General features: G+C 60.3%; 53 protein-coding genes (1 of these 53 running past the window's edge). 35 read left to right on the forward strand and 18 right to left on the reverse strand.

Annotated elements, in window-relative coordinates; all coding sequences use genetic code 11:
* Positions 1 to 19 precede the first annotated feature (19 nt).
* Positions 20 to 928 carry a D-amino acid aminotransferase gene (locus tag ACXAHG_RS07050; protein ID WP_475040137.1) on the forward strand — a complete coding sequence of 303 codons (909 nt, stop codon included), beginning with the start codon at positions 20 to 22 and terminating at the stop codon, positions 926 to 928.
* Entirely contained in the window at positions 928 to 1,641 is a 714-nt protein-coding gene (locus ACXAHG_RS07055; protein ID WP_475056558.1) for a sulfotransferase-like domain-containing protein, read from the forward strand. The genes ACXAHG_RS07050 and ACXAHG_RS07055 overlap by 1 nt, the downstream gene beginning before the upstream one ends.
* Before the next feature lie 69 nt (positions 1,642 to 1,710).
* Here ACXAHG_RS07055 and ACXAHG_RS07060 read toward each other — a convergent pair whose 3' ends face one another.
* The 3 genes from ACXAHG_RS07060 to ACXAHG_RS07070 form a co-directional block, all read right to left on the reverse strand.
* Positions 1,711 to 1,995: an SCP2 sterol-binding domain-containing protein gene (locus ACXAHG_RS07060; protein WP_475040139.1), complete on the reverse strand. Its 285-nt coding sequence runs from the start codon at positions 1,993 to 1,995 to the stop codon at positions 1,711 to 1,713.
* A 78-nt stretch (positions 1,996 to 2,073) separates the two neighbouring features.
* Entirely contained in the window at positions 2,074 to 2,538 is a 465-nt protein-coding gene (locus ACXAHG_RS07065) for a DUF1810 domain-containing protein (RefSeq protein ID WP_475056560.1), read from the reverse strand.
* Positions 2,535 to 3,761 (reverse strand): argininosuccinate synthase, encoded by a 1,227-nt coding sequence (locus ACXAHG_RS07070; protein WP_475056561.1) that lies wholly within the window; start codon positions 3,759 to 3,761, stop codon positions 2,535 to 2,537. The genes ACXAHG_RS07065 and ACXAHG_RS07070 overlap by 4 nt, the downstream gene beginning before the upstream one ends.
* 137 nt (positions 3,762 to 3,898) lie before the next feature.
* On the opposite strand from ACXAHG_RS07070, the gene ACXAHG_RS07075 reads away from it, so the two are divergent.
* Positions 3,899 to 4,672 carry a hypothetical protein gene (locus ACXAHG_RS07075; protein ID WP_475056562.1) on the forward strand — a complete coding sequence of 258 codons (774 nt, stop codon included), beginning with the start codon at positions 3,899 to 3,901 and terminating at the stop codon, positions 4,670 to 4,672.
* A 73-nt stretch (positions 4,673 to 4,745) separates the two neighbouring features.
* Positions 4,746 to 5,972 carry a threonine ammonia-lyase IlvA gene (gene ilvA, locus ACXAHG_RS07080; RefSeq protein WP_475056564.1) on the forward strand — a complete coding sequence of 409 codons (1,227 nt, stop codon included), beginning with the start codon at positions 4,746 to 4,748 and terminating at the stop codon, positions 5,970 to 5,972.
* Positions 5,973 to 5,985: 13 nt separating this feature from the next.
* Here ilvA and ACXAHG_RS07085 read toward each other — a convergent pair whose 3' ends face one another.
* Positions 5,986 to 6,309: an Hpt domain-containing protein gene (locus tag ACXAHG_RS07085; protein WP_475040144.1), complete on the reverse strand. Its 324-nt coding sequence runs from the start codon at positions 6,307 to 6,309 to the stop codon at positions 5,986 to 5,988.
* 188 nt (positions 6,310 to 6,497) lie between these two features.
* Here ACXAHG_RS07085 and ACXAHG_RS07090 point away from each other — a divergent pair, with 188 nt between their 5' ends.
* Positions 6,498 to 7,751, forward strand: a complete 1,254-nt coding sequence (locus ACXAHG_RS07090) for a PP2C family protein-serine/threonine phosphatase (protein WP_475045182.1) — start codon at positions 6,498 to 6,500, stop codon at positions 7,749 to 7,751.
* 78 nt (positions 7,752 to 7,829) lie between these two features.
* On the opposite strand, the gene ACXAHG_RS07095 is transcribed toward ACXAHG_RS07090, so the two are convergent.
* Entirely contained in the window at positions 7,830 to 8,273 is a 444-nt protein-coding gene (locus ACXAHG_RS07095) for an NUDIX hydrolase (protein WP_475056565.1), read from the reverse strand.
* Between the two features lie 77 nt (positions 8,274 to 8,350).
* Here ACXAHG_RS07095 and hslO point away from each other — a divergent pair, with 77 nt between their 5' ends.
* The 8 genes from hslO to ACXAHG_RS07135 all read left to right on the forward strand — a co-directional run bounded on the left by hslO (position 8,351) and on the right by ACXAHG_RS07135 (position 17,698).
* Positions 8,351 to 9,337: an Hsp33 family molecular chaperone HslO gene (gene hslO, locus ACXAHG_RS07100; RefSeq protein ID WP_475040146.1), complete on the forward strand. Its 987-nt coding sequence runs from the start codon at positions 8,351 to 8,353 to the stop codon at positions 9,335 to 9,337.
* Positions 9,312 to 9,938: a CoA pyrophosphatase gene (locus ACXAHG_RS07105; RefSeq protein WP_475040147.1), complete on the forward strand. Its 627-nt coding sequence runs from the start codon at positions 9,312 to 9,314 to the stop codon at positions 9,936 to 9,938. The genes hslO and ACXAHG_RS07105 overlap by 26 nt, the downstream gene beginning before the upstream one ends.
* A complete protein-coding gene (locus tag ACXAHG_RS07110) occupies positions 9,938 to 11,089 on the forward strand; it encodes a CCA tRNA nucleotidyltransferase (protein ID WP_475040148.1) in 1,152 nt (383 codons plus the stop codon). Before ACXAHG_RS07105 ends, ACXAHG_RS07110 begins: the two co-directional genes overlap by 1 nt.
* A gap of 219 nt (positions 11,090 to 11,308) precedes the next feature.
* Positions 11,309 to 13,147, forward strand: coding sequence for an ABC transporter ATP-binding protein (locus ACXAHG_RS07115; protein WP_475040149.1), 1,839 nt, complete (start codon positions 11,309 to 11,311; stop codon positions 13,145 to 13,147).
* Positions 13,144 to 14,991: an ABC transporter ATP-binding protein gene (locus ACXAHG_RS07120; RefSeq protein ID WP_475056566.1), complete on the forward strand. Its 1,848-nt coding sequence runs from the start codon at positions 13,144 to 13,146 to the stop codon at positions 14,989 to 14,991. Before ACXAHG_RS07115 ends, ACXAHG_RS07120 begins: the two co-directional genes overlap by 4 nt.
* 54 nt (positions 14,992 to 15,045) lie before the next feature.
* Entirely contained in the window at positions 15,046 to 16,293 is a 1,248-nt protein-coding gene (locus ACXAHG_RS07125; RefSeq protein ID WP_475056568.1) for a class I SAM-dependent RNA methyltransferase, read from the forward strand.
* Between the two features lies 1 nt (position 16,294).
* Positions 16,295 to 17,104, forward strand: a complete 810-nt coding sequence (locus tag ACXAHG_RS07130; RefSeq protein WP_475056569.1) for an ion transporter — start codon at positions 16,295 to 16,297, stop codon at positions 17,102 to 17,104.
* Between the two features lie 66 nt (positions 17,105 to 17,170).
* On the forward strand, positions 17,171 to 17,698 hold the full coding sequence (locus tag ACXAHG_RS07135; RefSeq protein ID WP_475040153.1) for a L,D-transpeptidase family protein: 528 nt from the start codon (positions 17,171 to 17,173) through the stop codon (positions 17,696 to 17,698).
* Positions 17,699 to 17,777: 79 nt separating this feature from the next.
* Here ACXAHG_RS07135 and dalA read toward each other — a convergent pair whose 3' ends face one another.
* Positions 17,778 to 18,260, reverse strand: a complete 483-nt coding sequence (gene dalA / locus ACXAHG_RS07140; RefSeq protein WP_475040154.1) for a divisome-associated lipoprotein DalA — start codon at positions 18,258 to 18,260, stop codon at positions 17,778 to 17,780.
* 170 nt (positions 18,261 to 18,430) lie between these two features.
* On the opposite strand from dalA, the gene ACXAHG_RS07145 reads away from it, so the two are divergent.
* Together ACXAHG_RS07145 and ACXAHG_RS07150 are read left to right on the forward strand one after the other, a co-directional pair.
* Entirely contained in the window at positions 18,431 to 19,048 is a 618-nt protein-coding gene (locus ACXAHG_RS07145; RefSeq protein WP_475040155.1) for a L,D-transpeptidase, read from the forward strand.
* 138 nt (positions 19,049 to 19,186) lie between these two features.
* On the forward strand, positions 19,187 to 19,369 hold the full coding sequence (locus tag ACXAHG_RS07150; protein WP_024092111.1) for a hypothetical protein: 183 nt from the start codon (positions 19,187 to 19,189) through the stop codon (positions 19,367 to 19,369).
* An 80-nt stretch (positions 19,370 to 19,449) separates the two neighbouring features.
* On the opposite strand, the gene ACXAHG_RS07155 is transcribed toward ACXAHG_RS07150, so the two are convergent.
* From ACXAHG_RS07155 to ACXAHG_RS07165, 3 genes are all read right to left on the reverse strand, one after another.
* Positions 19,450 to 22,452, reverse strand: a complete 3,003-nt coding sequence (locus tag ACXAHG_RS07155) for an aminotransferase class III-fold pyridoxal phosphate-dependent enzyme (protein ID WP_475056570.1) — start codon at positions 22,450 to 22,452, stop codon at positions 19,450 to 19,452.
* A 71-nt stretch (positions 22,453 to 22,523) separates the two neighbouring features.
* Positions 22,524 to 23,585 (reverse strand): ferrochelatase, encoded by a 1,062-nt coding sequence (hemH, locus tag ACXAHG_RS07160; RefSeq protein WP_475040157.1) that lies wholly within the window; start codon positions 23,583 to 23,585, stop codon positions 22,524 to 22,526.
* Positions 23,586 to 23,696: 111 nt separating this feature from the next.
* Positions 23,697 to 24,527 (reverse strand): methyltransferase domain-containing protein, encoded by an 831-nt coding sequence (locus ACXAHG_RS07165; protein ID WP_475040158.1) that lies wholly within the window; start codon positions 24,525 to 24,527, stop codon positions 23,697 to 23,699.
* 13 nt (positions 24,528 to 24,540) lie between these two features.
* Between ACXAHG_RS07165 and ACXAHG_RS07170 the strand changes: the two genes are divergently transcribed.
* The 4 genes from ACXAHG_RS07170 to ACXAHG_RS07185 all read left to right on the forward strand — a co-directional run bounded on the left by ACXAHG_RS07170 (position 24,541) and on the right by ACXAHG_RS07185 (position 26,895).
* Positions 24,541 to 25,269, forward strand: a complete 729-nt coding sequence (locus tag ACXAHG_RS07170) for a double zinc ribbon domain-containing protein (protein ID WP_475040159.1) — start codon at positions 24,541 to 24,543, stop codon at positions 25,267 to 25,269.
* Positions 25,270 to 25,351: 82 nt separating this feature from the next.
* Entirely contained in the window at positions 25,352 to 25,609 is a 258-nt protein-coding gene (gene grxC / locus ACXAHG_RS07175) for a glutaredoxin 3 (protein ID WP_475040160.1), read from the forward strand.
* Positions 25,610 to 25,624: 15 nt separating this feature from the next.
* Positions 25,625 to 26,455 (forward strand): carbon-nitrogen hydrolase family protein, encoded by an 831-nt coding sequence (locus ACXAHG_RS07180; RefSeq protein ID WP_475040161.1) that lies wholly within the window; start codon positions 25,625 to 25,627, stop codon positions 26,453 to 26,455.
* Positions 26,455 to 26,895: a MarR family winged helix-turn-helix transcriptional regulator gene (locus tag ACXAHG_RS07185; protein WP_475040162.1), complete on the forward strand. Its 441-nt coding sequence runs from the start codon at positions 26,455 to 26,457 to the stop codon at positions 26,893 to 26,895. The genes ACXAHG_RS07180 and ACXAHG_RS07185 overlap by 1 nt, the downstream gene beginning before the upstream one ends.
* A gap of 284 nt (positions 26,896 to 27,179) precedes the next feature.
* On the opposite strand, the gene ubiG is transcribed toward ACXAHG_RS07185, so the two are convergent.
* A complete protein-coding gene (ubiG, locus tag ACXAHG_RS07190; protein WP_475040163.1) occupies positions 27,180 to 27,926 on the reverse strand; it encodes a bifunctional 2-polyprenyl-6-hydroxyphenol methylase/3-demethylubiquinol 3-O-methyltransferase UbiG in 747 nt (248 codons plus the stop codon).
* 50 nt (positions 27,927 to 27,976) lie between these two features.
* On the opposite strand from ubiG, the gene pip reads away from it, so the two are divergent.
* Positions 27,977 to 28,957 (forward strand): prolyl aminopeptidase, encoded by a 981-nt coding sequence (pip, locus tag ACXAHG_RS07195; RefSeq protein WP_475040164.1) that lies wholly within the window; start codon positions 27,977 to 27,979, stop codon positions 28,955 to 28,957.
* Positions 28,954 to 29,799: an ABC transporter substrate-binding protein gene (locus tag ACXAHG_RS07200; protein WP_475040165.1), complete on the forward strand. Its 846-nt coding sequence runs from the start codon at positions 28,954 to 28,956 to the stop codon at positions 29,797 to 29,799. Before pip ends, ACXAHG_RS07200 begins: the two co-directional genes overlap by 4 nt.
* Before the next feature lie 51 nt (positions 29,800 to 29,850).
* Here the strand turns inward: ACXAHG_RS07200 and ACXAHG_RS07205 are convergent, their stop codons facing one another.
* The gene (locus tag ACXAHG_RS07205) at positions 29,851 to 30,789 is read right to left on the reverse strand and encodes a c-type cytochrome (protein WP_475056572.1); all 939 of its coding nucleotides are present in this window, start codon (positions 30,787 to 30,789) and stop codon (positions 29,851 to 29,853) included.
* A 131-nt stretch (positions 30,790 to 30,920) separates the two neighbouring features.
* On the opposite strand from ACXAHG_RS07205, the gene ACXAHG_RS07210 reads away from it, so the two are divergent.
* From ACXAHG_RS07210 to infB, 6 genes are all read left to right on the forward strand, one after another.
* Positions 30,921 to 31,397 (forward strand): RNA polymerase sigma factor, encoded by a 477-nt coding sequence (locus ACXAHG_RS07210; protein WP_152615739.1) that lies wholly within the window; start codon positions 30,921 to 30,923, stop codon positions 31,395 to 31,397.
* Positions 31,394 to 32,143: an anti-sigma factor family protein gene (locus ACXAHG_RS07215; protein ID WP_475040168.1), complete on the forward strand. Its 750-nt coding sequence runs from the start codon at positions 31,394 to 31,396 to the stop codon at positions 32,141 to 32,143. Before ACXAHG_RS07210 ends, ACXAHG_RS07215 begins: the two co-directional genes overlap by 4 nt.
* Positions 32,144 to 32,363: 220 nt before the next feature.
* Positions 32,364 to 32,954, forward strand: coding sequence for a ribosome maturation factor RimP (gene rimP / locus ACXAHG_RS07220; protein WP_475056574.1), 591 nt, complete (start codon positions 32,364 to 32,366; stop codon positions 32,952 to 32,954).
* Positions 32,954 to 34,570, forward strand: coding sequence for a transcription termination factor NusA (gene nusA / locus ACXAHG_RS07225; protein WP_475056575.1), 1,617 nt, complete (start codon positions 32,954 to 32,956; stop codon positions 34,568 to 34,570). The genes rimP and nusA overlap by 1 nt, the downstream gene beginning before the upstream one ends.
* A gap of 26 nt (positions 34,571 to 34,596) precedes the next feature.
* A complete protein-coding gene (locus ACXAHG_RS07230; protein WP_475040171.1) occupies positions 34,597 to 35,217 on the forward strand; it encodes an RNA-binding protein in 621 nt (206 codons plus the stop codon).
* An 8-nt stretch (positions 35,218 to 35,225) separates the two neighbouring features.
* Positions 35,226 to 37,700: a translation initiation factor IF-2 gene (gene infB, locus ACXAHG_RS07235; protein ID WP_475040172.1), complete on the forward strand. Its 2,475-nt coding sequence runs from the start codon at positions 35,226 to 35,228 to the stop codon at positions 37,698 to 37,700.
* 638 nt (positions 37,701 to 38,338) lie between these two features.
* Here the strand turns inward: infB and mutT are convergent.
* Genes mutT through ACXAHG_RS07250 form a run of 3 tightly spaced genes read right to left on the reverse strand, consistent with a single transcriptional unit; the run spans position 38,339 to position 40,817 of the window.
* The gene (gene mutT, locus ACXAHG_RS07240; protein ID WP_475040173.1) at positions 38,339 to 38,737 is read right to left on the reverse strand and encodes an 8-oxo-dGTP diphosphatase MutT; all 399 of its coding nucleotides are present in this window, start codon (positions 38,735 to 38,737) and stop codon (positions 38,339 to 38,341) included.
* Positions 38,734 to 39,960: a bifunctional glutamate N-acetyltransferase/amino-acid acetyltransferase ArgJ gene (argJ, locus tag ACXAHG_RS07245; protein ID WP_475040174.1), complete on the reverse strand. Its 1,227-nt coding sequence runs from the start codon at positions 39,958 to 39,960 to the stop codon at positions 38,734 to 38,736. Before argJ ends, mutT begins: the two co-directional genes overlap by 4 nt.
* A 5-nt stretch (positions 39,961 to 39,965) precedes the next feature.
* Positions 39,966 to 40,817: a peptidylprolyl isomerase gene (locus ACXAHG_RS07250; RefSeq protein ID WP_475040175.1), complete on the reverse strand. Its 852-nt coding sequence runs from the start codon at positions 40,815 to 40,817 to the stop codon at positions 39,966 to 39,968.
* A gap of 177 nt (positions 40,818 to 40,994) precedes the next feature.
* Here ACXAHG_RS07250 and secA point away from each other — a divergent pair, with 177 nt between their 5' ends.
* The 3 genes from secA (at position 40,995) to ACXAHG_RS07265 (ending at position 46,441) form a co-directional block, all read left to right on the forward strand.
* The gene (gene secA / locus ACXAHG_RS07255) at positions 40,995 to 43,694 is read left to right on the forward strand and encodes a preprotein translocase subunit SecA (protein ID WP_475056577.1); all 2,700 of its coding nucleotides are present in this window, start codon (positions 40,995 to 40,997) and stop codon (positions 43,692 to 43,694) included.
* Positions 43,695 to 43,948: 254 nt separating this feature from the next.
* The gene (locus ACXAHG_RS07260) at positions 43,949 to 44,863 is read left to right on the forward strand and encodes a hypothetical protein (RefSeq protein ID WP_475056579.1); all 915 of its coding nucleotides are present in this window, start codon (positions 43,949 to 43,951) and stop codon (positions 44,861 to 44,863) included.
* A gap of 24 nt (positions 44,864 to 44,887) precedes the next feature.
* Entirely contained in the window at positions 44,888 to 46,441 is a 1,554-nt protein-coding gene (locus ACXAHG_RS07265) for a phosphate ABC transporter substrate-binding/OmpA family protein (RefSeq protein ID WP_475056581.1), read from the forward strand.
* 9 nt (positions 46,442 to 46,450) lie between these two features.
* Here the strand turns inward: ACXAHG_RS07265 and radC are convergent, their stop codons facing one another.
* From radC to dnaK, 3 genes are all read right to left on the reverse strand, one after another.
* Complete coding sequence (radC, locus tag ACXAHG_RS07270) at positions 46,451 to 47,215, reverse strand: RadC family protein (protein ID WP_475056582.1); 765 nt, start codon at positions 47,213 to 47,215, stop codon at positions 46,451 to 46,453.
* Positions 47,216 to 47,551: 336 nt separating this feature from the next.
* Entirely contained in the window at positions 47,552 to 48,712 is a 1,161-nt protein-coding gene (gene dnaJ / locus ACXAHG_RS07275) for a molecular chaperone DnaJ (protein WP_475056583.1), read from the reverse strand.
* Between the two features lie 78 nt (positions 48,713 to 48,790).
* On the reverse strand, positions 48,791 to 50,737 hold the full coding sequence (gene dnaK, locus ACXAHG_RS07280) for a molecular chaperone DnaK (protein WP_475056585.1): 1,947 nt from the start codon (positions 50,735 to 50,737) through the stop codon (positions 48,791 to 48,793).
* A gap of 189 nt (positions 50,738 to 50,926) precedes the next feature.
* On the opposite strand from dnaK, the gene ACXAHG_RS07285 reads away from it, so the two are divergent.
* Positions 50,927 to 51,529, forward strand: a complete 603-nt coding sequence (locus ACXAHG_RS07285) for an alpha-ketoglutarate-dependent dioxygenase AlkB family protein (protein WP_475056586.1) — start codon at positions 50,927 to 50,929, stop codon at positions 51,527 to 51,529.
* Positions 51,530 to 51,605: 76 nt separating this feature from the next.
* Here ACXAHG_RS07285 and ACXAHG_RS07290 read toward each other — a convergent pair whose 3' ends face one another.
* A complete protein-coding gene (locus tag ACXAHG_RS07290; RefSeq protein WP_475040183.1) occupies positions 51,606 to 52,427 on the reverse strand; it encodes an ABC transporter permease in 822 nt (273 codons plus the stop codon).
* A gap of 112 nt (positions 52,428 to 52,539) precedes the next feature.
* Here ACXAHG_RS07290 and cysQ point away from each other — a divergent pair, with 112 nt between their 5' ends.
* The 4 genes from cysQ to galE form a co-directional block, all read left to right on the forward strand.
* On the forward strand, positions 52,540 to 53,337 hold the full coding sequence (cysQ, locus tag ACXAHG_RS07295) for a 3'(2'),5'-bisphosphate nucleotidase CysQ (protein ID WP_475056587.1): 798 nt from the start codon (positions 52,540 to 52,542) through the stop codon (positions 53,335 to 53,337).
* Positions 53,337 to 54,137: a 3-deoxy-manno-octulosonate cytidylyltransferase gene (locus tag ACXAHG_RS07300; RefSeq protein WP_475040185.1), complete on the forward strand. Its 801-nt coding sequence runs from the start codon at positions 53,337 to 53,339 to the stop codon at positions 54,135 to 54,137. Before cysQ ends, ACXAHG_RS07300 begins: the two co-directional genes overlap by 1 nt.
* A 174-nt stretch (positions 54,138 to 54,311) precedes the next feature.
* Positions 54,312 to 55,205: a UTP--glucose-1-phosphate uridylyltransferase GalU gene (gene galU / locus ACXAHG_RS07305; protein WP_475040186.1), complete on the forward strand. Its 894-nt coding sequence runs from the start codon at positions 54,312 to 54,314 to the stop codon at positions 55,203 to 55,205.
* 47 nt (positions 55,206 to 55,252) lie between these two features.
* On the forward strand, positions 55,253 to 55,448 hold the 5' portion of the coding sequence (gene galE / locus ACXAHG_RS07310) for a UDP-glucose 4-epimerase GalE (RefSeq protein ID WP_475040187.1). The gene runs 788 nt beyond the window's last position; only the first 196 of its 984 coding nucleotides appear in the window; the start codon lies at positions 55,253 to 55,255; the stop codon falls past the right edge of the window.

Below are 55,448 nucleotides of genomic sequence, written 5' to 3' on the forward strand. Positions count from 1 at the left end.
CCGCCAGCAGGAGGATTTCATGACCGAAAAGATGAGTACGCACCAAGCAGAGGAAGATCACCGGAACGAGGAGATCCTGATCTATCTTAATGGCAAAGTCGTTCCCAAGGCTGAGGCCAAGATAAGCGTTTATGACAGCGGCTTCATGCTGGGCGATGGTGTCTGGGAGGGGCTGCGTCTTTACAACGGAACCTGGGCATTTATCGACGAGCATCTGGACCGTCTGTTTGAAGCGGCCAAGGCGATAGACTTGGATATCGGTTTGGACCGGGAAGGCGTCAAAAAGGCTGTATTAGAAACACAGAAAGCCAATGGGATGACCACGGATGCCCACGCCCGGCTGATGGTCACGCGAGGCGTCAAAACCCGGCCCTTTCAGCACCCGTCGTTGTCGCGGCAGGGGCCGACCATAGCGATCATCATGGAGCATTCGCGCCCAAATCTGCCGCGGCCGATCAAACTGGCAACCGTGCCGCATATCCGCGGGCTGCCGATGACCCAGGACCCAAAGCTCAACTCGCATTCCAAGCTGAATTGCATCATCGCTTGTGTGGCGGCTGAGAAGGCCGGCGCGGATGAGGCGTTGATGCTGGACGTGAATGGCTTTGTGAACACCACCAATGCCTGCAATTTCTTCATTGTACGCAAGGGAGAGGTTTGGACCTCGACCGGGGACTATTGCATGAACGGCATCACCCGGCAAAAGGTGATCGATCTGTGCCGGGCAAACGGCATTCCGGTCCACGAGCGGAACTATTCTCTGGTGGACACTTATGGCGCGGATGAAGCTTTTCTGACGGGCACTTTCGGGGCGCAAACCCCGGTGGGGGACATCGACGGGCGTCAGATCGGCAGCGGCGGCATGGGACCGGTGACCGAGCGTATTCGGGGCCTCTACAAGGACCTCATTGAACAGGAGTGCGTCTGATGCGGATTGCTATGTGGTCCGGTCCGCGGAATTTGTCGACGGCAATGATGTATGCCTTTGGCAACCGCGGCGATTGTTCGGTGGTGGATGAACCGTTCTATGCTGCTTATTTGGCAATGACAGGATTGGATCATCCGATGCGGACGGAGATTCTGGATAGCCAGCCGCAGGATCCAAAAACCGTCGCCAAGGCGCTATTGGGGCCGGTTCCGGGCGCCAAACCTGTTTATTATCAGAAGCATATGACCCACCACATGATCGCGGGCGTGCCGCGGGACTGGATGAGGGAAGTGATCAATGTCTTCCTGATCCGGCATCCGGCCCGGGTAATTGCCTCTTATTCTGCGAAGCGGGAGAACCCGGCGCTGGAGGACATCGGCTTCCGTCAGCAGGCGGAGCTGTTTGATCTTGTCAGCAGCTGGGGCCAGACACCGGCTGTGATCGACAGCCACGACATTCGCGAGAACCCAGCCGCAAAGCTGGAGCATCTTTGCAATGCCATCGGCATGCCGTTCTCGCCGAAGATGCTGAGTTGGCCAACAGGCGGACACAAAGACGATGGCGTATGGGCACCGCATTGGTACGAGGCGGTCTGGAACTCTACAGGGTTTGCCGGAGCGGAAGGGCCGCTGCCGGAGGTTCCGGAAGAGCTGCAGCCGGTTCTTGAGGCGGCCATGCCCTATTATGAGCAGATGAAAGCGGCTAAGATCTGAGGCAGGAGGGGCTTTGCCCCTCGTGCCTGCGGCGCTCACCCCAGGATATTTGGGGCTAGAAGAAGAGGCTCAGGAGATCAGCTTGCTGAGTTTCATGGCAACGCCCATGTCGCCTGAGATCTTGATCTTGCCCGTCATCACAGCTGTCATCGGGTTGAGCTTGCCTGTCAGCAATTTGGTCAGGCTATCGGCTGACAGCCGCAAGGTACAGTCGGTGTTCTGGTCTGTGGTGCTGGCGTTTCCGTTTGCCAGGACAATGACACCGTCCGCACCGCAGTCGAATTTGAGGGAACCGTCAAAGCTTTTGCCGGTCAAACCGTTTCGGATGAGTGCGGCAGTATCGTCCAATGCCATGTCTTACTCCCATGCTGGGAAAAGGGTTAGGCAGTAGAGGGCTCTCCGGCAATGTTGACCAAAGGGGAGGGCTGGGTGTTACCCGGCGGCAAGCGCGTCTTTGGTCAGCGGGCAGGGCTGGCCGCCATAGAATGTGCTGAGCACCTGCTGAAACTCCCTGGGCGCATCGGGTACCGCAGCGAACAATGTCATTGAGGAGCGCAGTTTCTTGGCGTCGGTATCGCCGAGGATCCGCGCGGCGTCCAAGCCCTGATGTGTCAGCATCAGCCGGCTGACTTCGACCAGGCGGGCGCGCAGTTTTTCGTGATTCAGATAGGCGGTGGCTTCTGCGAGATCTTCGATCCCGTAAAGCTGCGCCATATGGGAACGGCCGAGCTCGGCCAGCTGGGGAAAGACGAACCACATCCAGTGGCTCGTCTTTTGTCCTGCAGAGAGTTCACTCAGGACATCCGCCCATACGGTGTCCTGAGCTTCGACGAACATATCCAGCTCTTCCGCGAAATCGTCCTCGAAATCGCCATCTATGTCGTCGAAACCGCTCATTTCTTGGTGCGGCGCTCGCGGGCGGCCAGAAGTTTGAGACGCAGGGCGTTCAGCTGAATGAAGCCTGCAGCGTCCTTTTGGTCGTAGGCGCCGGCGTCTTCTTCAAAGGTCACATGCGCCTCGGAATAAAGCGAGTTCTCGGACCAGCGGCCAACGGTGTTCACCGAGCCCTTATAGAGTTTCACGCGCACGGTACCCGAAACATGGGTCTGGCTTGCGTCGATAGCAGCCTGCAGCATTTCGCGCTCCGGCGAGTACCAGAAGCCGTTGTAGATCAGCTCGGCATACTGGGGCATCAGCTGATCTTTCAAATGCATCGCGCCGCGGTCCATGGTGATGGATTCGATACCGCGGTGGGCTTCCAGCATGATGGTACCACCCGGCGTCTCGTAGATGCCGCGGGATTTCATGCCGACGAAACGGCCTTCGACCAGGTCGAGGCGGCCGATACCGTGCTTGCGGCCGTATTCGTTCAGTGCGGTCAGAATGGTGGCCGGCGACATCGCTTCGCCGTTTATGGCAACCGGATCGCCCTTTTCGAAGGTGATCTCGATAAATTCCGGGGTGTCGGGTGCTTCTTCCGGGTGCACGGTGCGCTGGTAGACATAGTCGGGCGCCATTTCCGCCGGGTCTTCCAGAACTTTGCCTTCGGAGGAGGTGTGCAGCAGGTTTGCGTCGACCGAGAAGGGGGCCTCGCCGCGCTTGTCCTTGGCGATCGGGATCTGATGCGACTCGGCGAACTCCAGCAGCTTGGTGCGGGAGGACAGGTCCCACTCGCGCCAGGGCGCGATCACCTTGATGTCGGGGTTCAGCGCATAAGCTGCCAGTTCGAAACGGACCTGATCGTTGCCTTTGCCGGTGGCGCCATGGGATACCGCGTCGGCGCCGGTGGCTTCGGCGATCTCAACCAGGCGCTTGGAGATCAGCGGGCGGGCGATGGAGGTGCCCAGCAGGTAGAGGCCCTCGTAAACCGCGTTGGCGCGGAACATCGGGAAGACGAAGTCGCGGACAAATTCCTCGCGCACATCTTCGATGAAGATGTTCTCCGGCTTGATGCCCAGCATTTCCGCTTTCTTGCGGGCGGGCTCCAGCTCTTCACCCTGGCCGAGGTCGGCAGTGAAGGTGACAACTTCGCAGCCGTATTCGGTCTGCAGCCATTTCAGGATGATCGAGGTGTCGAGGCCGCCGGAATAGGCGAGCACAACTTTCTTGGGCGCGGACATGGAATTCCCTCTCAGGTCAGAACGCCTGCGGCGTAGCGGGTTTTGCCCGGAAGGGCAAGGTTATCCGGGGTTTTCTAATCCGCCGGGCACGCATAACGTGCGCGGAAAAACAGAACGATCTATTGGAGCACGCACGTATGAAAGGCTGGTCAATTTTTGCGCACTCAGTGCGCATGGTACTTAGGAACTTCGAATGGGCGGTTAGAATTGCCTTTGTGCCTGCCTTGATCGGTGTAGTTCTCATTTATGCTGCGCTCAGCTCAACGGGGCAGTCGATCACAATGTTCTGGGATGAGAAGGCTCTGTCGGATGCATTGCAATCCGGCAAGCTTGGGCTCTCCTTTATTGCCGCCACGCTGATTTTCGCAGCGGTTCAGTTTTGGATTTTTGTGGCATGGCATCGGTTCATTCTGTTGGAAGAGTATCCAACAAGCTGGCTTCCTGCTTTCAAGGGCGATCGGATATTGGCTTATTTCGGACACATGTTGCTCATCGGGTTTCTTGTGATTGTGCTTTATCTCCCAATGTTGCTCCTCGTTAACGGGCTTATCGCGGCGATGGGGCCGGGAGGACTGGTGCCCATGCTTCTATTGATCGCTGGGTACTCAATTTTTGTTCTGATAGCGATGTACCGTTTGCTCCCGGTTTTGCCCGCTGTGGCCATTGGCCGTCCGCTTTTGCTGCGTGTGTCCTGGAAAGCGACGTCCGGGTCCTCCGGCACAATCTTTGTTGTGCTCCTCCTGTTGGGGGTGCTGCAGCTTTTGCTGCAGTTCGTTTCTGGCTTGTCGGTTGCAGTGTTTGCTCCTCTTGGGTTTGTCTTTTCTGCGCTTGCCTTTCTGGTCATGTCTTTGCTGAGCGTCAGTGTTCTCACCACGTTCTATGGCCATTTTGTCGAAGACCGTCCGATCTAAACTCCCGGTATTCTTATGTATGCTTCGCACCCGCCCCTTGCCTTGGGGGCGGGCTTGCGCCACTGAATGAGCCATGAGCGATTTCAAGACCCAGGCCCGCAAGGCCGAGGCGGCGATGCGCGATGTGTTTCCGCCCACGCCGCTTCAACGCAATGTGCATCTGTCCGAGCGTTTCGGCGCCGACATCTATCTGAAGCGCGAGGACCTGAGTCCGGTCCGCTCCTACAAGATTCGCGGCGCGCTGAACGCGATGCGCAAGCAGCCGGATCAGGAGCTGTTTGTCTGTGCCTCGGCCGGCAATCACGCGCAGGGCGTGGCCTTCATGTGCCGCCACATGGGAAAGCGCGGGGTGATCTTCATGCCGGTCACCACGCCGCAGCAGAAGATTCAGAAGACCCGGATGTTTGGTGGCGAGAACATCGAGATCCATCTGGTTGGCGACTACTTCGACATCTGCCTGGCGGCGGCGCAGGAATGGTGCGCGCAGGAAGGCGGGCATTTCCTGTCACCCTTTGACGACGCGGATGTGATCGAAGGTCAGGCCTCTATTGCGGTCGAGATCGAAGATCAGCTGGGCAAGCAGCCGGATCACGTTTTGCTGCCGGTTGGCGGCGGCGGCATGTCTGCGGGGGTTTCCTCTTGGTTTGGCGAGGATGTGCACAGCCTTTTCGTGGAGCCGGAGGGCGGCGCTTGTCTGCGCGCTGCACTGGCTGCGGGCAAACCGGTGCCGCTGGACATTGTCGACACCTTTGTCGATGGCGCTGCGGTGGGGCGGATTGGAGATTTGCCCTTTGATATTCTTAAGGGTGTGCCGCTGCCGGATGTGCTGGCGATTTTCGAGGACAGGATCTGTGCCACCATCATCGAGATGCTGAACGTTGAAGGCATCGTGCTGGAACCGGCCGGCGCTTTGTCGGTCGAGGCATTGCAGGATGTGCGCTCCTGGATCCGCGGCAAGACTGTGGTTTGCGTGACCTCAGGCGGTAACTTTGATTTTGAGCGGCTGCCCGAGGTCAAGGAACGGGCGCAGCGCTATTCGGGGGTGAAGAAGTATTTCATCCTGCGCCTGCCGCAACGGCCTGGCGCGCTGAAGGAGTTTCTGGGTATCCTGGGCCCGGAGGATGATATAGCCAGGTTTGAATACATGAAGAAGTCGGCCCGTAACTTTGGTTCGGTGCTGATCGGCATTGAAACCAAGCGGCCGGAGAATTTCGAGCTGTTGTTTGAGAGGCTTGAGGCAGCAGGGATGACATTCACAGATATTACCCAGGATGAAACCCTGGCGCAGTTTGTGATCTGATAGAGCAGATCTGTCAGAAACGTTCAGCAAGCCCGGTAAGAAAAGCGGTCTTGGAATCCTGAAACTTGGCAACGATCGCCGGGATATCAACACTCTCTGCTTCGCCCTGCGAGGACTTGCGTTCGCCATCCAGGCAAAGTGAGGAAAATTCTGAGAAGCCTAGGTTGAGTGCACTGCCTTTCAGGAAATGCAGATCCTGCTCGAGCTGAGCCCGGTCGCCGCTCTCCAGCTTGCCAATGACCTCCTCAACCTCTTCGAGGAAGATTTCAACAACCTCCTCAAAGTCTTCGGCGCCAACTTCCTCACGCAGTTCTGTCACACGCGGCCAGTCAATCATGTCTCAAAGTCCCTACGGTCAGTCGCCTTGTGCAATTTCTTAAGTTGATTGCAGTAAAAATATAGTGAAATAAAGGGGGAAGCTCAAATTTTAGGTTTCACCGCCTGTTAAATCTCTGGACCGATAGTATCACAAGATCGTCTGATTTTGCCATTTGTGAGGTGCCTTCGGTGCTGCCAGAAAGTTCGATGGACAACGAGGACCACACAGTGGCCGGATCAATACGCCGTGTGCTGGTTGTCGACGACAGCCGACTGCAAAGACGCATCCTTGTGGCTTCCCTCAAAAAATGGGGATTCGAGGTTGTCGAGGCCGAGAGCGGCGAGGCGGCGATGGAGATCTGTGAGGCGGAAACCCCGGACCTGATCCTCAGCGACTGGATGATGCCGGGCATGAACGGTTTGGAGTTCTGCCGTGCCTTCCGAAACCGTTCCAGCGAAGATTATGCTTATTTCATCCTGCTGACCTCCAAGAGCGAAAAAAACGAAGTTGCCGAAGGACTTGACGCCGGTGCCGATGATTTTCTCACCAAACCGGTGAGCTCGGACGAACTGCGCGCGCGAATTTCGGCGGGCGAGCGGATTCTGCGGATGCAGCGGGAATTGTCCGAGAAAAACCGCATTGTCTCCGAGACGCTGGGGGAACTGCAGCGGGTTTATGATGCGATCGACAAGGACCTGATCCAGGCCCGCAAGATTCAGGAATCGCTGGTGCCGGAACTGTCGAAGGATTTTGGCTCTTCCACCGTCAGCCTTCTGCTGAAACCCTGTGGTCACATCGGTGGCGATTTGGTCGGTATGTTCTCCCCCGGTGTGAACCGAATCGGCTTTTACTCGATCGACGTTTCAGGCCATGGCATCACCTCAGCGATGATGACAGCGCGTTTGGGCGGTTACTTGTCTTCGAATTATTTTGATCAGAACGTCGGCATGGAGAAACGCTTTAACCGCTTCTATGCCCTGCGCCAGCCCGAGGAAGTAGCGAGCCTTCTGAATGCCAGGCTGATTGCCGATACCGGGATCGAGGAATATTTCACCATGGCCTATTGCATCGCGGATCTGCGGAGCGGGGTCATCAAGATGGTGCAGGCCGGCCATCCGCACCCCCTGCTGATGCGCAAGAACGGGGATTTGGAATTCATTGGCCAGGGTGGTGTGCCCGTGGGCCTGGTCCCTGACATCGGGTACAGCCAGGAAGAGTTCATCATGGAAAAGGGTGACCGTCTGCTGCTGTTTTCTGACGGCTTTACCGAGGCCCGCCTGGAAAACGGTTCGATGCTCGAACCCGAGGGCTTGCTCGATCTTGTTAAGAAATGCGGCCCGGAGCAGAATGGCAAGGAATTCCTGGACGATCTGTATTGGCATCTAACCCAGGTGATGAGCAAGGAACACGGCCTTGAAGACGACGTTTCAGCCACCTTGTTCGAGTATCAGGGCCCCTGAGTTTTCCAAGCAGCAACTCGACAGACATACCCCGGCTGCGGCTGGGCTTTTGTGTTTTTGAGACAGTTGAAAGACGCATCAGATACGTGCGGCCAGCAATGCGGCGAAATGGCGGTCGCCGGCATTGCCCAGCCGAACAGCTGCATCCTGCGGGTCCATCCACAGCGCCTCATGCCCTTCTTCCAGCGGCGGGCCTAGCCGGCGCAGGGGTCTGGCGACATAGATGTGGCACAGCTTTTCGGCCCATAGGTCGTATTCCGGCATATAAGCAAATCGCCGGAACACGCCCAGTTTGCGCGGCGTGGAGATCTTCCAGCCGGTTTCCTCGTAAACCTCGCGGTGCAGGGCAGGAATGGGTGATTCGCCTGGATCAATGCCGCCGCCGGGCAATTGCAAATCGGGATCCGGATCATACTGGCAGGTGACCAGCAGCTTGCCGTCCCGCGGCAGTAGTGCATAGGCGCCAGGGCGTCTGCGGTAGGCCTGGCCTTTCTGAGGTGTCTCGCCAAATCGTCTGATCACGGGCCTGCCTCTTCACTCTGCTGCCGTTTCTCCTATATAGCCCCGGTATGCCAATCCCCGGCGCGTAAGGAAACCCCATGACCATTGGTTCGAAAATCGCGTGGGACGACACCGTCCTGCCCTTCCAGCTTGATGCATCCGACATGCGCGGCCGCGTGGCGCGGCTGGACGGCGTGCTGGATGGTATCCTCAAACAGCATGACTACCCGCCAGTGGTCGAGGCGCTGGTCGCCGAGATGGCGCTGCTGACGGCGCTTATTGGTCAGACCATCTCGCTGCGCTGGAAACTGTCGCTGCAGGTGCAGTCCAAAGGCGCGGTGCGGATGATCGCAACTGATTACTATGCGCCGCAGAAGGAAGGTGAGATTGGCCAGATCCGTGCCTATGCCAGTTTTGACCGCGACCGGCTGACCGATGGCGACCCGTTCGAGCAGGTGGGCGAGGGCTATTTCGCAATCCTGATCGACCAGGGCAACGGGACCCAGCCGTACCAAGGCATCACGCCGCTGGCCGGCGGTTCGCTGAGCGCCTGTGCCGAGGCCTATTTTGCCCAGTCCGAGCAGCTGCCGACCATGTTCAAGCTGAGCTTTGGCAAATCTGCCGAACCCGGCGTGGCCGAGCATTGGCGCGCCGGCGGTGTCATGCTGCAGAGCATGCCCAAGGCGTCGCCTTTTGCCGCCCAGGGCGAAGGGTCCGGCGAGGTCCTGCAGGCCAGCGATCTGGTTTCCGGCGACGAGGAAGAGAATTGGAACCGTGCCACCATGCTGCTGAACACGGTGGAAGCACTGGAACTGATCGGCCCCTCAGTCACCCCGACTGATCTGCTGATCCGATTGTTTCACGAGGAACAACCGCGGGTCTATGACTTCCAGCCGGTCCGGTTCGGCTGCACCTGCTCAGAAGACCGGGTGCGCCAAAGCCTGTCGATTTACTCGTCCAAGGACATCGAGAAGATGACCACCGACGATGGACGGGTGACCGCCGACTGCCAGTTCTGCGGTGCGCATTACGATCTGGACCCGTCCTCGCTCGGGTTTGATGCGGAAAATCCGCCCAGTGAGTGAGACCTCCCAGGATCTCACCGAAAGACTTGCCGCCGCGCTGGGCAAACCGGGCGGCTGTTCTTCCGATTTTGACCTCAACCCGGGCACTGTGCTGCCGGAGGGCCGCAAGCTGCGGCCCGCCGGGGTATTGGTGCCGGTCTCCCTGGCGTCAGGCGCGCCGCGGCTGATCCTGACCAAACGCTCTTCTGCGCTGAAACACCACCCCGGCCAGATCGCCTTTCCCGGCGGCAAGGTGGACGCCGGCGATGCGGACGCCCGCGCTGCCGCGCTGCGCGAGGCCTGGGAGGAAATCGGCCTGCCGCAGGACCTGCCGCAGATCATTGGCTGCCTGCCGGAGCATGAAACGGTGACCGGTTTTTCCGTCACCCCGGTTGTTGCGCTGATCCAGGAAGCGTTCATGGCGCGCCCGGAAGCAGGCGAAGTGGCGGAGGTCTTTTCGGTTCCGCTATCGCATGTGCTGGAGCCGGAAAACTACATTATCGAATCCCGGCGCTGGCGCGCCACCCGCCGCCGCTATTATACCGTACCCTATGGCCCTTACTATATATGGGGTGCCACCGCGCGGATGCTGCGCGGGCTGGCGGCGCGGATGGAGAAATAATGCGGATAGATCAGCCCTGGCTGAAGGACCCGGCGACCCAAGCGGTTTGCAAGGCTGTGAATGCGGATGGCGCGCAGGTGCTGTTTGTCGGCGGATGCGTGCGCAATGCGCTGCTGGGGGAGCCGGTCTCGGACATGGACATCGCCACCGATGCCCTGCCAGAGCAGGTTATAGAGCTGGCGGCGCGGGCCGGGATAAAGGCGGTCCCGACCGGCATCGACCATGGCACCGTGACGCTGGTGAAAAACGGCATCCCGCACGAGATCACCACCTTCCGCAAGGATGTGGCGACTGATGGCCGCCGCGCCGTGGTGGCGTTTTCGAAAGATATTACTGAGGACGCACGCCGCCGCGACTTCACCATGAACGCGATTTACGCGCGCCCGGATGGCGAGGTGGTGGACCCGCTGGGCGGGATGGCAGACCTGCAGGCGCGCCGGGTGCGATTTATCGGCACCGCGGAGAACCGCATCCGTGAGGATTACCTGCGGTCTTTGCGGTATTTCCGCTTCCATTCCTGGTATGGCGATCCTGCCGCAGGATTTGATGCGGATGCTTTGGCAGCAATCGCCTCAAACCTGGATGGGCTGGCGACACTGTCCAAGGAGCGCGTCGGCGCCGAGCTGTTGAAACTTCTGGCTGCGCCGGATCCCGCGCCTTCGGTTGCAGCAATGCGGCAAGCGGGTGTATTGGCACAAGTCCTGCCGGGCGCGGATGACCGTGCCTTGGCACCGCTGGTTCATCTGGAAGGGGACCGGACGGCGTCCGGTATCCGCCGCCTAGCGGCGCTGGGCGGAGAGGGGCTGCAGGAGGCGTTGCGGCTCAGCAAGGCGCAGACGTCCCATTTGAAGGCCATCCGCGAAGCCGCAGCAGGCACGTCCGGAGCGGGGGAGCTGGGCTACAGGCTGGGCGCAGAACAGGCATTGGATGCGCTGCTGCTGCGGGCTGCTTTGCTGGAGCAGCCTGTATTGCCCAATTTAGAGACTGGTATTGCACTGGGTGCAGATGCCGCCTTTCCGGTGAAGGCCCGTGATCTTCTGCCGGATTTCAAAGGTCCTGCGCTGGGCGCGGCCTTGAAAAAGCTTGAAGCTGATTGGATCGCTTCGGGCTTCACTTTGAGCCGGGAAACGCTGCTGGCCTCTCTCCGCTGACACACCCTGTCAGCAGCGTCACAACCGTAAGGGGGTGACAAAGCAAAATATCTTGCTTAAGCCTAGGTCAGCCACCACATGACGGGAGGAATGCTGATGTATTACGGGATCTGGTTTCTCTAACGCCTGAGACCTTGCCCCGTTTGACGTGGGAGCCTTGGGCGGCCCGCTGTCTTCATCTGTATTCCAAAATAATGCTCGAACGCCTGGAGCACCCGCATGTTTCGCTTCTTTGAAAACCTCATTGACCCTTATTGCGCCTACCCCGAGACCGACACGCCGCCGACGCGGCTGTGGCCGTTTCTGCGCGATTATTCCAAGCCGTTTAAAACCGTCTTTGTCCTGACTGCGCTGATGTCGGTGATTGTCGCCGCGATCGAGGTCGGGCTGATCTACTACATGGGCCGGGTGGTGGACATCATGTCCGGCACGCCGGAGCAGGTTTGGGAGGACTACGGGACCGAGCTGATCCTGGTGGCCTTGTTCATCCTGCTGTTGCGGCCGCTGATCCAGTTCCTGGACGTGGTTCTGCTGAACAACGCAATCCTGCCGAACTATGGCACGCTGATCCGCTGGCGCGCGCACAAGCACGTGCTGCGCCAGTCGGTCGGCTGGTTCGAAAACGATTTTGCCGGCCGCATCGCCAACCGCATCATGCAGACCCCGCCTGCGGCGGGGGAGGTGATCTTTCAGGTCTTCGACGCGATTACTTTTTCGCTGGCTTATCTGGTGGGTGCGGCAGTGCTGTTGTGGGTCGCCGATGTGCGTTTGATGCTGCCGCTGGCGATCTGGTTCGGCCTTTACGCTTTGCTGGTGATGTGGACGGTCAAGCGGGTGGGGCCGGCCAGCCAGGCGTCCTCGGATGCGCGCTCCACCGTGACGGGGCGGGTGGTCGACAGCTATTCCAACATCCATTCGGTCAAGATGTTTGCGCATCACGACCACGAGTTGACCTATGCCCGCGATGCGATCGAGAACACCCGTAAGACCTTCCAGGCAGAGATGCGGATTTTCACCGTTATGGATGCGGCATTGGTCACGCTGAACGGGCTGCTGATTGTCGGTGTGGTCGGCTGGGCGGTGATGCTGTGGATGCAGGGCACGGCGTCGGTTGGATTGGTTGCGGCTGCAACGGCGCTGACCTTGCGGCTGAACGCGATGACCGGCTGGATTATGTGGGCGCTGACCTCCTTCTTCCGCCAGTTGGGTGTGGTGGCCGAGGGCATGGAAACCATCGCTCAGCCTATCGACTTGGTGGATGCCGCCAATGCTGACCCGCTGCGGCTGGTTCAGGGAGAGATCGAACTGCGCAATCTTTCGCACCACTACGGGCGCACGGCTGGTGGTTTGGACAAGATCAGCATGACTATCCGCCCGGGGGAGAAAATCGGTCTGATTGGGCGCTCAGGTGCCGGCAAGTCGACCTTGGTGAAGTTGCTGTTGCGGTTCTATGACGCCGAAAGCGGCCAGATCCTGATCGACGGCCAGGACATCCGCGCGGTAACGCAGGACTCCTTGCGCAGCCGGATCGGAATGGTGCAGCAGGACAGCGCGCTGATGCACCGCTCGGTGCGGGACAACCTGCTGTATGGCCGACCCAATGCCACCGAGGCGCAGATGATCGCCGCCGCCAAACAGGCCCAGGCGCATGACTTCATCCTGGATCTGGAGGACCCGCAGGGGCGCAAGGGATATGACGCCCATGTGGGCGAGCGTGGGGTGAAACTGTCCGGCGGCCAGCGCCAGCGGGTTACGCTTGCACGGGTTATCTTGAAGGATGCGCCGATTCTGGTCCTGGATGAGGCAACCTCGGCGCTGGACTCTGAGGTGGAAGCTGCCATTCAGGAGACCCTTTATGGCATGATGCAGGGCAAGACGGTGATCGCGATTGCACATAGGCTGTCCACCATCGCGCAGATGGACCGTATCCTGGTGATGGATCAGGGCCGTATAGTTGAAGAAGGCTCGCATGAGGCGCTATTGCAGGCGCAGGGGCTGTATGCACAGCTCTGGGCGCGTCAGTCCGGCGGTTTCCTGAATGTCGAGGCAGCAGAATGAACATAGGCAATTTGATCGACGCCTTCCGCCCGGCCGAGGGCCCGCCGCCGCAGCGGCTGGGGGCCTTCCTGCGCTGGTGCCTGTCCGGAGCCTGGCCGATGCTGTTCATCGCGGCTGCGTTTTCAGCGCTGGCTGGCGGGATGGAGGCGGGCACTGCCTTTATCCTCGGCATGGTGATCGACACCGCGATCGCTAGCGGACCCGAGCAGTTCTTTTCCGCAGGCAACGTCGCTGTGATTGCGCTGGCGCTGGGCTTCTTCCTGTTTGTGCGCCCGGTGCTGTTTGGTTTGTCTGCTGCATCAAATGCCATCGTGGTTCAGCCCAATGTGAACCCGCTGGTGCTGTCGCGGCTGAACCGTTGGACGCTGGGTCAGTCGGTGCGGTTCTTTGACGATGACTTCGCCGGACGGATCGCGCAAAAGCAGATGCAGACGGCAACGGCGGTGACCTCTGTCACTACTGAGATGATTAACGTCGTGGCCTTTGCCCTGGCATCGCTTGCAGGTTCATTGGCCTTGTTAGGCTCTATTGACTGGCGCATCACCGGGGTGTTTCTGGCTTGGCTGATCGGCTATTTCGCCCTGATCCGCTGGTTCTTGCCGCGCGTGCGCAAACGGTCCGGTGCGCGAGCTGGTGCGCGTGCGATGGTAACCGGCCAAGTGGTCGATTCGATCACCAACATCAAGACGGTCAAGCTGTTTGCCCATGCGGAGCATGAGGAACGCACCGCCCAGGACGCTATGGTCGCCTTCCGGGAAAAGTCGCTGCATTTCGGCTATCTCTCGGCCAGCTTCCGATTTTGTCTGATGTGCCTTGCCGGCATTCTGCCGGTGTTGCTGATCGGTGCGACCTTGTTCCTGTGGCAGTCCGGCACCGCCACCGAAGGCGACATCGTGGCTGCCGGCGCGGTCTCGATCCGCATTGCCCAGATGACCGGCTGGGTCAGCTTTACGCTGATGGCGATATATTCCAACGTGGGTGAGATCGAAAACGGGATGAAGACCCTTTCGGTGCGTGACCGCGTGGAGGACGTTCCGGATGCCACGGCGTTGCAGGTTAGCGAGGGGGGCATTGTCTTTGACCAGGTGGAGTTTGCCTATGGCCGCGACGTGGGCGGGGTGCAGGGCATCAGCCTGAAAATCCAGCCTGGCGAAAAGCTTGGCATCGTGGGGGCATCCGGCGCCGGGAAATCGACGCTCGTTTCGCTTCTGCTAAGGCTCTATGAGGGGGAAAAAGGGCAGATCCGGATTGATGGCCAGGATATTTCCGAGGTCACTCAGAACTCGTTGCGCAGCCGGATCGGCATGGTCACCCAGGAAACAGCGATGTTCAACCGCTCGGCGCGGGAGAACATTCTCTATGGACGGCCGGACGCTTCTGAAGAAGAACTGATCGCCGCGGCGGAAAAGGCCGAAGCGCATGAATTCATCACCGAACTGGAAGACGGGCAGGGGCGCCAGGGTTATGATGCCTATCTGGGTGAACGCGGTGTAAAGCTCTCGGGCGGTCAGCGGCAGCGGATTGCCCTGGCCCGCGCCATCGTCAAGGATGCGCCGATCCTGGTTCTGGATGAGGCAACCTCGGCGCTGGATTCCGAGGTGGAGGCCGCGATCCAAGCCGCCTTGCATCGGGTGATGGAGGGAAAAACGGTGCTGGCAATTGCCCACCGGCTGTCGACGCTCAGCGAAATGGACCGGATTATCGTGATGGAGAAAGGCTGCGTGGCCGAAAGCGGCAGCCATGAGGAACTGCTGGCCCTAGGCGGGCTCTATGCGCAATTCTGGGCGCGCCAGTCTGGTGGCTTTATCTGTACCGATGACGACGCAGCAGAAGCGGCTGAATAAACTTCCCCGCGCATTTTGCTTTTGCTGAACCATATGCCGCGCTATGGAGCGGCCATGACTGACGCAGCCAGAACCACAGCAACGATCAGCCGGCTGGGCCATCAGGGCGATGGCGTGGCCGATGGCCCCCTGTTTGCCCCGCGTACTTTGCCGGGGGAGACCGTCTCCGGCATTGCCGAAGGCAGCCGCCTGACCGGTATCCGGATCGAGACCCCGTCGGAGCACCGGGTGCAGCCCCCCTGCCGCCATTACAAATCCTGCGGCGGCTGCCAGCTGCAGCACGCTAGCGATGCCTTTGTGGCAGCGTGGAAGACGGAAGTGGTGCGCAACGCGCTGACGGCGCAGGGGCTGGAAACCGATTTCCGCCCCATCCACACCTCGCCGCCGCGCTCCCGCCGCCGCGCAACGCTGGCAGTGCGGCGCACCAAGAAGGGCGCGATGGCCGGGTTTCACGGCCAGGCGTCGGATGTGATCACCGAAATTCCCGATTGCCAGCTGCTGGAGCCTGCTTTGATGGCGGCAATTCCGGTGGCCGAGGCGCTGGCGTTGCCCGGTGCCAGCCGCAAGACTCCGCTGGCGGTGACCGTCACTACCTCCGAGGCCGGGTTGGACATGCTGGTCAGGAACGGCAAGCCGCTGGATGGGCCCTTGCGCATCGAACTGGCGCAGCTGGCAGAGAAACACAGGATTGCCCGGCTGACCTGGGATGACGAGCTGGTCGCGATGGAACAGCCGCCGGTGCAGCCCTTTGGCGCGGCCGGTGTCTGCCCGCCGCCAGGGGCTTTCTTGCAGGCAACACGCGAGGGCGAGAAGGCACTGCTGGCTGCTGTACTGGAAATCACCAAGGGCGCCAGGCGGATTGTCGATCTGTTTGCTGGCTGCGGCACTTTCTCGCTGCCTTTGGCGCAGTATGCTGAGGTGCATGCGGTGGAGGGCGAACGCGAGATGGTTGACGCGCTGGATGCCGGCTGGCGCAAGGCGCAGGGACTGAAGAAAGTCACCACTGAGGCCCGCGACCTTTTCCGCAACCCGCTGCTGCCTGAAGATCTGAACCCCTTTGGCGCGGCTTTTGATGCTGCGGTGATCGACCCGCCGCGGGCCGGCGCCGAGGCGCAGACCGCACAGCTGGCCAAGGCGTGCACACCGGTGATTGCCTATGTCTCTTGCAACCCGGTCAGCTTTGCCCGCGACGCCAAATCTCTGGTTTCGGCCGGCTACAGCCTTGAGTGGGTTCAGGTTGTTGACCAGTTCCGTTGGTCCGCCCATACCGAACTGGCTGCACGATTTGTTTTGAAAGACTGAAATGACGGATATCCATGCGATGACACCTACCCGCCGCCTGGCCGCTATTCTGGACAGTGAGCTTTTTGGCCGCTTCATTACTGCTGTCATTCTAATCAATGCAGTCACTTTGGGATTGGAGACGTCTCCCTCTGCCATGGCAAAGGCTGGCGGGCTGATCCACTTGATCGATTATGCCTGCTTGTCGATTTTTGTGGTTGAGATTCTGGCCAAACTGTTTGTGCGCCGTATGCGGTTCTTTCTGAGCGGCTGGAATGTCTTTGACTTTGTGATCGTCGGGATCGCACTGGCGCCCGGAACACAAGGGCTGTCAGTGCTGCGGGCATTACGTATTCTGCGGGTATTGCGGGTGATTTCGGTTGCGCCCCGTTTGCGCCGGGTGGTTGAGGGTTTCATCACCGCACTGCCGGGAATGGGCTCGGTCTTTCTTCTGATGGCGATCATTTTTTACATCGGAGCCGTGATTTCCACCAAACTGTTCGGCCAGGATTTTCCGGAATGGTTTGGTGATTTGGGCCTCAGTGCCTATTCGCTCTTCCAGATTATGACACTGGAAAGCTGGTCGATGGGCATTGTTCGTCCGGTGATGGAAGTCCATCCATACGCTTGGGCATTCTTTGTGCCCTTCATCATGGTGACAACTTTTGCTGTGGTGAACTTGCTGGTCGGCTTGATCGTCAACTCCATGCAGGATGCACATGGCGAAGAGGAAGGAGAGCGCACCGATGCCTACAGGGACGAAGTTCTGAGCCGGCTGGAGGCGATAGAGCAGAAGATTTCCGGATTGGGCGGGCCGGACAGGAAAATGTGATTTTTCTTAATTCCCGTTTCGCGCTATGGCCAGAATAGAGGTAAAAAAGAAAATACAGGCTCAAAGATGGACAGACGGGCATTTGGACTGGGCGCTGCTGCTAGCATAGCATTGGCAGGCTGCAGTACCACTGGCGGCGCAGTAAGCAGATTTCAGGCCTATGACGGGCCCAAGGTCACATCGATTGTGATCAACAAGGGCGCGCGCAAACTTTACCTCATGCACAACGAAGACATTTTGCGTGAGTACAAAGTTGACCTTGGCTTCGCACCGCTTGGCCACAAGCAGTTTGAAGGGGATGGAAAGACCCCTGAAGGGACTTACCTAATTGACCGCCGCAATCCCAACAGCCGCTACCATCTGTCAGTTGGGATTTCTTATCCGAATGCCCAAGACAGGGCTCATGCCCGGGCGCAGGGTAAGCGTCCGGGCGGTGAGATATTCATCCATGGGCAGCCGAACAATTCCAAAGAACGCAAGCGGGCAGCCCGGGTCGATGACTGGACGGCGGGATGCATCGCCGTGACCAACGAGGAAATCGAAGAGATTTATGCGATGGTGCAAGATGGTACCGCGATCGCATTGCGGCCGTGAGAATGCGCTGCACTGGCTGCCAGGCTCAATTCTGAGCTGGCATGGCCGGGATGCTGGGAAGGAAGCTGCGCCTTTTGGCTCAGCTGCCCATCACCAAAGTCCACCAGATTTTGCCATTCGGCTCCTGAAACCAGGAAAAGCCCATATTCGTGGCTTTGGGGTCCAGAATCACGGCGCGGGTTGCTGGCTGCTCCAGCCAGGCAGACAGGGTCTGCTGCTCGTTCTCATAAGTTTCAGAGATGTTTTCTCCAAGCAGCGTGCCTGTAAACCCAGCCCGTGCAACCCGGTCGAGCGGCGAGGAGCCGTCCGAGCCGAAATGCCAGGGCCTGTTCTGAACCGACATGTCGCGCGAATGGGTGGCCGCAGCAGCAGTTAATTCTGCATTCAATTGAACGGCTTGCGCACCAGAGGCCTGACGCAGGGCATTGACGGAATCAAGCATCCGGATCTGCACTTTGTCGGCATTCCTGATGCGGTACGTGCTGCCCGATTCCGTTGCGGGCGTACAGGCCGCAACGACGGTCAGAATTGCCGCGGCCATCAGCAGAAAAACACGATTCATTTTGCTCTCTCGCTCCGTCAGTTGCGGATGGATTTATCCTTCCTGTGGCAGAGGTGCAAACGGACCGGCAGAAATATGCAGACATGCTGGCCGGATTGATTTGCGACTGCGGCTTTCCAGCCATAGAATGGCGCGACCCTAGACCCAGATTGCGCAAGTTGGAAAGAGTTATGTCCCGGAACCCATTTGAAAGTTTCAGCAGGCGGCAATTCCTTGCCGGAGGTGCTGCCCTGATCTCCACGCCGGCTATGGCGCAAGACGATGATGACGCAGTGCAGCAAACCTATGACCCGCTGCGCCCGCCTCCGGAACCGGAGCCCCCGGTCAAGCGTAATATTTCCGCCTTCCGCGCCAAGTCCTGGCGGCCGTATTTCGACAATCTGCGCAGGGGAGCGATCCTGGTGGATATTGACAGCCGGGCTTTGCATTACTGGTCTGAGGATGAAAGCGTCTATAAGCTGTTCCCCTCTTCCGTGCCTTTGTCAGATGATCTGACCCGTCGCGGCCGTACCCAGATTGTGCGCAAGGTCGAAGGGCCGAGCTGGGCGCCGACCCCCAATATGCGCAAGCGAAACCCGGAGTGGCCCGCCTTCATTCCGCCTGGTCCGGACAATCCCCTGGGTTCTCATGCTCTGTATCTGAGCTGGAAGTACTACCGCATCCACGGAACCCACGATACCCGCAAGATCGGCCGCAAATCTTCCAACGGATGCATCGGGCTGTACAATGAACATATCGCCGATTTGTTTAGCCTGACCAAAGTCGGCACGCAGGTGTTGCTTATTTGACGACACTTGAGCCGGCGCTAAGCTGTTAACTATAACAAGCAATTGCAATCCCGCGTCTTTGCTGGTTAGAAAAAATTACGAGGTAAGTCTTGGGTGCGTGGTTCAGTTGTTTGATCCGCGCAAATTCTGGAGGTTAACATGAAAAAACTCGTTATCGCTGCTGCGCTGACCGCTGCTGCTTCGACTGCCACTGCTGGCAACCTGTCCGAGCCGGTCGTTGAACCGCCGGTCATCGTTGAAGAAGCTCAGGGTTCTTCCAGCGGCATCCTGCTGCCGCTGCTGCTGCTGGTTCTGGTCGGCGCAGCTGTTGCATCGAACTAATTTCGATACACGGTTTCAGAAAAGGCGGTGGTTCTCCACCGCCTTTTTTGTTGCCTGAGCGCCAGGAAGGGGAAGGACCGTCAGGCCGCCTCTCCCAGGATCTTGTCTAATACGGCAATGATCATGCCTGCATCTTCGCTACCAATGGTGAGGGGCGGACGGATCTTCAGAATGCTGTCCTTGGGGCCTTCGCTGCCGATCAGGATACGGTGATCCCGCATCCGGTTCTTGACGTAACAACAAATCTCCGTCGCCTCGGAGCCGTCCGGGTTGATCAGTTCCAGCCCCAGAAACAACCCCATGCCGCGGACATCGCCAACGCAGGCATGTTTCTGTTCCAGTTTGCGCAGACCCTCGATCAGCTGGCCGCCTATCACACGGGCGTTTTTCTGCAGGTTTTCGTCGTCGACGATTTCTAGCACCTCCTTGCCGATCCGGCAGGAAAGCGTTGAGCCGCCGAAGGTCGAAAAGAACTCAGGCCCGCTGGCAAAGCTTTCGGCAATCGCCTTGGTTGTCACCAGCACCCCCAAAGGGTGGCCGTTGCCAATGGGTTTGCCCATCACCACGATATCCGGCAGCGCGCCCTGGTGTTCGAAGCCGAAGTAGTAATCTCCCAGGCGGCCAAGGCCAGTTTGCACCTCGTCGGCGATGCAAACACCACCGGCAGCGCGGATTTTTTCATAAACTGCGGGTAAATAGCCTTTGGGCGGGATGATTTGACCGCCAACCGAGGGGAAGGTTTCAGCGATGAAGCCGGCAACACCGTGGCCTTTTTGCTGAAGGCTTGCGATAGCCGGATCCACCAGATCAGCAAATTTTTGCGCCCTCTGCGGATCGTTGCGGCGGAAGGAACCGCGGTAGTCATCGGCGACTTCCACCAGTTCGACCCAATCGGACTGGCCCGCGCCGCCAGGCTTGTTGAACTTATAGGCAGAGATATCTATCGCACCGGTAGTGTTGCCGTGATAGCCATGGTCGGGTGTCACCATGCCCTTGGCACCTGTATGGGCACGCGCCAGACGCAGCGCCAACTCGTTGGCCTCAGTGCCGGAATTGACGAAAAAACAGACTTCGAAGTGATCCGGCAGCTTTGACAGGATCTTTTCGGCAAAAGCAGTTTGCGCCGGATGCAGATAGCGGGTGTTGGAGTTCATCCGCTTCAGCTGATCTGCTGCGACGGCCTGGATACGGGGGTGCGCGTGGCCGACGTGGGGGACGTTGTTGTAGGCGTCCAGATAGGGGCGGCCCCACTCGTCAAACAAATAGTGCTTCCAGCCGCGCACCAGCATCACCGGGTCGTTGTAGGTGAGGCTCAGGTTGCCGCCGAAATGCGCCCGCCGCCCGGCTAGAACCTCGCCCTTGTCGGTGGGGTGATAGCGGACTTTTTCGTCCGGCAGGTTCAGCAGGGCTGAGGGATTCGGGCAGACCGCGCGCCATAGGTACATCTCGTCGGGGTCCCCGACTCCGGGCCAGTCGGCCTCGATCCCCTCAGTGGTCAGGGCCAGCTGGAAATGCACGTGCGGCGCCCAGCCGCCGTTTTGGCTGGGGTCGCCCAGGCGGCAGAATTGCTGCCCTTTTTCCACCACGTCACCGGGTTTCAGGCGGTCGAGGAATTCCGGGTTCAGGTGGCCATAGAGCGTAAAGAATGGGTCCCCCTCAGGCGTTTCGTGGCGCAGGATGATGACCCCGCCATAGTCCAGATGCCCGGCCCGGTATTCGGCCACAAAAACTTCACCACTTAAAGGAGCAAACATTGGCGTCCCTGCTGGGGCAAAGGCATCCACTGCCAAGTGCACCGTGCGGCGGTCGCTGGCCTTCCACGGCCCCTTGCGGAAAGCCGGTTCCGCATAGATCAGCCGTGGTTCGTGATAGTAGCCAAGCCAGATACGGCCATTATCCTCGAACTCCTCACCGACCTTGGCGGCTTCCTCCAGCGGCATGTGGAACGGGTTCTGTGGCCAAGTGGAGTGTTCCACCGACAGTGAGCCCATCGGTGCATTCGCAAGGTCCTCGCCCATCAGCGGGGCGAAATTGCCGCGTTCCAGTTTCAGCCAGGCCATCACGCGATCAGCACCATTCACCACCGGAAGGCCGCAGGCGGCGCGCAGCCGAGCGGTCAGCAGGCCGCCATGAAGCGCGTTGCTTTCGAGGAAGCGCCAAGCAGGGGCTTGCGAGATAGTGACATAGGGATCGTCCGGGTTCTCCGCTGCCATTAGGGTCGAGTTCACCACGCTGACGGCCAGCCGCGTGCGAAGCAGCACCCAGACCATGTCCACTTCAGCGGGTGTCAGCGGATAGGCCTGGTGATAGCCTGCCACCAGTGAGGCGAGGGCGGCTTCGGGGGCAGGGTGGTCCAGCACTATATAGGCCGCGGCAATCGCTAGGTCGCAAACACGCGGTGCGGCGCACATGTCGCCCAGGTCAATGAGGCCGGACACCCGGCGCGGCTCGCCCAGCTCACCTGAGACCATGATGTTGTAGTCATTGGCGTCGTTGTGGATAGCCTGTTTGGGGAGTTGCGCCAGAACAGGCTCTAACTTGGCAAAATCAGCGGAAATATCTCCCAGAATCGCTCGGCGCGTGGGATCGGAAATGCAGGAGAGCTGATCCGTGATCCAACCCGCGAGCATCAGATCCCATTTGAAGTCGCGCTCCAGCCCTTCGTGCCGGAAGTCCGCCAGCGCCTTGGCTGAGCCGCCCAGCACCTGACCGATCTCATGGATCAGCGCATCGCTTTTAGGTTCTGCCTTGGCATAACAGCGGCCGGGAAGCTGGTTTAGCAGCCAGACCAGCCGGTTCTTGCCGTCTTCATCCGTGATCGTCAGTAGGGATTCACCGCTGGCGGAAGCAATCACCCGCGGGCAGGGCAGGTCCGGCTGGCGTGCAGCGATATGCTCAAACGCCTTCACCTGCATATCGACCAGCCAGGCCTCGCAGCCCGGGCGCATTGCTTTCAGGATGTACCCCTGGCCATCAGCCTCCTTGGCCAGAAAATTCAGGTCGTATTCCCCATCCAGGCGGGTCAGCTCCGCCTTGATGCCCCAATGCTGTTTCAGGGCGGCGGCCCAATGCTCAAGCGTCATCCAAACTCTCCCCGGTCTGCCGGTGTGCCCGGCGATCCTATATTGGATCCTATGTGGACCGGGACGGGAGCTTAGTCCAGCCAGCCTTTCAGGTTCTGCTCGATTACGCCGGCCAGTGCCGCAACGTGATCCTCATCATCGTTGAGGCAGGGGATATAGAGGAAGTCTTCACCGCCTGCGTGCTCAAAGCTTTCGCGGATCTCTTCGTTGATCTCTTCTAGCGTCTCGATGCAATCGGCGGAGAAGGCCGGCGCAATCACCGCGATGTTCTTCTTGCCCTCCTTTGCCAGCGTGGCGACGTGATCGACGGTATAGGGTTTCAGCCACTCCTCGGGGCCGAACACTGACTGGAAAGTGGTGGCGATCTGGGTGTCGTCCCAGCCCAGTCGTTCTTTCAGCAGCCGCGTCGTCTTCTGGCACTGGCAATGGTAGGGATCGCCCTGCATCAGATAGCGTTTGGGCATCCCGTGGTAGGAGACCACGAGGATGTCAGGGCGCTTTTCTGCTTTGGCATAGGCTTCTTCAACCGAACGCGCCAAAGCGTCGATATAGGCGGGCTGGTCGAAATAGGGTTCAATTGTGCGGGCGGCGGGCTGCCAGGGCTCTTCCATCAATGCGCGGAAGAACTGGTCGTTGGCGGTGCCTGAGGTGGCGCCGGCGTATTGCGGGTAGAGCGGCACAAACAGGATCTTCTGACAGCCGGCCTTCACCATTTCCCGCACCTTGGACTTGGTCGACGGGTTACCGTAGCGCATGCAGAAATCGACCATCACCTGATCGCCGTAGCGCGCTTTCATCACCTCTGCCATCTTGGTGGTCTGGTCTTTGGTGATGGTCATCAGGGGGCTTTCACCCTTGTCGTGGTTCCAGATCGACTTGTAAGCCGCGCCCGAGGAGAACGGCCGCTTGGTCAGGATGATCAGTTGCAGCAGTGGCTGCCATTTCCAGGACGGGTAGTCGATCACCCGCTTGTCGGACAGAAATTCGCTCAAATACCGGCGCATCGGCCAGTATGAGTAGTCGTCCGGGGTACCGAGGTTGGCCAGCAGGATGCCGACTTTCTCTGCCGGGACTTTGGGATGATCGGCAGGGGCGTGGGCAGGGCATTTGGCGGTCCGGGCGGCGTCCAGCATGGGCGGTTCCTGTAGGGCTTGGAAATTCGGTGATCGGGGGAAGTTACTGTCTTTACGAGCGAAAGGCCAATTGGATCACATTGGCGCAGCCATAGGTGCAGATTATCGGGATCAGAGCTTGGATTCCGGCACTTTCAGGGCATCGGCCAGACGCATCTGGGCAGAGCCGGGACGCAGGGGTTTCTGCTGGCTGTCCGAGGGCGACCAGCCGGTGAGGCAAACCAGCTCGAACGTGGCTGGCAGGCGGCCTTCGGGGGTGGCGAAATGCTCCCGGTAGATGTGGTCTGCCAGCTGAAACAGCGCCCGCGGCGCCGGGCGTTTCAGGCGCTGGGTCAGAACGTTGGTCTCGCCCATGTCGCGCAGGTCGTGGACCAGGTGGGTCAGGTCGCGGTATTCGGCCGTGAGCGGCACCAGATCGGCCACCGGCAGGGCAAACCCCGCCCGCTGCAGCAGGCCGCCCAGATCGCGGATTTCCCCCATTGGCGCGATGCGGGGCGACAATCCTCCCATCACCACGGTCTCAGCCTCGGCCATGGCGGCGCGCAGCTCGTGCAGGGTCTGGCCGCCCAGCATCGCAACCAGCAGCAACCCGTCTTCCTTCAGCGCGCGGCGGCATTGGATCAGCTGACCGACCGGGTCATTGGCCCAATGCAGGGCCATGGCGTGGATCACCACATCATGGGCGCCTTCCTCCAGCGCCAGCACATCGTCGTCCGGAACAAGTTTGGCAGCGGGGAGGAACCCCTCCCAGACCTCCGGGAAGGGGCAGACCACAGCGGGCGCTGTAAAGGTTCTGTTAACCAAGCTCAGGCGATCCTCGGCCTCGTCCCGTGCCATCTGATGCAGGAACAATGCGTCCGCGCGCCGGCGGGCACGGCGGGCTGCCAAAGTCCGGCGGTCAAAAAGCTGCTGAGGTGCCTGATTTCCGGGTGCTTGTGTCATGGGGGCTATTTAGATGCTGCTGGCCGGGATTCAAACCGCTGTTTCGCTGATTTATCCTCCGCAATGTATGGGTTGCGGCGGGCTGGTCGATAGCGACTTTGGCCTCTGCGGCAACTGCTGGGCGGATATGCATTTCATCAGCGGTACGGTGTGCGAGGCCTGCGGTGTGCCTCTGCCGGGGGAGGCGGATGGCTTCCGGCTGGAGTGCGATAGCTGTCTGCGCCATCCGCGGCCATGGAGCCAGGGCCGGTCGGCGCTGCTCTATGAAGGGCAGGGGCGCAAGTTGGTGCTGGGCTTGAAGCACGGCGACCGGACTGAAATTGCGCAGACGGCAGCGGGCTGGCTGGAACGGGCGGCGCAGCCACTGCTGCAGGATGATCCGCTGCTTTGTCCGGTACCGCTTCATTGGACGCGGATGTTGAAGCGCAAGTACAACCAGTCGGCATTGCTGGCGGCGGCGCTAGCGAAACGCAGCGGTTTGGACCATTGCCCGGGTTTACTGGTCCGTTCGCGTAAAACCCCGGCGCTTGAAGGTAAAACCCGGGATCAGCGCTATCAGTTACTCGGCACCGCAATCACGGTGCACCCGCGCCGCTTGGATCGGATCAAGGGCCACTCTGTCCTGATTGTGGATGACGTGATGACCTCCGGTGCAACGCTCAGCGCCTGTGCAGATGCCTGCCTGCAGGCCGGTGCCGCAGATGTGCGCGTCGCGGTTCTGGCCCGGGTCACGCAAGCGTGAGGCAAAGGGCCGCCCACTGGCAATTGTTGCAATGGACCCCCAATTCCTCCACAACCTTGCAAACCAGATCATGGGGTCCTGAATGAAAACCGTTGAAATCTACACCTCGCCTCTCTGCGGCTTCTGCCATGCGGCCAAGCGCCTGCTGAACCAGAAAGGCGTTAGCTTTTCCGAGATCAACGTGCTGGCGCAGCCGGATCGCAAAGCTGAGATGATTGAGCGTGCCAACGGCGGCCGTACCGTGCCGCAGATCTTTATCGGCGAGACCCATGTGGGCGGCTGCGACGACCTTTATGCGCTGGAGCAGGCGGGTAAGCTCGACCCGCTGCTGGCGGCCTGAACCCGGAGACCTGATATGCGCACAGCTTTGCTGCAGATGACATCCACCGACATTCCGGCTGAAAACCTGGAAACGGTGAAAGCGATGATGGCAGAGGCTGTGCGCGGCGGGGCGGGTTTTGTGCTGACGCCCGAGGTCACGAATTGCCTCTCCGGCAGCCGCACCCATCAAAACAGTGTCCTTTGCCACGAGGAGGACGATCCAACCCTGGCCGCCCTCCGTGATGAGGCTGCGAAACACGGCATCTGGCTGCTGTTGGGTTCGCTGGGCATCAAGACCCACGACGATGACGGACGCTTTGCCAACCGGCAGTTCCTGATTTCACCGGAAGGAACCATCAAGGCGCGCTATGACAAGATTCACATGTTCGATGTGGAAGTAACGCCCGAGGAAACCTACCGCGAATCCGATGGTTACCGCCCGGGCACACAGGCGGTTGTTGCTCAGACGCCCTTTGCCAGTATCGGCATGACCATCTGCTATGACGTGCGCTTCCCGCATCTGCACCGGGCCTTGGCCAAGGGCGGCGCGCAGATCATCACCGCGCCCGCGGCGTTTTCCTACGTTACCGGTGCTGCACACTGGCATTCATTGCTGCGGGCCCGGGCAATTGAGACGGGGTGTTTCGTTCTGGCGCCCGCGCAAACCGGTAAACACCCGGCCTCGCGCGGGCCAAGCCGCAAAACCTATGGCCACACGCTGGCCGTGGCGCCCTGGGGCGAGGTTTTGGCCGATGCGGGCCAGGAACAGGGTGTGACTTTCGTTGATCTCGACCTGGAAAAAGTGGCAGAAGCACGAAAGCGCGTTCCTTCCCTGACCCACGACCGGGAGTTTGACGGACCCTGATGGATGAGACCAATGCCCTTGCGGTATCGCTGTTCAGCGAAATACTCATGGCTGACCAGCTGGCCCGGTCACGCCTCAGCAAAGTGCTGCCCAAGGGGATGGAGCTGTCGCATTTCTCTGTTTTGAACCACTTGGCCCGCGCCGGGCTGGAACGCTCGCCCGCACAGCTGGCCAAAGCGTTCCACGTAACCCGCGGTGCAATGACCAACACGCTGAGCAAGCTGGAAGTGGCCGGCTATATCCATGTGCGGCCCGATTGGGATGATGCGCGCCGTAAGATGGTTGCGATCAGCCCAGCCGGCAAACAGGCCCGGGATGCAGCTTTGGCCGGAATTATTCCGGTGATTTCCGAAGTGGTGGGTGAATTGGGCAGCGACCGGGTCCGTGCGGCCTTGCCGATCTTGCGCGAATTGCGCGGCAAACTCGAAGCAAGCGGTTAGCTGTTGATAATAAAGAAGGGTGCCTGCAAGCAGACACCCCTCTTCCCCATCAGTCCCCATCATCCGTGAGTGGCGGTTGAATAAACTATTGGGTAGACCCACCAGTTAAGGCAGCAAGCATTCACTCAGTTTTGGGGCTATGCCCCGGTTTCGGATCTCAAGACATTCCAAATCCGATATCTGACGCTATCAAGCCCTGCTCCGTTTCTAAAGAGTGCATAAGGATTACCACCTATCCTTAAGGATAGGCTTTGGCCCTGACAGGTCTTTTCATATATTGGGCTCTAGCCTGGCTTTACGCTGGCAGTCACATAGTTCACCGAAAGATCCCGTTCCGAGATTGACCAGTTCCACGTGATCGGATTGAATACAAACCCCTTGCGGTCCACAGGTTTTAGGCCGGCATTGCGTAAAAGTTCGAACAACTCATCCGGGGTAATGAACTTGGACCATTCATGAGTCCCGCGCGGCAGCCACCGCATGATCACTTCGGCGCCGACAATCGCCATGGCAAAGCTCTTGGGATTGCGGTTGATGGTCGAGCAGATTTCCAGCCCGCCGGGTTTCAGCAGGTGCCTTGTGGCCGTCAGATAGCTGAGCGGATCGGCCACATGCTCCACCACTTCCATGTTCAGAACCACGTCGAACTGCTCGCCGGCCTCTGCCAGCGCTTCGGCGGTTGTGTGGCGGTAGTCAATTTCCAGCCCGGACTGCTCTGCGTGGATGCGTGCGACGGGCAGGTTGCCCTCTGCTGCATCGGCGCCCACTACCGTTGCGCCCAGCCGGGCCATTGGTTCGCTCAAAAGCCCGCCGCCGCAGCCGATGTCCAGCAGCCGCAGCCCATCGAACGGGTGCTGTGACGTGAGGTCGCGGCCGAACTCGCCAGCGATCTGGCTGGTGATGTAATCCAGACGGCACGGGTTCAGCATGTGCAATGGCTTGAATTTGCCATGCGGGTCCCACCACTCCGCTGCCATCGCCTCGAATTTTGCGATTTCCGCAGGGTCGACAGTGGATTGAGTCGCTTGCATTCCTGTCTCCGTGTGCTCTTTTGTAGTCTGACGTTTCACTAAGGTCAGTAATGGATAGATACCCGGACCAAAAGCGCGCTGTGCATTATCTTTACCCGCCGGTCGAACCCTTTGACCAGCGCATGATCGACGCAGGCCAGGGCCACCGCATTTATGCGGAGCAAAGCGGCAATCCCAATGGCATTCCCGTGATTGTGTGCCATGGCGGTCCCGGCGGCGGCAGCAGCCCGGCGATGCGGCGCTACTTTGATCCGCATGTCTACAGAATTATCCTGTTCGACCAGCGCGGCTGCGGCCGCTCGCGCCCCTATGCGTCCTGCGAACATAACACCACTTGGCATCTGGTGGCGGACATGGAGCTGATTCGACGCCAGCTGGGTATCGAATCCTGGATCTTGTTCGGCGGCAGCTGGGGCGCGACGCTGGCCCTGATTTATGCCCAGACCCACCCGGACCGGGTGCAACAGGTAATTCTGCGCGGTGTGTTCCTGATGACCAAAGCAGAGTTGGAGTGGTTCTATGGCGGCGGGGCGGGCAAGTTCTGGCCGGAAACCTGGGCCAAATTTGTCGGGCTGATCCCGGACAGTGAACGCGGCGATATGATCGCGGCTTATAACAAGCGGCTGTTTTCCGGGAACCTGGACGAGGAAGTGCGCTATGGCCGCGCCTGGTCTGCTTGGGAGAACGCGCTGGCGTCGGTGCATTCCAACGGTCAAAGCGGTGAAAGCCCTGGCGACTATGCGCGTGCCTTTGCCCGGCTGGAGAACCACTATTTCATCAACCATGGCTTCCTTGACTACGATGGGCAGATCCTCGCCAACATGGGGCGGATTTCGCATATTCCGGGGATCATCGTGCAGGGCCGATATGACATGATTTGCCCCCCGTCGTCGGCCTGGCGCTTGAGCGAGCTGTGGCCAAATGCGGAGTTGAAGATGGTGCGCAATGCCGGCCATGCTTTGTCGGAGCCGGGAATCAGCGCTGAGCTGGTCCGGGCGATGGACCGGATCGCAGGAGAACTTGTCCCATGACGCGCATTGACCGCCGCGCGCTGTTTACCTCAGGTGCTGCTGCCGCTTTGCTGGCCGCGGCTGGCGGATCATTGCATGCTTCCCCTAAGGCAGGTGGTGTGCTGCGCCTGGCGGTGCCGCGCGATGGCGGCATGCTGGAACAGGCCGCCCGCGGTGCGGTTTATGACACGCTGACTGAGATTGCCCCCGATGGGCTGCTGCGCGGTGAGCTGGCCACGGCCTGGCACTCCACGGCGGATGCTCGAACCTGGACCTTTGATTTGCGCGAAGATGTCGCTTTCCATGACGGAACGCTGCTGACGGTTGATGATGCCGCTGCGTCGCTCGCCGCTCAAGGGATCACCGGAGCAGATATGCAGGCCGTCACTGCGCTGGGCAGCCAGCAATTGCTGGTCGAGCTTTCGCAGCCCAATCCCCACCTTCCCTATCTGCTGGCTGGCGCCGATCAAATGATTGCACCCGGCGGCCAATTGCCTATGCCTCTGGCAGAAGCGGTTGGCACTGGCTGTTACAAGGTGGAACGTGCCCAGGAGAATCGCCATTTCCGTGCGTCCAAGGTCTCGAACCATTACAAAGCCGGCGCCGCTGGCTGGGTGGATACGGTTGAAATCATAGTGATCCCCGACGCGGCAGTCCGCGCCGAAGCGCTGCGCGACGGCTATGTCGATGTGGCAGCCTTGCCGGAACCGCGCGGCCTGCTGAAGCGGGGGGAGTTCCTGTATCATCCCTCCTCCACCAATATGGCGCTGGCGGCCCGGCACACCGTCGGCATCCCCCGCAAGGTGGGCCAGCGCTCTGTCCTGGACGATGGCCGTATCGCCGAACGCTGGTGGCTGGCCTAGGCATGCTGTTTAAGGGAGGCCTTTAGGCGGCCATCCCCCTGCTCGATATTCTCAGCTTTCCTGGCGGATATAGGCGATCACGTTCTGGATATCCTCATCCTTTTTCAACCCGCGGAACCCCATGCGGTTGCCAGGCACCACGCCCTTGGGATCAGCCAGGAAAGCCGCCAGCTGATCTTCGCTCCACGTCAGGTTTGCCTCCTGGAAGGCACCTGAGTACTTAAATCCGTCAACGGCGGCGGACCCGGTGCCAATAATACCGTGCAGGCTGGGCCCGGCACCGTTCTTGCCTTCATCAAAGCTGTGGCAGGCCTGGCATTTGCGGAACACTTTCTTGCCCTTGGCCGGATCTCCGGCCAGTGCAACATCGGCTTCCTCCTGAGCCGGCTCAGCCTGTGCCGTGTCGCCATCGCTTTCAAAAACAAAGCGCGCGGTCACAGACACCGTGCGGGTAATGCCAGAGAGCTTGGCCAGCTCCTGCAGAATGTCGACGCCTTTGGTGAGCCCCGCATCCTCAACTCCCAGAAACAGCAGGTCATTGGTCGAGACCATCACCTTGCGCTCCGACAGGCGGGCCACGAACATTTCTGTTTCCACCGCAATTTCACGGCCCAGAAGGCTCAGCTTGCCTTCCACATCCGCCACCATGGTGCCGCCCGTGGGCAGTGCCTCCAGCGCGGCCATGTTGACCTGTGCTGTCAGTGTGGCCTCGCCTGCGCCTTTGAACACATGCTCGATCATCCGTTCGTTACGGATGTCGATAAAAGTTTCCACGGAGGGCAGCGAGATCGACACCTTCACTGCACCGTTCTTGCTCACCGTGCCGGACAGCTCCTCGAAACTGTTCACCTCGCCGACGCTGTCCTTCTTGATTGAACCATACGCGAGCCTAGAGCTGGCGCCATCCAGCACCCAGTCTCCGGCCAGCACTGCCTGGCCTGCAAAAATCAACGCTGCAACAGAAACGCCACGAAACAGTGAGTTGAGCATCCTATGTCCTTCCGATTATCAATGTTCTTGTGGCACGGTGTTTCGGCCGGCCCTGGGATCAAAACACGGCAGGAGCGCGGATTATTCGCTGGTTCGGCAAAAAATCGGCTGAGGATGAGATCCGGGAGGGGATAAGCCCCCTTTACCCGCGGCTGTGGCGGTTCTGCCTGATGCAGACCGGGCGGCGCGACCGGGCTGACGATCTGGCGCAGATGACCTGCCTGCGCGCGCTGGAGAAACACGCGGGTTATCAGGCAGGCACGCATTTGGACCGCTGGCTGTTCCGCATGGCCCACCGGCTGTGGCTGAATGAGCTGCGCGCAACCGCCGTGCGCACCGGCGGCGGGCTGGTGGCGCTGGAAGAAACCGAGATCCCGGATCAGCGTGCAAACACGGAAACGAATATTTTTGCCCGTGAGGTGTTTTCAAAGATAGGGGAACTGCCCGAAAGCCAGCGGGTCACGGTTCTGCTCGTCTACGTCGAAGGCTTTGCCTACAAAGAGGCGGCGGAGGTTCTGAATGTCCCCATCGGCACGGTGATGAGCAGGCTGGCAGCCGCCCGCAAGAAAATCGCGGCAGAGCTGTCGGAAACGGAGACGGGAACATGAATGAAGCGCAAGCGGCATTCACAGACGAAGAGCTGACGGCCTACCTGGATGGCGAGGCCGACGCCGTTCTGCGCGATCGGGTTGAGCTTGCCTTGACCTCCGACGCTGCCCTGGCGCAGCGGCTGCAGGCGCTCGACTTGCCGGTCGCGGCCCTGCGCGATGCGTTCTCGCCCGAAGCGCTGGGCACACCGCAAATGCCCGAGACGCTGATTCCTGCTCCACGTGAAACCCGCGTGCCGCTGCGGCTGGTGGCCGGGCTGGCACTGGCCTTTGGCCTGGGCGTGCTCTCCACCTACATGCTGCAGCCGGGACCGCAGCCCGCCAAAGCGCCGGGATGGAAGGCGGTCGTTGCCTCCTACCAGTCGCTTTACATCACCGACACGGTTGCAAACGCCGCGCAATCACCCGCGGCCACCGCCGAAGTGCTGGCCGGTTTCGGCAGCGGCCACGGCGTGGACCTGTCCCCGGCGCAATCCGTCGAGGGGCTGGAGTTCAAGCGCGCGCAGCTGCTGGGGTTCAAGGGCAAGCCACTGCTGCAAATGGCCTATCTCGGCCCGGACGGGGTGCCGGTGGCTTTCTGCATCACCCGCTCTTCGGGTGATGACAAGCCGATGCAAAGCGAGGTTCTGGCCGGCATGGCGGCGGCCTCCTGGGTCAGCGATGGTGTTGGATATCTGGTGATTGGCGGTCAGGATCAGGGCTTTGTCGACGCCGTCGCCGAGGATATCCGCGGCAAACTGGGGTAGAGACCAAGAATCCTTTCGCCCGGCTGAAGGCCCATTGAATCCTGCTCTTGTGCCTCGATTGGCATCCCCCCTTGCAGATTCGCCCAAACCCGCCTATATGCCTTTGACAACAGCGGCGCGTTGAACCTCTGGCTCAAGGCTCCACCGGGAAATTCGACGGGCCGCGCGCCCGTTTTTTTGTGTTTGCAGGCCCGGCCTGCGCGCGCCAAGTGGAGGTCTGATGACCAACGACCTGATTGCCAAAGCCGCCATCGACCGGCGCCTGGCCGAGATCGTCACCCCGGTGATCGAGGATCTGGGCTATGAGCTGGTGCGGATCCGGCTGATGTCCGGCAAGACGACAACGCTGCAGATTATGGCCGACAAGCCCAAAGGCGGCATCGAGGTGGATGACTGCGCTGCAATCTCGAACGCTGTCAGCGCCACCCTGGACGTCGAGGACCCGATCATCGATGCCTACAGCCTGGAAGTGTCGAGCCCGGGCATTGACCGCCCGCTGACCCGGCTGAAAGACTTTGATATGTTTGAAGGCTACGAGGCCAAGCTCGAAACCGAAGAGCTGGTCGGCGGCCGCCGCCGTTTCAAGGGCGAGCTGGCAGGCACTGAGGAAGACGAGGTTCTGATCAACATCGAGGATCAGGGCCAATCCGTGACCATCGGTCTGAAATTCGACTGGCTGAGCGATGCCAAGCTGGTTCTGACCGATGAGCTGATCAAGGAAATGCTGCGCCAGCGCAAAGAGGCCGGCACGCTGAACGAAGACGCATTCGACGAAATCGAGACCGAAGAGTCTGACGAGGAGAACAAGTAATGGCGATCACCTCTGCAAACCAGCTGGAGCTGTTGCAAACCGCTGAGGCCGTGGCACGCGAAAAGATGATCGACCCCGGTCTGGTCATCGAGGCGATGGAAGAGAGCCTCGCCCGCGCTGCCAAGAGCCGCTACGGCGCCGAGATGGACATCCGTGTGTCGATCGACCGTAAGACCGGCCGCGCCACCTTTACCCGTGTGCGCACTGTTGTGGCGGATGAAGAGCTGGAGAACTACCAGGCCGAGATGACCGTTGAGCAGGCGCGCCAGTATATGGCGGACCCCGAGGTCGGTCAGACTTTTGTTGAGGAAGTGCCGCCGGTCGAAATGGGCCGGATTGCCGCCCAGTCGGCCAAGCAGGTGATCCTGCAAAAGGTCCGCGAAGCTGAACGCGACCGCCAGTACGAGGAATTCAAAGACCGCGCCGGCACCATCATCAACGGCCTGGTCAAGCGTGAGGAATACGGCAACGTCATCGTCGACGTGGGCGCCGGTGAGGCGATCCTGCGCCGCAACGAGAAGATCGGCCGCGAAAGCTACCGCCCGAACGACCGTGTGCGCTGCTACATCAAGGACGTGCGCCGCGAACAGCGCGGCCCGCAGATTTTCCTGTCGCGCACCGCGCCGGAATTCATGGCCGAGCTGTTCAAGATGGAGGTGCCGGAAATCTATGACGGCATCATCGAGATCAAGGCGGTTGCCCGTGACCCGGGTTCGCGCGCCAAGATTGCTGTTATCTCCTATGACGGCTCGATCGACCCGGTCGGGGCCTGTGTGGGTATGCGCGGCTCCCGCGTGCAGGCTGTTGTGAACGAGCTGCAGGGCGAGAAGATCGACATCATTCCGTGGAATGAGGATCAGCCGACCTTCCTGGTCAACGCGCTGCAGCCCGCCGAGGTCTCCAAGGTTGTTCTGGATGAAGAAGCCGGCAAGATTGAAGTCGTGGTGCCCGAGGAACAGCTGAGCCTGGCCATCGGCCGCCGCGGCCAGAACGTGCGCCTGGCCTCGCAGCTTACCGCGCTGGACATCGACATCATGACCGAGGAAGAGGAATCGGCCCGCCGCCAGAAGGAATTCGAGGCGCGCACCAAGCTGTTCATGGAAACCCTGGACCTGGACGAGTTCTTTGCCCAGCTGCTGGTCTCCGAAGGCTTCACCAACTTGGAAGAAGTCGCCTATGTCGAGCTGGACGAACTGCTGGTCATCGACGGTGTTGACGAAGGCACCGCCGAGGAACTGCAGGCCCGTGCCCGCGACTATCTGGAAGCCCAGGCCAAGGCAGCGATTGACGCGGCCCGTGCGCTGGGTGCCGAGGACAGCCTGATCCATTTCGAGGGCCTGACCCCGCAGATGGTTGAAGCGCTGGCCAAGGACGACGTGAAAACGCTGGAAGATTTCGCCACCTGCGCCGACTGGGAACTGGCCGGCGGCTGGACCAACGACGGCGGCGAGCGGGTCAAGGACGACGGTATCCTGGAGCCCTTCGGCATGTCGCTGGAAGAGGCGCAGGATCTGGTCATGACTGCCCGCATCACCCTGGGCTGGGTCGACCCGGCTGAGCTGGAAGCGGAAGCGTCCGAGGACGAAGACGCCGGTGAAGAGGAAGGCGAAGCCTGAACCCGGGCTTCGTATAGGAGAGCTGAATGACACGCGGCGGCGCCACTAAAGACCGATCCGAAGGCAGCGAGCGCAAATGCATCGCAACCGGCGAGACCGAACCCAAACAGGGCCTCATCCGGTTTGTGATGGGCCCTGACGGCCAGGTCGTGCCTGATGTGATGGGCAAGCTGCCGGGCCGTGGCGTCTATGTGTCATCCACGCGCGAGGCGCTGGAAACCGCGGTCAAGAAGAAACTGTTTGCCCGCGGCTTCAAGGCACAGGTTCAGCTGCCGGGCGAACTGGTAGAGGAAGTTGAGCGCCAGGTGGTCCGCCGCCTGGTCGAGCTGATCAGCCTGGCGCGCAAGTCCGGCGACGCAGTGGCCGGCTTTGAAAAGGTCAAGGACTGGCTCTACAAGGAAGACGCCAAGGTCCTGATCCAGGCTTCAGACGGCTCTGGGCGCGGAAAGTCGAAGCTGAGCACGCCTTACAAGGGCAAATTTATCGGCTGCCTCACGGCGGACGAGCTGGGAATGGCATTTGGGCGCCAAACTGTGATACATGCCGCCGTCGCCTCTGGCGGACTCAGCAAACGTGTTGTAGATGAGGCGCAACGACTGCAAGGTTTGCGCGAAATGGTGGGCGGCATCGGCCGCACGGAAGGATAAGTAGCTTTATGAGCGATAGTGACGGCAAAAAGACACTGGGTCTGCGTGGGGGTTCCCGTCCGGGGAACGTGAAACAAAGTTTCAGCCATGGACGGACCAAGAATGTCGTAGTGGAAACCAAGCGCAAGCGCGTTGTGGTTCCCAAGCCGGGTGCGGCCAAGGGTGGCAGCGGTGCTGCGCCGGGCGGCTCCGGATCCCGCCGGCCTGCCGGTATCAGTGACGCGGAAATGGAGCGCCGCCTGAAGGCGCTGCAGGCTGCCAAGGCCCGCGAGGCGGAAGAAGCCGCGCAGCGCGAAGCCGAGGAAAAGGCCCGCGCCGAAGAGCGTGAGCGCCGCCGCGCCGAAGCGGAAGCCAAGGAACGCGAGCAGCGTGAAGCCGAAGAGCGCGCACGCCAGAAAGCCGAAGAAGAGGAGCGCAAGCGCGCCGAAGAAGCAGAGGCCGCCAAGCGGGCTGCTGCCGCACCTGCGCCTGCCGCCAAGACGGAGCGCCCGGCACCGAGCAAACCGGCTCCGGCTGCAACCCCGCGCAAATCCGAGCGCGAGCGCGACCAGCGCCCGTCCCGCGGCAAGGGCCGCGATGACAACCGCCGCTCCGGCAAGCTGACACTGGGCCAGGCAACCGGCGGCGAAGGCAACCGCCAGCGGTCTATGGCTGCGATGAAGCGCAAGCAGGAGCGGGCGCGTCAGAAAGCCATGGGCGGCTCGGTTGAGCGGGAAAAGGTTGTGCGCGACGTGCAGCTGCCGGAAACCATCGTGGTTTCCGAGCTGGCCAACCGTATGGCCGAACGGGTTGCCGACGTTGTGAAATCGCTCATGCAGATGGGCATGATGGTTACCCAGAACCAGTCGATCGACGCCGATACTGCGGAACTGATCATTGAGGAATTCGGCCACAAGGTGACCCGTGTCTCCGACTCCGACGTCGAAGACGTGATCAAGGAGGTTGAAGACAAGGACGAGGATCTGAAACCGCGTCCGCCAGTGATTACCATCATGGGCCACGTCGACCACGGCAAAACCTCGATCCTGGACGCAATCCGCAACGCCCGCGTTGTGGCTGGCGAGGCCGGCGGCATTACCCAGCACATCGGCGCCTATCAGGTTCAGACCGAAAGCGGCACCACGCTCAGCTTCCTGGATACCCCGGGCCACGCGGCCTTTACCTCCATGCGCTCCCGCGGCGCGCAGGTGACGGACATCGTGGTACTGGTTGTGGCCGCGGATGATGCGGTCATGCCGCAGACCGTTGAGGCCATCAACCACGCCAAGGCTGCCGAAGTGCCGATGATCGTGGCGATCAACAAATGCGACAAGCCGGCCGCAGACCCGAACAAGGTCCGCACCGATCTGCTGCAGCACGAAGTGATCGTGGAACAGATGTCCGGTGAAGTGCAGGACGTCGAAGTTTCTGCTCATACCGGCCAGGGCCTGGATGAACTGCTGGAAGCCATCGCGCTGCAGGCGGAAATCCTGGAACTGAAGGCGAACCCGAACCGCGCCGCACAGGGCGCCGTGATCGAGGCGCAGCTGGATGTGGGCCGTGGCCCGGTCGCCACCGTTCTGGTTCAGACCGGTACCCTGCGCCAAGGCGACATCTTTGTTGTGGGTGAGCAGTACGGCAAGGTCCGTGCGCTGATCAACGACAAGGGCGAGCGTGTGCAGGAAGCCGGCCCCTCGGTCCCGGTTGAGGTTCTTGGCCTCAACGGCACGCCCGAGGCTGGTGACGTTCTGAACGTGACCGAAACCGAAGCGCAGGCGCGTGAAATCGCCGCCTACCGCGAGCAGGCCGCCAAGGACAAGCGCGCCGCTGCCGGTGCTGCGACCACGCTGGAACAGCTGATGGCCAAGGCCAAGGAAGACGAGAACGTCTCCGAGCTGCCGATCCTGGTCAAAGCAGACGTGCAAGGCTCCGCCGAAGCCATCGTTCAGGCGATGGAGAAAATCGGCAACGAGGAAGTGCGCGTGCGCGTGCTGCACTCGGGCGTTGGCGCGATCACCGAGACCGACGTTGGCCTGGCGGAAGCCTCCGGTGCGCCGATCATGGGCTTCAACGTCCGTGCCAATGCCTCGGCCCGCAACACCGCCAACCAGAAGAGCGTCGAGATCCGCTACTACTCGGTGATCTACGATCTGGTGGATGACGTGAAAGCCGCTGCCTCTGGCCTGCTGTCCGCGGAAATCCGCGAGAACTTCATCGGCTACGCGCAGATCAAGGAAGTCTTCAAGGTTACCGGCGTTGGCAAGGTTGCCGGCTGTCTGGTCACCGAAGGCGTTGCCCGCCGCTCTGCCGGCGTGCGCCTGCTGCGCGACAACGTGGTGATCCACGAAGGCACGCTGAAGACCCTGAAGCGCTTCAAGGACGAAGTTGCCGAGGTTCAGTCCGGCCAGGAATGCGGTATGGCGTTCGAGAACTACGACGATATCCGCCCGAACGACGTGATCGAGATCTTCGAGCGCGAGGAAGTGACCCGCACCCTCGACTGATCCGAGCTTGGCTAGAAATCAGAAACAGGCCCTGGCGTTTTTGCCGGGGCCTGGTTTTTTGGGCTTTTCGATTTCGTGCGGCAGGTAACGATCCGTAAGCTGCTCGTGGCGCTGTTTGTGCTTGTTGACTGATCAATGCAGGCCAGCCGCTGCCGGGCATAAATCACAGCAGCGGCGCCGAAAGACCGCGAGCAGGCGAATGGGCAGCCGAAGCTTCATTCAGTAACTTGAGAACCCGCACGTTTGGAAAGCGCCCGAAACCATAGAGTTAGGTACAGAAAAGGGCAGCTTTCGCAGCTGCCCTTTCCATGCCTGATTAGCGTGAGTGGCGGTTCAGGCGGCCGGTGTTACAGGGTGACCTTCGTAGGTTCTTTTTCCAACCCGCACAGCGATTTTCCCGTCCGGCAATGCCCGTATGAAAATGCCCTGAACCAGTGAAAAACTGCCGACTGCGATTGTTCTAAGCATGGTTTTCTCCTGCCCAATTGCAACTTAGGTAAGTCGTTTGGTCCGTGCTCTGATGCTTGAACAGAATGATTAACAAAAGGTTCACGCACTTTCCCGGGCCAGTTAAAGACCCGGGAAAGCGTTCTGAAGTAAACAGCTGCTTGTGGTGCAGAGTTTTTACAAAGGCAGCTTTACAGCCAATCCCGCAGGATCGGGATCAAAGGAATGTCTGCCGGGGGCATCGGATACTCGCGCAAATCCTGCGGCCGAACCCATTTCAGGGTCTGCCCCTCCCTGGCCTGTGGAATGCCATCCCATTTGCGGCAGGCGAACAAGGGCATCAGCAAATGGAAATCTTGGTAGTTGTGGCTTGCAAAGGTCAGCGGCGCAAGGCAGGAGGCCCAGGTATCAATCCCCAGCTCTTCGTGCAGCTCGCGGATCAGTGCTGCCTCTGGTGTTTCTCCTTGCTCGATCTTGCCTCCTGGAAACTCCCACAGGCCGGCCATGGATTTTCCCTCAGGCCGCTGCGCGAGCAGAACGCGCCCATCGGCATCAATGAGTGCAACTGCAGAAACAAGAACCACCTTCACGACCGGTAATCCGCGTTGATTGAGATGTATTGATGCGTCAGGTCGCAGGTCCAGACAGTGGATTTGCCTTCTCCCAGGCCCAGGTCCACCTTGATGCTAATCTCCTGTTTCTTCATTTCGGCGGCGCCCAGCTCTTCTTTGTAGTCTGGCGAGACCCAGCCTTTCTCCGCAACACGCACATCACCAAAGGAAATCGAAAGCAGATCCCGGTCGGCTTCGGCACCGGATTTTCCGATTGCCATTACAACACGGCCCCAGTTTGGATCTTCGCCAGCGACGGCGGTCTTGACCAAGGGTGAGTTTGCGATGGACATTGCGTGTACTTTTGCATCCGCGTCTGAAGCGGCGCCGGTCACTTGGATCTCCACAAACTTGGTGGCACCTTCACCATCGCGCACAACCTGATGCGAAAGATCCAGCATAACCCTCTCCAGCCCGGCTGCAAATTCCGCATTGCCTGTCGCATCCACGCCGGACGCCCCTGTGGCACAAAGCATCAGACTGTCGGATGTAGAAGTATCGCTGTCGACGGTGATGCAGTTGAAGCTGCGGTTGCAGATTTCGGCCAGCTGGTCTTGCAGAGCGGATTGTTCAACCTTTGCGTCCGTAAAGATGTAAACCAGCATCGTAGCCATGTCCGGTGCGATCATGCCGGACCCCTTGGCAATGCCCGCGATCTTTACTGTCTTGCCGTCGATACCAACGGTGGCACTGGCACCTTTGGCAAAGGTATCCGTGGTCATGATTGCTTTGGCAGCGCCTTCCAAGCTGCCTTCATCCAGTGAGCTGTTCAACTCGCTGACTTTGGCGACGATGCGGTCATGCGGCAGCGGTTCCCCAATCACACCGGTTGAAGCCGTGAAAACGCGTTCGGCCGGAAGGCCGGTTGCCTTGGCAACAGCCGCCGTGATCTCTGCAACGGAGCTCTGCCCGTAGTGCCCTGTGAAGGCGTTGGAGTTACCCGAGTTCACTAGAATTGCCGCGCCAGCACCGGCAGGGCTTCCCAGTTTGGCTTGGCAGTCCAGCACCGGAGCAGAGCGGGTTTTCGACCGGGTAAACACCCCGGCAACCGCGGTGCCAGGGTCCATGACAGCCAGCATTACGTCTGTTCGGTTCTGATATTTCACCCCGGCAGCAACGGATGCAAAACGAACACCCTTGATAACGGGAAGCTCAGGAAAACCAGCCGGAGCCAGCGGAGAGACGGGCATGGATTTGGCCATTGTGATCAGTTCCTTACCAGGCTGAGATCTTTCAGAATGGCCGGATCCAGATCTTCAATCTCCGGCTTTTCAATATCGGATGCGGCGGTCAGCTCGTTCACGCGCTCCTCAACGGCGCTCTGGCGCAGTTCGTCGGCCAGCTGGGCGCGCACTTCCTCGAATTCCGGGGCTTCGGTCTTGCGGCGCTCATGAAGCAGGATCACGTGCCAGCCAAACTGCGTCTGTACAGGGCCGGACACCTCGCCGGAGCGCAGCTTGAGGACAGCTTGCTCAAATTCAGGAACCATGCGGCCAGTAGTGAACCAGCCAAGATCCCCGCCGTTTGGACCGGAAGGGCCGGTAGATTTTTCCTTTGCGAGGATCGCAAAATCTGCCCCCGCATCCAGTTCTTTTTTGACTTCCAGCGCATCTTCTTCGCTCGCGACCAGGATGTGTGCCGCATGAAACTCGTCGCCGCCGTCACCCGAAGAATATTTCTCGTCATAGGCAGCCCGGAGGGCATCTTCTCCGCTGGCGCTGTCCATGACCATTTCGATTACATTGGCTGCCAGCATGGCGCGCTCTTCGTTCTCGACAGACAGCTGAACGTAGCGGGGAATCTCTCCATGCAGCTGCTGCTTCAGCGCTGTTTGCTGGATCAGCTGGTCCAGAATCGCATTGTAGAGGACATCGTCCGGCAATTGCTTGTATTGGGCCGGCAGGTTTTCACGGGCCATGACCATATGGCCGATGGTGATCTCTTCACCGTTGACCGAGGCAACCACCGTGTTGGCATGCGGAGCTGCTGCTGCGGTCAGCGGCAACGCGGCACAAGCGGCAATCGCCATACCGCGCAGAAATGTGAGACCTTTACGCATTGAAACCTTCCTATTCCTTGGCCGCAAAGGGGCCTGGCGTTGACACTCTATACCCTGCCGCTTACATCGCTTTGAGGCCATTGGCAGGACCGTCTTTCCACCATTGTTTATGGGTTGCGGACACGGCGGGCAAGCCTGCCCGATGCAAAGGCCGGACATAGGATCGCTGGAGAAGATATGCTGGGTTTCGGAACACTCGCCAAAAAGGTTTTCGGCACGCCGAACGACCGTAAAGTCAAGGCGACACGGCCGCTGATTGCGCAGATCAACGGGCTGGAGGATGAGTTCGCGAAGCTCAGCGATGACGGTCTTGTGGCCAAGACCGAAGAGCTGCGCAAGCGGGCGCTGGATGGCGAAGGCCTGGATTCGCTGCTGCCCGAAGCCTTTGCCAACGTGCGCGAGGCAGCCAAGCGGGCTCTGGGCCTGCGCGCCTTTGACACCCAGCTGATGGGCGGCGTGTTCCTGCATCAGGGTAACATTTCCGAGATGAAGACCGGCGAGGGCAAGACCCTTGTGGCGACCTTCCCGGCTTATCTGAATGCGCTGACGGGCAAGGGCGTGCATGTGGTTACGGTGAACGAATACCTGGCCAAGCGCGACAGCGAATGGATGGGCAAGGTGTTTGCCCAGCTCGGCATGACCACCGGCGTGATCTGGTCGGGCCAGCCCGACGCTGAGAAAATGGCCGCCTATCAATGCGACGTCACCTATGCGACGAACAACGAGCTGGGCTTTGACTATCTGCGCGACAACATGAAGCCCTCGCTGGATCAGGTTTTCCAGAAGCAGCACAACTTTGCCATCGTCGACGAGGTGGACTCGATCCTGATCGACGAGGCCCGCACCCCGCTGATCATCTCAGGCCCGGCCGAAGACCGCTCCGAACTCTATTCGACAATCGACAAGGTGATCCCGCTGCTGGCGGAGGATCATTTCGAGATCGACGAGAAAACCCGTGGTGTGACCTTTACCGAGGACGGCAATGAGTACCTGGAGCAGACCCTGCGTGAGCACGGGCTGCTGGATGCAGAGGCATCGCTCTACGATCCTGAAAGCACTACTGTCGTTCATCACGTGAACCAGGCCTTGCGCGCCCACAAGCTGTTCCAGAAGGACAAGGATTACATCGTCCGTGATGGCCAGGTGGTGCTTATCGACGAATTCACAGGCCGGATGATGCCGGGCCGGCGTCTGTCCGAAGGGCTGCATCAGGCGATTGAAGCCAAGGAAGAGGTGCAGATCCAGCCAGAGAACACCACCTTGGCCTCTGTGACGTTCCAGAATTACTTCCGCCTCTACGACAAGCTTTCCGGCATGACGGGTACAGCGATGACCGAGGCCGAAGAATTTGCAGAAATCTATGGTCTTGGCGTGGTGGAAGTGCCAACCAACCGTCCAATTGCGCGGGTGGACGAGGACGATCAGGTCTACCGCACCGCGCGCGAAAAATACGAGGCGATGATCAGCGAGGCGAAGGTCGCCCACGAAAAGGGCCAGCCGGTCCTGCTGGGCACCACTTCGATCGAAAAGTCGGAACTGCTGAGCCAGATGCTGCAGCAGGAAGGTATTCCTCACAACGTTCTGAACGCCCGCCACCACGAGCAGGAAGCGCAGATCGTCGCTGATGCCGGCCGTTTTGGCGCAGTCACCATCGCCACCAACATGGCCGGCCGCGGCACCGACATTCAGCTGGGCGGCAACGTTGAGATGAAGGTGCTGGAGGCGCTGGCCGCCAATCCTGAGGCCGATCCGGCAGAGCTGCGCGCGGCAGAGGAAGCCAAGCACGCCGAGGAAAAGCAGAAGGTTCTGGACGCCGGCGGCTTGTTCGTGATGGCGTCTGAGCGCCATGAAAGCCGCCGTATCGACAACCAGCTGCGTGGACGTTCGGGCCGCCAGGGCGACCCGGGCCGGACCCGCTTCTACCTCAGCCTCGAAGACGACCTGATGCGCATCTTCGGCTCAGAGCGGCTGGACAAGCTGCTGTCGTCGCTGGGTATGAAGGAAGGCGAGGCGATTATTCACCCCTGGGTGAACAAGTCGCTGGAGCGTGCTCAGGCCAAGGTCGAGGGCCGCAACTTCGACATGCGCAAGAACGTGCTGAAGTTTGACGATGTGATGAACGACCAGCGCAAGGTGATCTTTAAGCAGCGCCGCGAGATCATGGCTGCGGAGGATCTGTCCGAGATCACCGACGATATGCGCCACGAGGTGATCGACGATCTGCTCGATACCCATATGCCGCCCAAGACCTACGCCGATCAGTGGGACACGGCTGGCCTGCAGGAACAAGTCCGCGAAATGCTGTCGATTGAGGCGCCTGTGGCTGAATGGGCCGCCGAAGAAGGCGTCGATGACGAGCAGATTCGCGAGCGGCTGGTTGAAGCTTCGGACAAGATGATGGCGGAAAAGGCTGATGCTTTCGGCCCCGAAAACATGCGCAACATCGAAAAGCAGATATTGCTCCAGACCATAGACAAGAAGTGGCGCGAACACCTGCTGACGCTGGAGCACCTGCGCTCGGTGGTGGGTTTCCGCGGCTACGCGCAGCGCGATCCGCTGAACGAATACAAGAATGAAAGCTTCCAGCTGTTCGAAACCATGCTTGATAGCTTGCGCGAAGAAGTCTCACAGCAGCTCAGCCGTGTGCGTCCGATGACCGAGGAAGAGCAGCAGCAGATGCTGATGGAAATGGCTGCCCGTCAGGCAGCTATGCAGCAAATGGCGGCTCAGCCGGATGCAGCCGCAGCGCCTGCAGAAGACCCGGCGCCGGGTTTTGTGGAGGATGATCCGGCAACTTGGGGCAACCCGTCGCGCAACGACAAATGCCCCTGCGGGTCCGGCAAGAAATTCAAACATTGCCACGGCAGCCTCTCCTGAGGCGGTTGCCGGAATGCGCTGGCCCTGACTCAAAAGGGCCAGCGCCGCAGACTGCGGGGAGCGCATCACCCGCTGTCCAAGCGTATAGCCCGGGTTAGGTCCGGCACCCTCTCTATCGCGATAACTGGCGATGCATTTGTTTCCAGTCAGGCAACGAAGGCTGGGAAAATGCCGGATTCTCTCCTGCATGTAGCCACAAACTGGCCGGCTTTCAGCGGCAGGCTTCCTTAACCAGTCAGGTTCAGGAGGATCGCATGCTGAATAGACAAGTGATGGCGACAAGCGCGATGACGCTGGCGTGCGCCTTGGGTATCGGGTTTTACATGCAGGACACTGGTCCCGGCTGGATCGCCGGTGAAACCGATATCACTGCTGCCGCAGACCCTGAGCTGCCCAGGGAACCAGACACAGCCGGGCTGAAGATTGAAAATATCACACTGACCTCGGCGGTTCCGCAAACGGCTGAAGCGATCGTGCCGGATCAGGCAGAAAAGACAAAGCCTCAAGCCGCATGTCAAATGACCGCAAAGGCCACGCCTGCGCCTATGGCGATGGTTGACCTGTCTGTCAAAGCGCCGTGCCGTGCAAATGAGCGCCTGACTGTGCACCACAGCGGCATGACGTTCACCGTGCCGCTTGATGCCTCCGGCCAGTATTCAGCCCTGGTGCCGGCACTGGCACAGACAGCTGTTTTCATTGCTGAGACGTCAGGCGGAAATGGCGCGGTTGCGGTGGCTGAGGTGCCGGATTTGCACGGTGTTGAGCGTGTTGTGCTTCAGTGGACCGGCCAAAGCGGTTTTGAGATCCATGCGCGGGAGTTTGGCGCTGCCTACGGCGGCCCGGGTCACGTCTGGCATGGTGCGCAGCCAGATGCCGGGCAAGGCGAGGTTGTACGCCTTGGCGACCACAGCCAGCTGGCACCGCGGATTGCGGAAATCTACAGCTTACCCTCTACGGTTCCGGGGCAGGCAGGGCATGTCGCAATGACTGCCGAGGCTGAGGTCACGGACGCAAACTGCGGCAGGGATATCACCGCCCAAGCACTGCAGCTTCAAGACGGGCATCTGCGCAGCCGGGATTTGGTCATGGCAATGCCGGATTGCGATGCTGCCGGCAGCTTTCTGGTGTTGAATAATCTGGTGGAAGACCTGAAAATCGCCTCCAACTGATTTGCGGTAACTTCAGGTATCCCTATGTCTTTCCTTCGTGCGGCCGTTTGCGCCGCACTTTTTCTCGCAGCGCTGTCACGCGGGCTTGTAGCCCAGGATATCACTTTGTCTTCCCCGGATGGTGCGGTGGAGATCACCGGCACCCTGCTGGGGTTTGATGGAGAGTTCTACCGGGTGCAGACCCAATTTGGAGAGCTCACCGTGGACGGGTCGGGGGTTTCCTGCGATGGGCCCGGCTGCCCGAGCTTGTCCGGCTTTGTTGCAGAAGTGACCCTGGCCGGGTCAAGCACCATGTCCGAAGTGCTGCTTCCGGCGCTGATCGAAGGCTTTGCCCTCCGCAACGGCTATCAAACCAGACGGGAGACATTGCCGGGCGGGAACTTCAGCCATGTTCTCCTGCGCGGGCAAAAACCTACGGCGCGCTTTACCTTCATGGTCAGCAATACGGATGAAGGCTTTGCTGCCTTGATCGCGGATGAGGCGGACCTTGCCATGGCCTTGCGCGAGATCCGGCCGTTTGAGCGCAAGGCGGCGACGGCCGCGGGACTGGGCGATTTGACCGGGCCAGGACGAAGCCGTGTTCTGGCGCTTGATGCCTTTGTGCCTATCGTTGCGCCCAGCAATCCGGTCCGGGAGATTTCCCTGCCGGAACTTGCGGATGTGTTCTCAGGCACTATTACCAACTGGTCAGCGCTCGGAGGTCCTGACGCGCCAATATCCTTGCATATGCCGGTGGCTGGATCGGGGCTGGCCCAGGCTGTTGAGGACAAGCTGCTGGCGCCATTGGGCGATTCATTTTCGCAAGGAATTCATCGCCATGACCGCAGCAGCACGCTGGCCCGCCGGGTTTTGATCGATCCCTTTGCAATCGGTATTGCCAGCTTCGCTGAAAAAGGGTCAGCACGGATGCTGAGACTGACCGGCCCGTGCGGCTTTTCCCTGCAGGCCAGCCGCCGGGCGGTGAAGACAGAAGACTATCCGCTGACAGTGCCGATGTTCCTTTACTTGCCTGCCAGGCGTCTTCCGAAAGTTGCCAGGGACTTTCTGGCCTATATTCGCGGACCAGCGGCGCAAGCCGTAATCCGAAGGGCAGGTTTTGTGGATCAGTCTCCTGAACTGATCCCGGTGAACCGGCAGGGCAACCGTCTTGCCAATGCCGTTCTCGCAGCTGAAGATCAGTCCGGATTGGATGAGATCCAGCGGCTGGTAACTGTTCTGGGAGGGTTGCAGCGCCTGACTGTCTCCTTCCGGTTCGAACCGGGATCAGCGCGTCCGGATGCGCAGTCCCGCAGCAACATCGAGCAATTGGCCCGGGCTCTGGAAGCGGGGGAATACGATGCCAAAGAGCTTGTTTTTGCTGGGTTTTCAGACGGGGTCGGGCCAGCTGAGGGGAACCGGCAAATTGCTTTGAAACGGGCCAGTGCGGTGCGGAATGCGGTTATTCAATTGGCTGAAACCGCAGATGTGTCGCGCGTGCAAATCAGCGCGGAGGGGTTTGGGGAAGCCCTGCCGATGGCCTGTGACGACAGCGCCTGGGGCCGCCAGATCAACCGCAGGGTCGAGGTTTGGGTGCGCTAGCCGGGCGTGCTAGAGATACCCTTGTGCACGGAAGCTGAGCTCGGTGGATTTACCGATGATCAGATGGTCGTGCAGGGTGATTCCCAGGGCAGTGAGGGCGGCCTGAATCTGCTCGGTCATACTGATATCGCTGTCCGAGGGCGTGGGGTCGCCGGACGGGTGATTGTGTACTAAAATCAAGGCACTGGCGTTCAGTTCCAGGGCGCGTTTGGCAACCTCGCGGGGGTAGACCGGGACGTGGTCGACGGTGCCGCGGGCCTGTTCCTCGTCGGCGATCAGCACGTTCTTGCGGTCCAGGAACAGGATGCGGAACTGTTCGGTCTCGCGGTGGGCCATGGTGGTGTGGCAATAGTCCAATAGCGCGTCCCAGCTGGAGATCACCTGGCGCTGCATCACCCGGGCGCGGGCCATGCGGTGGGCGGCGGCCTCCAGCACTTTGAGGTCGGTGATGACCGCATCGCCAATGCCCTTTACTTGCGCCAGCCGATCCGGTGAGGCCGTCACCACGCGGTTAAAATCCCCAAAGGTATCAAGCAGTTGCCGCGCCAGGGGTTTGACGTCGCGGCGCGGGATGGAACGGAACAGGACCAGTTCCAGCAGCTCATAATCCGGCATCGCGGCGGCGCCGCCGGCCATGAAACGGTCGCGCAGGCGGGCGCGGTGGTCCTTGATGTAGGAGGGCAGGCGGCCAGCAGTCAGGGGCTGCGCCGGGGCTTCGTCGCTGCCCGGAAACAGCGGCAGGGAGACGTCCTGGAATGAGGGGTCCTGTGCCATGGTGCCATGGTGCCGCCATCATGGTTGAGGAAGTGTTAATGCGGGCTGCTCTGCGGCGGCAGCAAGGGGGTGTCTTGCGTGCACCCCCTGTACACCCCCTGTACACCGCCGCGGTGCAGCATGGGGCGTCTGGGCTGGGGATTGCGTAAAGGATGCGCAAAAGAAAAGCGCCCCGGATTGGGGGCGCTTTCGACCGAGTCGTTTGAAGCAATGTGCCGGGGCTCCGCCCGTTCGGCCCTGAAACCGTCCCCCGGACGGTTTCCTAGACGGCGCATTGCCGGGGCTCCGCCCGTTCGCAAGCGAAACGCTCCCCCGGAGCGTTTCCGGGGAGCTTGCTCACCCCTTCATCCCGTCCCAGAAGCTTTTCACGGATGAAAAGAAGCTGCGGGATTCGGGGTTGGTGTTTTCCTCGGAGATGTCCTCGAACTCGCGCAGAAGCTCCTTCTGGCGGGCGGTGAGGTTCACAGGGGTTTCCACCGCCAGCTCGATGAACATGTCGCCGGTGGCGCCGCCGCGGAGCGCGGGCATGCCCTTGCCGCGCAGGCGCATCTGGCGGCCGGACTGGCTGCCCTCGGGGATCTGCACCCGGCCGCGGCCGCCGTCGATGGTCGGCACCTCGATGGAGCCGCCAAGCGCAGCCTTGGACATGCTGACCGGAACCCGGCAGTAGAGGTTGTTGCCGTCGCGTTCGAACAGGGCGTGGGGGCCAACCTCGACAAAGATGTAGAGATCGCCCGGAGGGCCGCCGCGCAGGCCCGCTTCGCCTTCGCCTGCGAGGCGGATGCGGGTGCCGGTCTCAACCCCTGCCGGGATGTTCACTGACAGCGAGCGGTCTTTTTCCACCCGGCCGTGGCCGTGGCAGGATTTGCACGGGTTCTTGATGATCTGGCCCAGGCCCGAACAGGTCGGGCAGGTGCGTTCCACGGTAAAGAAACCCTGCTGCGCGCGGACCTTGCCCATGCCGGAGCAGGTCGGGCAGGTGGTGGGTTCCACGCCGCCCTCGGCCCCGGTGCCCTCACAGGAGGTACAGGAGACTGAGGTCGGAACCTTGATGGTCTTGTGCAGACCGCCAAAGGCATCCTCAAGCGAGACACGCAAGTTGTAGCGCAGGTCGGCACCGCGCGACGCCCGCTGCCGTCCGCCGCCGCCACGCTGGCCGCCCATGAAATCGCCGAACAGGTCGTCGAACACATCAGAGAAGGCGGAGGAAAAGTCGCCGCCGCCAAAGCCCTGGCCGCCACCGCCGCCGCGCTGGCCGCCGCCCATGCCGTTTTCAAAGGCAGCATGGCCAAAGCGGTCATAGGCCGCTTTTTTCTCGGCGTCCTTCAGGACGTCGTAAGCCTCATTGGCTTCCTTGAACTGCGCCTCGGCGTCCGGATTGTCCTTGTTCCGGTCGGGGTGCAGTTCCTTGGCTTTCTTGCGAAAGCCTTTTTTGATTTCGTCTGCGGTGGCGCCTTTGGCCACGCCCAGAACGTCGTAATAGTCACGTTTTGACATCGGTTACCCCATCTGCCTCAACGAAAATGGGCCGGTCCGGGGTTCGGACCGGCCCGCCGTGGCCTGAGTGGTCAGGCGTTAGCGCTTGTCGTTGTCCAGGTCTTCGAATTCGGCATCGACGATGTCGTCATCTGCCGGGCCTGCGGCTTCGTCAGCTGCTGCCGGCTCGTCGTCGCCGCCTTCTTCGGCCTGCGCCTTGTAGATCGCCTCGCCCAGTTTCATGGCGGCCTCAGTAACGTTCTGGATGCCGGATTTGATCTTTTCGGCGGTCGATTTCTCGTTTTCCAGATCGTCTTTCAGCGCCGCAACGGCCAGTTCGATCACTTCGACGGTGGACGGATCGACCTTGTCGCCGTGCTCCTCGACCGATTTCTCGGTGGAGTGGATCAGCGATTCGGCCTGGTTCTTGGCTTCGATCAGCTCGCGGCGTTCCTTGTCGGCTTCCGCGTTCTCCTCGGCGTCCTTGACCATCTTTTCGATGTCGTCGTCGGACAGACCGCCGGAGGCCTGGATGGTGATCTGCTGTTCCTTGCCGGTCGCCTTGTCCTTGGCGCCGACCGACACGATGCCGTTGGCGTCGATGTCAAAGGTCACTTCGATCTGCGGCATGCCGCGCGGTGCCGGCGGGATTTCCTCGAGGTTGAACTGGCCCAGCATCTTGTTGTCTGCGGCCATTTCACGCTCACCCTGGAACACGCGGATGGTCACGGCGTTCTGGTTGTCTTCCGCGGTCGAGAACACCTGCGACTTCTTGGTCGGGATGGTGGTGTTGCGGTCGATCAGGCGGGTGAAGACACCGCCCAGGGTTTCGATGCCGAGCGACAGCGGGGTCACGTCGAGCAGCACCACGTCCTTAACGTCGCCCTGCAGAACGCCGGCCTGGATGGCGGCGCCCATGGCAACCACTTCATCCGGGTTCACGCCCTTGTGCGGCTCCTTGCCGAAGAATTTGGTCACCTCGTCGATGACTTTGGGCATGCGGGTCATGCCGCCGACCAGGACCACCTCGTCAATGTCGGAAGCGGAGAGGCCCGCGTCCTTGAGGGCTGCCTTGCACGGGTCCATCGAGCGCTTGATCAGGTCGGAGACCAGGCTTTCCAGCTTGGCGCGGGTCAGCTTCATCACCATGTGCAGCGGCTGGCCCGAGGACGGGTCCATCGAGATGAACGGCTGGTTGATCTCGGTCTGCGAGGTGGAGGACAGTTCGATCTTGGCTTTCTCAGCGGCTTCTTTCAGGCGCTGCAGGGCCATCTTGTCCTTGGACAGATCGACGCCGTTTTCCTTTTTGAACTCATCCGCCAGGTAGTTGACGATGCGCATGTCGAAGTCTTCGCCGCCCAGGAAGGTGTCGCCGTTGGTCGACTTCACTTCGAACAGGCCGTCGTCGATTTCCAGGATGGTCACGTCGAAGGTGCCGCCGCCGAGGTCATAGACGGCGATGGTCTGGGTGTTTTCCTTGTCCAGGCCATAGGCCAGCGCAGCCGCGGTCGGCTCGTTGATGATGCGCAGCACTTCGAGGCCTGCGATCTTGCCGGCGTCTTTGGTGGCCTGACGCTGGGCGTCGTTGAAGTAGGCAGGCACGGTGATCACCGCCTGGGTGACTTCCTCGCCCAGGTAGGATTCCGCGGTTTCCTTCATCTTGCCCAGGGTGAAGGCGGAGATTTGCGACGGGGAGTATTTCTCACCCTTGGCTTCGACCCATGCGTCGCCGTTGCCGCCGTTGACGATGGCGAAGGGCACCATCTTCTTGTCTTTTTCGACGGCGGGGTCGTCGAACCGGCGGCCGATCAGGCGCTTGACGCCGAACACGGTGTTGTCGGGGTTGGTGACGGCCTGGCGTTTGGCGGGCTGGCCGACCAGGCGCTCGTCGTCGGTGAAGGCAACGATCGACGGGGTGGTGCGCGCGCCCTCGGCGTTTTCGATCACGCGGGGCTGGGAGCCGTCCATGATGGCCACGCAGGAGTTGGTGGTACCCAGGTCGATGCCGATAACTTTGCTCATTTGCGATCCCTTTTTACTACTCAAGGCGATTACCCGAGGCCTGAACCCGCAACGGCATCCTGGCCCCGATTGTTTTGCGGTTTGGTCTGCACCTTGCCGCGTCCCGGCGTATATAGGGACGTGAAAACGGCCCTGCAAGCGCCAGTGCACGCCCGGAGGCGTGAATCAATGCGCTTTTTTGCAAGGGGCTTGGTTAAGGATGGATGAACGGCAATGACCCTGCTGCGGGTGCGCGGATTTGATGTTCACAAGGGGTATCTGGATGCTGCCCGGCAGGCGGGGCTGATCGAGGCGCTGCGCCCGGTGCTGAAGGCGGCGCCGCTGTTTTCGCCGAAAGTCCGGGGCGGCGGGCAGATGTCGGTGCGGATGACCTCAGCCGGGCGGTTCGGCTGGTACTCGGATGCGGCGGGCTACCGCTATGCGGAACAGCACCCGGCGGGGCGGGACTGGCCTGCGATCCCGGAGGAGGTGCTGGAAATCTGGCGCGGGCTGACCGGGCTGGAACGGCAGCCGGAGTGCTGCCTGCTGAACTATTACGGCGAGGGGGCGAAGATGGGGCTGCATCAGGACAAGGATGAAGCGGATTTCTCCTTTCCGGTTGTCTCAATTTCGCTGGGCGACGACGGGCTGTTCCGGATCGGCAATCAGACCCGCGGAGGCAGGACAGAATCGGTCTGGCTTGGTTCGGGGGATGTGGTGGTGATGGGTGGCGAGGCGCGGCTTACCTATCACGGGGTGGACCGGATCCGGTTCCGGTCCTCCCGCCTGCTGCCGAAGGGCGGAAGAATCAACCTGACCCTGCGCGTGGTCACCTGACGCCGGCGGGGGCAAAAGTTTTACGGAAAACTTTTGCCACGACTTTTGCTGAAAAGTCTTGGGCCGGCACCCGGGGTCACCGGCGCGCGCTCCAGCTGATGGAGACCTGGCGGCGGGTGTAGAATTCGCCCATCAGCCCGATCACGATCAGCACAAGTGCCACCCAGGCCGCATACTGCCAGGAGCTGAAGTGCGGATTGTAGTTGATGAAGACAAAGCCGCGGGACTGGTCAATGCAATGGAACAGCGGGTTCCAGTCGAACATGGCCAGCATGAAGCTTGGCAGTGTGTTGGCGAGGAACATCTTGCCCGAGGCGATCATATTGGCGCGCTGGTAGATCATCGTCAGGATGCCGACCAGCCCGGGCGCCCAGGGTTTGAGGACAAGAAACACCAGTCCGACGGCTGCACCGGTTATCCAGGACAACAGGATCATGCCAAACGCGGGAATAGGCTCCTCAATGTGCAGGGGGGTAAAGGCGACGTGGTACACGAACAGAATGATGAACAGGGACAGCACCTGAATATACAGCGCGCCGAGCGCTGCGGACAGGATGGCCACCATCGTATTCATCGGGGCATGCTGCATCATCGGGCTGCTGGGGCCTTCGGCGCCTGAAACCGCACTGACCGTTTTGGTATGCACCATGAACAGGAAGACGCCTGACATCACATACAGGAGGAAGTCGCCCCGGATTGCGGCGCCTTTCAGCCCAAGCAGGGAAAACATGACATAGAAGGCAGCGACAAACAGGACCGCCTGCAGAATGTTCAGGCCAAGCGCGATGAAGGCATTGTTGTGTTTTGACCGCACGCTGCGCACGATCGAGTGGAACACCACTTCGCAAAGTGTGAGGAATCCGGAAAACGAGGATCGCTGCGTGCGCTGCTGAAACATGAGACCTGCATTCTCTGCTCGATTTTGATGCGGCTGCTTGCCGTTCTGTTGTCAGCGCATCATAAGGGGCGAGAGGCAAATTTTCAATTAAAGCCGTGTTAGGGAGATCCGCGTGACATATGAAGACCTGGTGCCCGTGATCCGCCGCCTGGCCATCGAGGCTGGCGCGAAGATTATGGAAATCTACAACGCCGACGATTTCGACGTTAAAGTGAAGTCTGACGACAGCCCGGTGACAGAAGCGGACGAGGCAGCGGATGCCCTGATCTCAGCCGGTCTGCGGGCGGCGTTCCCGGAGATGATGCTGGTCACGGAGGAGCAGGCGGCCTCGCACAAGGAGCGCGGCGATACCTTCCTGATCGTTGACCCGCTGGACGGCACCAAGGAGTTCATCCACCGCCGCGGCGACTTCACCGTGAACATCGCGCTGGTGGAAAATGGCGTTCCGACCCGCGGTGTGGTCTATGCGCCGGCCAAGCAGCGGATGTTCTTTACCCTGGCGGATGGCAGCGCAGTGGAGGAAACCGGAGCCTTTGATCCCGCAACCATCGGGGAAACCCGGCCAATCCGTGTGGCGCAGAGCGATAATTCCGCGCTGATGGTGGTGGCGTCGAAATCCCACCGCGACCAGGCCACCGACGATTATATCGGCAAATATGCTGTCAAAGACAGCAAGAGCGCCGGCTCCTCGCTGAAGTTCTGCCTGGTGGCCACCGGTGAGGCGGATCTGTATCCGCGGGTTGGCCGCACCATGGAGTGGGACACGGCCGCGGGCCACGCGGTGCTGGCCGGTGCCGGCGGCAAAGTGGTGCGTTTTGACGATCATTCCCCGTTGAAATACGGTAAGGAAGGCTATGCGAACCCGTTCTTCATTGCCTATGCTCCGGCTGTGGATCTAAAGAAAGCCTGATGTCAGTTCTGATCGTCATCCCCGCCCGCTACGCTTCTACCCGCTATCCCGGCAAGCCGCTGGTGCCGCTTGCCGGCAGCTCTGGTGAAGCGCGGACATTGATTGAGCGCTCCTGGCGGGCGGCTTGTTCGGTGCAAGGCGCAGACCGTGTTGTGGTTGCGACAGATGACGATCGCATCCGGCAGGCGGCGGAGGCCTTTGGCGCAGAGGTTGTGATGACGCCGGAAGCCTGCGCCAACGGAACCGAGCGCTGTGCGGAAGCGCACGCAGCGCTGGGCGGCGGATATGAAATAGTCGTGAATTTGCAAGGGGATGCGCCGCTGACTCCGCATTGGTTTGTGGAGGAGCTGATCTCGGGCTTGCGCGATGCTCCTGAGATGGGGCTGGCGACGCCGGTTTTGCGCTGCAACGGGGAAACGCTGAACAGTTTGCTGGCCGACCGGCAGGCCGGGCGCGTTGGCGGCACCACCGCGGTATTTGCCGAAGACCGCAGTGCGCTCTACTTCTCTAAGGAAGTGGTGCCTTATTGCGCGCAGACCTTTGGCGATGGCGAAAATACGCCGGTCTTTCACCATGTCGGCGTATATGCCTACCGCCCGGATGCATTGGCAGCATATTCTGGCTGGACAGTAGGGCCGCTTGAGAAACTGGAAGGGTTGGAGCAGCTCCGGTTCCTTGAAAATGGACAAAAGGTTCTATGTGTCGAAGTTGAGGCCCGCGGGCGTGAATTCTGGGAGCTCAACAATCCGGAAGACGTGCCGCGGCTGGAAGCGATGATGAAGAAGATGGGGCTTGAATAATCTGTGAAGCGTTGTGTGGGCTGGTGCAGGTGAAATCACACTGATGGGATGTGCCGGGGAAGCCTGGATACACCATTCCGAACTGGTGGGGACAGCCAGGCCGGCGGGACTTTGGTCTCTCCCGAGTGAGCGGGACTGCATAGCCGGACTGGGTTTTTAATTTGAGAGAACAACATGCGTAAAAAAGTAACGAAAGCGATTTTTCCGGTTGCAGGTATGGGGACGCGGTTCCTGCCGGCAACGAAATCCGTACCGAAAGAAATTATGACCTTGGTCGACCGGCCGCTGGTTCAATATGCCATCGACGAGGCGCGCGCGGCCGGAATCAAGGAATTCATCTTTGTCACCTCGCGCGGCAAGGGCGCTTTGGAAGATTATTTCGACCATTCGCCTGTGCTGGAGCAGGAACTGCGCAAGAAGGGCAAGACCGAGCTTCTGGACCTGCTGCAAAGCACCAATATGGAGTCGGGCGCGATTGCCTATATCCGCCAGCACAAGGCATTGGGCCTGGGGCATGCTGTTTGGTGCGCCCGCAGGCTGATCGCCAATGAACCCTTTGCGGTGATCCTGCCGGACGATGTGATTGCCGCGGAAAAGCCCTGCCTGCAGCAGATGGTCGAGGCCTACGAGGAAACCGGTGGAAATATGGTGGCAGCCATGGAAGTTCCGCCCGAAAAGACCTCTGCCTATGGTGTGCTCGATGTGAAGGAAGACATGGGGCAGGTGGTTGCTGCAAACGGCATGGTGGAAAAACCAAGTGCCGAGGAGGCGCCCTCGAACCTTGCGGTGATCGGACGCTATATTCTTTCTCCGTCGGTGCTGAAGAATTTGAACAAGATGAAACAGGGCGCGGGCGGCGAGATCCAGCTGACGGATGCCATTGCGGAAGATATCGCCAAGGACGTCCCGGTCTACGGCTACCGGTTCCGCGGCCAGCGGTTTGATTGCGGCTCCAAGGCCGGGTTCTTGCAGGCGACGGTCGCCTTTGCGCTGGCACGGGACGAATTGCGCGACGATCTGATGAACTATATCTCCGAGATTGCGCAGGTCGGAAAGGCCGCACAGTAACCACTCTGGCCGCGCTTAAGGGTGCGGCCCAGCATGGGGCAAAGACATTGGCAAATATCCTGGTGACCGGCGGTGCCGGCTATATCGGCTCGCACGCCTGCAAGGCGCTGAAAACGGCGGGCTATACGCCTGTGGCCTTCGATAATCTCGTGACCGGCTGGCAGGACGCGGTCAAGTTCGGCCCGTTTGAGAAGGGCGACCTGAGTGACCGTGCGCGCCTGGATGAGGTTTTCGCCAAATACC

The sequence above is a fragment of the Leisingera sp. ABD4_442 genome, from assembly GCF_056160905.1.

Excerpts from the sequence above, each read along its gene's own strand:
- ACXAHG_RS07050 (WP_475040137.1), top strand. The coding sequence starts at position 20 with ATGACCGAAAAGATGAGTACGCACCAAGCAGAGGAAGATCACCGGAAC.
- ACXAHG_RS07055 (WP_475056558.1), top strand. The coding sequence starts at position 928 with ATGCGGATTGCTATGTGGTCCGGTCCGCGGAATTTGTCGACGGCAATG.
- ACXAHG_RS07060 (WP_475040139.1), bottom strand. The coding sequence starts at position 1,995 with ATGGCATTGGACGATACTGCCGCACTCATCCGAAACGGTTTGACCGGC.
- ACXAHG_RS07065 (WP_475056560.1), bottom strand. The coding sequence starts at position 2,538 with ATGAGCGGTTTCGACGACATAGATGGCGATTTCGAGGACGATTTCGCG.
- ACXAHG_RS07070 (WP_475056561.1), bottom strand. The coding sequence starts at position 3,761 with ATGTCCGCGCCCAAGAAAGTTGTGCTCGCCTATTCCGGCGGCCTCGAC.
- ACXAHG_RS07075 (WP_475056562.1), top strand. The coding sequence starts at position 3,899 with ATGAAAGGCTGGTCAATTTTTGCGCACTCAGTGCGCATGGTACTTAGG.
- ilvA (WP_475056564.1), top strand. The coding sequence starts at position 4,746 with ATGAGCGATTTCAAGACCCAGGCCCGCAAGGCCGAGGCGGCGATGCGC.
- ACXAHG_RS07085 (WP_475040144.1), bottom strand. The coding sequence starts at position 6,309 with ATGATTGACTGGCCGCGTGTGACAGAACTGCGTGAGGAAGTTGGCGCC.
- ACXAHG_RS07090 (WP_475045182.1), top strand. The coding sequence starts at position 6,498 with ATGGACAACGAGGACCACACAGTGGCCGGATCAATACGCCGTGTGCTG.
- hslO (WP_475040146.1), top strand. The coding sequence starts at position 8,351 with ATGACCATTGGTTCGAAAATCGCGTGGGACGACACCGTCCTGCCCTTC.
- ACXAHG_RS07105 (WP_475040147.1), top strand. The coding sequence starts at position 9,312 with ATGCGGAAAATCCGCCCAGTGAGTGAGACCTCCCAGGATCTCACCGAA.
- ACXAHG_RS07110 (WP_475040148.1), top strand. The coding sequence starts at position 9,938 with ATGCGGATAGATCAGCCCTGGCTGAAGGACCCGGCGACCCAAGCGGTT.
- ACXAHG_RS07115 (WP_475040149.1), top strand. The coding sequence starts at position 11,309 with ATGTTTCGCTTCTTTGAAAACCTCATTGACCCTTATTGCGCCTACCCC.
- ACXAHG_RS07120 (WP_475056566.1), top strand. The coding sequence starts at position 13,144 with ATGAACATAGGCAATTTGATCGACGCCTTCCGCCCGGCCGAGGGCCCG.
- ACXAHG_RS07125 (WP_475056568.1), top strand. The coding sequence starts at position 15,046 with ATGACTGACGCAGCCAGAACCACAGCAACGATCAGCCGGCTGGGCCAT.
- ACXAHG_RS07130 (WP_475056569.1), top strand. The coding sequence starts at position 16,295 with ATGACGGATATCCATGCGATGACACCTACCCGCCGCCTGGCCGCTATT.
- ACXAHG_RS07135 (WP_475040153.1), top strand. The coding sequence starts at position 17,171 with ATGGACAGACGGGCATTTGGACTGGGCGCTGCTGCTAGCATAGCATTG.
- dalA (WP_475040154.1), bottom strand. The coding sequence starts at position 18,260 with ATGAATCGTGTTTTTCTGCTGATGGCCGCGGCAATTCTGACCGTCGTT.
- ACXAHG_RS07145 (WP_475040155.1), top strand. The coding sequence starts at position 18,431 with ATGTCCCGGAACCCATTTGAAAGTTTCAGCAGGCGGCAATTCCTTGCC.
- ACXAHG_RS07150 (WP_024092111.1), top strand. The coding sequence starts at position 19,187 with ATGAAAAAACTCGTTATCGCTGCTGCGCTGACCGCTGCTGCTTCGACT.
- ACXAHG_RS07155 (WP_475056570.1), bottom strand. The coding sequence starts at position 22,452 with ATGACGCTTGAGCATTGGGCCGCCGCCCTGAAACAGCATTGGGGCATC.
- hemH (WP_475040157.1), bottom strand. The coding sequence starts at position 23,585 with ATGCTGGACGCCGCCCGGACCGCCAAATGCCCTGCCCACGCCCCTGCC.
- ACXAHG_RS07165 (WP_475040158.1), bottom strand. The coding sequence starts at position 24,527 with ATGACACAAGCACCCGGAAATCAGGCACCTCAGCAGCTTTTTGACCGC.
- ACXAHG_RS07170 (WP_475040159.1), top strand. The coding sequence starts at position 24,541 with ATGCTGCTGGCCGGGATTCAAACCGCTGTTTCGCTGATTTATCCTCCG.
- grxC (WP_475040160.1), top strand. The coding sequence starts at position 25,352 with ATGAAAACCGTTGAAATCTACACCTCGCCTCTCTGCGGCTTCTGCCAT.
- ACXAHG_RS07180 (WP_475040161.1), top strand. The coding sequence starts at position 25,625 with ATGCGCACAGCTTTGCTGCAGATGACATCCACCGACATTCCGGCTGAA.
- ACXAHG_RS07185 (WP_475040162.1), top strand. The coding sequence starts at position 26,455 with ATGGATGAGACCAATGCCCTTGCGGTATCGCTGTTCAGCGAAATACTC.
- ubiG (WP_475040163.1), bottom strand. The coding sequence starts at position 27,926 with ATGCAAGCGACTCAATCCACTGTCGACCCTGCGGAAATCGCAAAATTC.
- pip (WP_475040164.1), top strand. The coding sequence starts at position 27,977 with ATGGATAGATACCCGGACCAAAAGCGCGCTGTGCATTATCTTTACCCG.
- ACXAHG_RS07200 (WP_475040165.1), top strand. The coding sequence starts at position 28,954 with ATGACGCGCATTGACCGCCGCGCGCTGTTTACCTCAGGTGCTGCTGCC.
- ACXAHG_RS07205 (WP_475056572.1), bottom strand. The coding sequence starts at position 30,789 with ATGCTCAACTCACTGTTTCGTGGCGTTTCTGTTGCAGCGTTGATTTTT.
- ACXAHG_RS07215 (WP_475040168.1), top strand. The coding sequence starts at position 31,394 with ATGAATGAAGCGCAAGCGGCATTCACAGACGAAGAGCTGACGGCCTAC.
- rimP (WP_475056574.1), top strand. The coding sequence starts at position 32,364 with ATGACCAACGACCTGATTGCCAAAGCCGCCATCGACCGGCGCCTGGCC.
- nusA (WP_475056575.1), top strand. The coding sequence starts at position 32,954 with ATGGCGATCACCTCTGCAAACCAGCTGGAGCTGTTGCAAACCGCTGAG.
- ACXAHG_RS07230 (WP_475040171.1), top strand. The coding sequence starts at position 34,597 with ATGACACGCGGCGGCGCCACTAAAGACCGATCCGAAGGCAGCGAGCGC.
- infB (WP_475040172.1), top strand. The coding sequence starts at position 35,226 with ATGAGCGATAGTGACGGCAAAAAGACACTGGGTCTGCGTGGGGGTTCC.
- argJ (WP_475040174.1), bottom strand. The coding sequence starts at position 39,960 with ATGGCCAAATCCATGCCCGTCTCTCCGCTGGCTCCGGCTGGTTTTCCT.
- ACXAHG_RS07250 (WP_475040175.1), bottom strand. The coding sequence starts at position 40,817 with ATGCGTAAAGGTCTCACATTTCTGCGCGGTATGGCGATTGCCGCTTGT.
- secA (WP_475056577.1), top strand. The coding sequence starts at position 40,995 with ATGCTGGGTTTCGGAACACTCGCCAAAAAGGTTTTCGGCACGCCGAAC.
- ACXAHG_RS07260 (WP_475056579.1), top strand. The coding sequence starts at position 43,949 with ATGCTGAATAGACAAGTGATGGCGACAAGCGCGATGACGCTGGCGTGC.
- ACXAHG_RS07265 (WP_475056581.1), top strand. The coding sequence starts at position 44,888 with ATGTCTTTCCTTCGTGCGGCCGTTTGCGCCGCACTTTTTCTCGCAGCG.
- radC (WP_475056582.1), bottom strand. The coding sequence starts at position 47,215 with ATGGCACAGGACCCCTCATTCCAGGACGTCTCCCTGCCGCTGTTTCCG.
- dnaJ (WP_475056583.1), bottom strand. The coding sequence starts at position 48,712 with ATGTCAAAACGTGACTATTACGACGTTCTGGGCGTGGCCAAAGGCGCC.
- ACXAHG_RS07285 (WP_475056586.1), top strand. The coding sequence starts at position 50,927 with ATGACCCTGCTGCGGGTGCGCGGATTTGATGTTCACAAGGGGTATCTG.
- ACXAHG_RS07290 (WP_475040183.1), bottom strand. The coding sequence starts at position 52,427 with ATGTTTCAGCAGCGCACGCAGCGATCCTCGTTTTCCGGATTCCTCACA.
- ACXAHG_RS07300 (WP_475040185.1), top strand. The coding sequence starts at position 53,337 with ATGTCAGTTCTGATCGTCATCCCCGCCCGCTACGCTTCTACCCGCTAT.
- galU (WP_475040186.1), top strand. The coding sequence starts at position 54,312 with ATGCGTAAAAAAGTAACGAAAGCGATTTTTCCGGTTGCAGGTATGGGG.